Annotated in this window: 50 protein-coding genes, 1 tRNA gene and 1 pseudogene (1 of these 52 only partly in view); 7 read left to right on the top strand and 45 right to left on the bottom strand. The window is 36.7% G+C overall.

What is annotated here, in order from left to right:
• The 4 genes from HMPREF3103_RS02470 to glgB all read right to left on the bottom strand — a co-directional run.
• Nucleotides 1–1,710: the 5' portion of an exonuclease domain-containing protein gene (locus HMPREF3103_RS02470; protein WP_070437092.1), read on the bottom strand. Its footprint begins 918 nt before the window's first position; only the first 1,710 of its 2,628 coding nucleotides appear in the window; the start codon lies at nucleotides 1,708–1,710; its stop codon lies off the left edge, out of view.
• Between the two features lie 159 nt (nucleotides 1,711–1,869).
• A complete protein-coding gene (glgD, locus tag HMPREF3103_RS02465; RefSeq protein ID WP_070437091.1) occupies nucleotides 1,870–2,982 on the bottom strand; it encodes a glucose-1-phosphate adenylyltransferase subunit GlgD in 1,113 nt (370 codons plus the stop codon).
• A gap of 1 nt (nucleotide 2,983) precedes the next feature.
• Nucleotides 2,984–4,156 carry a glucose-1-phosphate adenylyltransferase gene (locus HMPREF3103_RS02460; RefSeq protein ID WP_070437090.1) on the bottom strand — a complete coding sequence of 391 codons (1,173 nt, stop codon included), beginning with the start codon at nucleotides 4,154–4,156 and terminating at the stop codon, nucleotides 2,984–2,986.
• Between the two features lie 15 nt (nucleotides 4,157–4,171).
• Nucleotides 4,172–6,016: a 1,4-alpha-glucan branching protein GlgB gene (glgB, locus tag HMPREF3103_RS02455; protein ID WP_070437097.1), complete on the bottom strand. Its 1,845-nt coding sequence runs from the start codon at nucleotides 6,014–6,016 to the stop codon at nucleotides 4,172–4,174.
• Between the two features lie 273 nt (nucleotides 6,017–6,289).
• On the opposite strand from glgB, the gene HMPREF3103_RS02450 reads away from it, so the two are divergent.
• Nucleotides 6,290–8,140: a glycoside hydrolase family 13 protein gene (locus HMPREF3103_RS02450; protein ID WP_070437089.1), complete on the top strand. Its 1,851-nt coding sequence runs from the start codon at nucleotides 6,290–6,292 to the stop codon at nucleotides 8,138–8,140.
• Between the two features lie 38 nt (nucleotides 8,141–8,178).
• Here the strand turns inward: HMPREF3103_RS02450 and HMPREF3103_RS02445 are convergent, their stop codons facing one another.
• The 13 genes from HMPREF3103_RS02445 to HMPREF3103_RS02385 all read right to left on the bottom strand — a co-directional run bounded on the left by HMPREF3103_RS02445 (nucleotide 8,179) and on the right by HMPREF3103_RS02385 (nucleotide 22,930).
• Nucleotides 8,179–10,575, bottom strand: coding sequence for a glycogen/starch/alpha-glucan phosphorylase (locus HMPREF3103_RS02445; protein ID WP_070437088.1), 2,397 nt, complete (start codon nucleotides 10,573–10,575; stop codon nucleotides 8,179–8,181).
• Nucleotides 10,576–10,592: 17 nt separating this feature from the next.
• Nucleotides 10,593–12,011 (bottom strand): glycogen synthase GlgA, encoded by a 1,419-nt coding sequence (glgA, locus tag HMPREF3103_RS02440; RefSeq protein WP_070437087.1) that lies wholly within the window; start codon nucleotides 12,009–12,011, stop codon nucleotides 10,593–10,595.
• 126 nt (nucleotides 12,012–12,137) lie between these two features.
• Nucleotides 12,138–12,611 (bottom strand): hypothetical protein, encoded by a 474-nt coding sequence (locus tag HMPREF3103_RS02435; protein ID WP_005605696.1) that lies wholly within the window; start codon nucleotides 12,609–12,611, stop codon nucleotides 12,138–12,140.
• Nucleotides 12,612–12,723: 112 nt separating this feature from the next.
• Nucleotides 12,724–13,953 carry a CCA tRNA nucleotidyltransferase gene (locus tag HMPREF3103_RS02430; protein WP_083278702.1) on the bottom strand — a complete coding sequence of 410 codons (1,230 nt, stop codon included), beginning with the start codon at nucleotides 13,951–13,953 and terminating at the stop codon, nucleotides 12,724–12,726.
• Complete coding sequence (locus HMPREF3103_RS02425) at nucleotides 13,946–14,476, bottom strand: YpiB family protein (RefSeq protein ID WP_070437086.1); 531 nt, start codon at nucleotides 14,474–14,476, stop codon at nucleotides 13,946–13,948. The genes HMPREF3103_RS02430 and HMPREF3103_RS02425 overlap by 8 nt, the downstream gene beginning before the upstream one ends.
• 10 nt (nucleotides 14,477–14,486) lie before the next feature.
• Nucleotides 14,487–15,758 carry a tetratricopeptide repeat protein gene (locus tag HMPREF3103_RS02420; protein WP_070437085.1) on the bottom strand — a complete coding sequence of 424 codons (1,272 nt, stop codon included), beginning with the start codon at nucleotides 15,756–15,758 and terminating at the stop codon, nucleotides 14,487–14,489.
• Nucleotides 15,759–15,882: 124 nt separating this feature from the next.
• Nucleotides 15,883–16,161, bottom strand: a complete 279-nt coding sequence (locus tag HMPREF3103_RS02415) for an HU family DNA-binding protein (RefSeq protein WP_005605703.1) — start codon at nucleotides 16,159–16,161, stop codon at nucleotides 15,883–15,885.
• Nucleotides 16,162–16,322: 161 nt separating this feature from the next.
• A complete protein-coding gene (gene der / locus HMPREF3103_RS02410; RefSeq protein ID WP_049554467.1) occupies nucleotides 16,323–17,636 on the bottom strand; it encodes a ribosome biogenesis GTPase Der in 1,314 nt (437 codons plus the stop codon).
• Between the two features lie 84 nt (nucleotides 17,637–17,720).
• A complete protein-coding gene (gene rpsA, locus HMPREF3103_RS02405; protein ID WP_049554466.1) occupies nucleotides 17,721–18,914 on the bottom strand; it encodes a 30S ribosomal protein S1 in 1,194 nt (397 codons plus the stop codon).
• 130 nt (nucleotides 18,915–19,044) lie between these two features.
• Complete coding sequence (gene cmk, locus HMPREF3103_RS02400) at nucleotides 19,045–19,710, bottom strand: (d)CMP kinase (protein ID WP_070437084.1); 666 nt, start codon at nucleotides 19,708–19,710, stop codon at nucleotides 19,045–19,047.
• 69 nt (nucleotides 19,711–19,779) lie between these two features.
• Complete coding sequence (locus HMPREF3103_RS02395) at nucleotides 19,780–20,352, bottom strand: LysM peptidoglycan-binding domain-containing protein (protein ID WP_070437083.1); 573 nt, start codon at nucleotides 20,350–20,352, stop codon at nucleotides 19,780–19,782.
• Nucleotides 20,353–20,487: 135 nt separating this feature from the next.
• Complete coding sequence (locus HMPREF3103_RS02390; RefSeq protein WP_070437082.1) at nucleotides 20,488–21,861, bottom strand: RecQ family ATP-dependent DNA helicase; 1,374 nt, start codon at nucleotides 21,859–21,861, stop codon at nucleotides 20,488–20,490.
• A 1-nt stretch (nucleotide 21,862) separates the two neighbouring features.
• Nucleotides 21,863–22,930, bottom strand: coding sequence for a helix-turn-helix domain-containing protein (locus HMPREF3103_RS02385; protein ID WP_070437081.1), 1,068 nt, complete (start codon nucleotides 22,928–22,930; stop codon nucleotides 21,863–21,865).
• On the opposite strand from HMPREF3103_RS02385, the gene HMPREF3103_RS02380 reads away from it, so the two are divergent.
• A complete protein-coding gene (locus HMPREF3103_RS02380; protein ID WP_070437080.1) occupies nucleotides 22,929–23,183 on the top strand; it encodes a ferredoxin in 255 nt (84 codons plus the stop codon). The two genes, HMPREF3103_RS02385 and HMPREF3103_RS02380, sit on opposite strands and share 2 nt — an antisense overlap.
• A gap of 64 nt (nucleotides 23,184–23,247) precedes the next feature.
• Here the strand turns inward: HMPREF3103_RS02380 and HMPREF3103_RS02375 are convergent, their stop codons facing one another.
• The 12 genes and pseudogenes from HMPREF3103_RS02375 to HMPREF3103_RS02320 form a co-directional block, all read right to left on the bottom strand.
• Complete coding sequence (locus HMPREF3103_RS02375; RefSeq protein WP_070437079.1) at nucleotides 23,248–23,973, bottom strand: pseudouridine synthase; 726 nt, start codon at nucleotides 23,971–23,973, stop codon at nucleotides 23,248–23,250.
• Between the two features lie 8 nt (nucleotides 23,974–23,981).
• The gene (gene scpB, locus HMPREF3103_RS02370) at nucleotides 23,982–24,602 is read right to left on the bottom strand and encodes an SMC-Scp complex subunit ScpB (RefSeq protein WP_048710093.1); all 621 of its coding nucleotides are present in this window, start codon (nucleotides 24,600–24,602) and stop codon (nucleotides 23,982–23,984) included.
• Nucleotides 24,595–25,356, bottom strand: a complete 762-nt coding sequence (locus HMPREF3103_RS02365) for a segregation and condensation protein A (RefSeq protein WP_049554459.1) — start codon at nucleotides 25,354–25,356, stop codon at nucleotides 24,595–24,597. Before HMPREF3103_RS02365 ends, scpB begins: the two co-directional genes overlap by 8 nt.
• On the bottom strand, nucleotides 25,344–25,721 hold the full coding sequence (locus HMPREF3103_RS02360; protein ID WP_049554458.1) for a GNAT family N-acetyltransferase: 378 nt from the start codon (nucleotides 25,719–25,721) through the stop codon (nucleotides 25,344–25,346). Before HMPREF3103_RS02360 ends, HMPREF3103_RS02365 begins: the two co-directional genes overlap by 13 nt.
• A gap of 26 nt (nucleotides 25,722–25,747) precedes the next feature.
• Entirely contained in the window at nucleotides 25,748–26,563 is an 816-nt protein-coding gene (locus tag HMPREF3103_RS02355; RefSeq protein WP_049554457.1) for a purine-nucleoside phosphorylase, read from the bottom strand.
• A 19-nt stretch (nucleotides 26,564–26,582) separates the two neighbouring features.
• Entirely contained in the window at nucleotides 26,583–27,752 is a 1,170-nt protein-coding gene (deoB, locus tag HMPREF3103_RS02350; RefSeq protein WP_148128790.1) for a phosphopentomutase, read from the bottom strand.
• A gap of 23 nt (nucleotides 27,753–27,775) precedes the next feature.
• Nucleotides 27,776–28,660 (bottom strand): site-specific tyrosine recombinase XerD, encoded by an 885-nt coding sequence (xerD, locus tag HMPREF3103_RS02345; protein WP_070437077.1) that lies wholly within the window; start codon nucleotides 28,658–28,660, stop codon nucleotides 27,776–27,778.
• 3 nt (nucleotides 28,661–28,663) lie between these two features.
• Nucleotides 28,664–29,113, bottom strand: a complete 450-nt coding sequence (locus HMPREF3103_RS02340; protein WP_070437076.1) for a Fur family transcriptional regulator — start codon at nucleotides 29,111–29,113, stop codon at nucleotides 28,664–28,666.
• Nucleotides 29,114–29,131: 18 nt separating this feature from the next.
• Nucleotides 29,132–29,995, bottom strand: coding sequence for a CvfB family protein (locus tag HMPREF3103_RS02335; RefSeq protein ID WP_070437075.1), 864 nt, complete (start codon nucleotides 29,993–29,995; stop codon nucleotides 29,132–29,134).
• 215 nt (nucleotides 29,996–30,210) lie between these two features.
• Nucleotides 30,211–31,617, bottom strand: a pseudogene (gene pyk / locus HMPREF3103_RS02330) (pyruvate kinase); the annotation flags it as partial.
• Between the two features lie 25 nt (nucleotides 31,618–31,642).
• Nucleotides 31,643–32,608 carry a 6-phosphofructokinase gene (pfkA, locus tag HMPREF3103_RS02325; protein WP_005605729.1) on the bottom strand — a complete coding sequence of 322 codons (966 nt, stop codon included), beginning with the start codon at nucleotides 32,606–32,608 and terminating at the stop codon, nucleotides 31,643–31,645.
• Between the two features lie 98 nt (nucleotides 32,609–32,706).
• The gene (locus HMPREF3103_RS02320; protein ID WP_070437073.1) at nucleotides 32,707–36,060 is read right to left on the bottom strand and encodes a DNA polymerase III subunit alpha; all 3,354 of its coding nucleotides are present in this window, start codon (nucleotides 36,058–36,060) and stop codon (nucleotides 32,707–32,709) included.
• 139 nt (nucleotides 36,061–36,199) lie between these two features.
• Between HMPREF3103_RS02320 and HMPREF3103_RS02315 the strand changes: the two genes are divergently transcribed.
• Entirely contained in the window at nucleotides 36,200–36,382 is a 183-nt protein-coding gene (locus HMPREF3103_RS02315; protein ID WP_049554449.1) for a YjzD family protein, read from the top strand.
• Nucleotides 36,383–36,685: 303 nt separating this feature from the next.
• On the opposite strand, the gene queA is transcribed toward HMPREF3103_RS02315, so the two are convergent.
• The 4 genes from queA to HMPREF3103_RS02295 all read right to left on the bottom strand — a co-directional run bounded on the left by queA (nucleotide 36,686) and on the right by HMPREF3103_RS02295 (nucleotide 40,028).
• The gene (gene queA, locus HMPREF3103_RS02310) at nucleotides 36,686–37,723 is read right to left on the bottom strand and encodes a tRNA preQ1(34) S-adenosylmethionine ribosyltransferase-isomerase QueA (protein ID WP_049554448.1); all 1,038 of its coding nucleotides are present in this window, start codon (nucleotides 37,721–37,723) and stop codon (nucleotides 36,686–36,688) included.
• 14 nt (nucleotides 37,724–37,737) lie between these two features.
• The gene (gene ruvB / locus HMPREF3103_RS02305; protein WP_049554447.1) at nucleotides 37,738–38,745 is read right to left on the bottom strand and encodes a Holliday junction branch migration DNA helicase RuvB; all 1,008 of its coding nucleotides are present in this window, start codon (nucleotides 38,743–38,745) and stop codon (nucleotides 37,738–37,740) included.
• Nucleotides 38,746–38,757: 12 nt separating this feature from the next.
• Nucleotides 38,758–39,345, bottom strand: coding sequence for a Holliday junction branch migration protein RuvA (gene ruvA, locus HMPREF3103_RS02300; protein WP_070437072.1), 588 nt, complete (start codon nucleotides 39,343–39,345; stop codon nucleotides 38,758–38,760).
• A gap of 143 nt (nucleotides 39,346–39,488) precedes the next feature.
• The gene (locus HMPREF3103_RS02295) at nucleotides 39,489–40,028 is read right to left on the bottom strand and encodes an NADPH-dependent FMN reductase (protein ID WP_049554445.1); all 540 of its coding nucleotides are present in this window, start codon (nucleotides 40,026–40,028) and stop codon (nucleotides 39,489–39,491) included.
• A gap of 422 nt (nucleotides 40,029–40,450) precedes the next feature.
• Here HMPREF3103_RS02295 and HMPREF3103_RS02290 point away from each other — a divergent pair, with 422 nt between their 5' ends.
• On the top strand, nucleotides 40,451–40,636 hold the full coding sequence (locus HMPREF3103_RS02290; protein WP_005605744.1) for a PspC domain-containing protein: 186 nt from the start codon (nucleotides 40,451–40,453) through the stop codon (nucleotides 40,634–40,636).
• Nucleotides 40,637–40,983: 347 nt separating this feature from the next.
• On the opposite strand, the gene pta is transcribed toward HMPREF3103_RS02290, so the two are convergent.
• Nucleotides 40,984–41,973 carry a phosphate acetyltransferase gene (pta, locus tag HMPREF3103_RS02285; RefSeq protein ID WP_049554444.1) on the bottom strand — a complete coding sequence of 330 codons (990 nt, stop codon included), beginning with the start codon at nucleotides 41,971–41,973 and terminating at the stop codon, nucleotides 40,984–40,986.
• Nucleotides 41,974–42,182: 209 nt separating this feature from the next.
• Between pta and HMPREF3103_RS02280 the strand changes: the two genes are divergently transcribed.
• From HMPREF3103_RS02280 to HMPREF3103_RS02270, 3 genes are all read left to right on the top strand, one after another.
• On the top strand, nucleotides 42,183–42,953 hold the full coding sequence (locus HMPREF3103_RS02280) for a threonine/serine exporter family protein (RefSeq protein ID WP_049554443.1): 771 nt from the start codon (nucleotides 42,183–42,185) through the stop codon (nucleotides 42,951–42,953).
• Nucleotides 42,950–43,393 (top strand): threonine/serine exporter family protein, encoded by a 444-nt coding sequence (locus HMPREF3103_RS02275; protein WP_005605748.1) that lies wholly within the window; start codon nucleotides 42,950–42,952, stop codon nucleotides 43,391–43,393. The genes HMPREF3103_RS02280 and HMPREF3103_RS02275 overlap by 4 nt, the downstream gene beginning before the upstream one ends.
• Nucleotides 43,394–43,827: 434 nt before the next feature.
• Nucleotides 43,828–43,901: transfer RNA gene (locus HMPREF3103_RS02270), tRNA-Arg, on the top strand.
• Nucleotides 43,902–43,944: 43 nt separating this feature from the next.
• On the opposite strand, the gene HMPREF3103_RS02265 is transcribed toward HMPREF3103_RS02270, so the two are convergent.
• The 11 genes from HMPREF3103_RS02265 to HMPREF3103_RS02215 all read right to left on the bottom strand — a co-directional run bounded on the left by HMPREF3103_RS02265 (nucleotide 43,945) and on the right by HMPREF3103_RS02215 (nucleotide 56,613).
• Nucleotides 43,945–44,652 (bottom strand): alpha/beta hydrolase, encoded by a 708-nt coding sequence (locus tag HMPREF3103_RS02265; RefSeq protein WP_049554442.1) that lies wholly within the window; start codon nucleotides 44,650–44,652, stop codon nucleotides 43,945–43,947.
• 118 nt (nucleotides 44,653–44,770) lie between these two features.
• Nucleotides 44,771–45,775, bottom strand: a complete 1,005-nt coding sequence (locus HMPREF3103_RS02260) for a sugar kinase (protein WP_070437071.1) — start codon at nucleotides 45,773–45,775, stop codon at nucleotides 44,771–44,773.
• Nucleotides 45,776–45,853: 78 nt separating this feature from the next.
• Complete coding sequence (locus HMPREF3103_RS02255; protein ID WP_070437070.1) at nucleotides 45,854–46,693, bottom strand: SDR family oxidoreductase; 840 nt, start codon at nucleotides 46,691–46,693, stop codon at nucleotides 45,854–45,856.
• A 10-nt stretch (nucleotides 46,694–46,703) separates the two neighbouring features.
• Nucleotides 46,704–47,756 carry a mannonate dehydratase gene (gene uxuA / locus HMPREF3103_RS02250; RefSeq protein WP_070437069.1) on the bottom strand — a complete coding sequence of 351 codons (1,053 nt, stop codon included), beginning with the start codon at nucleotides 47,754–47,756 and terminating at the stop codon, nucleotides 46,704–46,706.
• Nucleotides 47,757–47,770: 14 nt separating this feature from the next.
• Nucleotides 47,771–49,174: a glucuronate isomerase gene (gene uxaC, locus HMPREF3103_RS02245; protein WP_070437068.1), complete on the bottom strand. Its 1,404-nt coding sequence runs from the start codon at nucleotides 49,172–49,174 to the stop codon at nucleotides 47,771–47,773.
• A gap of 2 nt (nucleotides 49,175–49,176) precedes the next feature.
• On the bottom strand, nucleotides 49,177–49,806 hold the full coding sequence (locus HMPREF3103_RS02240) for a bifunctional 4-hydroxy-2-oxoglutarate aldolase/2-dehydro-3-deoxy-phosphogluconate aldolase (protein ID WP_070437067.1): 630 nt from the start codon (nucleotides 49,804–49,806) through the stop codon (nucleotides 49,177–49,179).
• Nucleotides 49,807–49,923: 117 nt separating this feature from the next.
• Nucleotides 49,924–50,604: a FadR/GntR family transcriptional regulator gene (locus HMPREF3103_RS02235; protein WP_070437066.1), complete on the bottom strand. Its 681-nt coding sequence runs from the start codon at nucleotides 50,602–50,604 to the stop codon at nucleotides 49,924–49,926.
• 91 nt (nucleotides 50,605–50,695) lie between these two features.
• Nucleotides 50,696–52,498 carry a beta-glucuronidase gene (gene uidA, locus HMPREF3103_RS02230; protein ID WP_070437065.1) on the bottom strand — a complete coding sequence of 601 codons (1,803 nt, stop codon included), beginning with the start codon at nucleotides 52,496–52,498 and terminating at the stop codon, nucleotides 50,696–50,698.
• A 15-nt stretch (nucleotides 52,499–52,513) separates the two neighbouring features.
• Complete coding sequence (locus HMPREF3103_RS02225) at nucleotides 52,514–54,238, bottom strand: glycoside hydrolase family 3 protein (RefSeq protein WP_070437064.1); 1,725 nt, start codon at nucleotides 54,236–54,238, stop codon at nucleotides 52,514–52,516.
• A gap of 58 nt (nucleotides 54,239–54,296) precedes the next feature.
• Nucleotides 54,297–55,766 carry an MFS transporter gene (locus tag HMPREF3103_RS02220; RefSeq protein ID WP_070437063.1) on the bottom strand — a complete coding sequence of 490 codons (1,470 nt, stop codon included), beginning with the start codon at nucleotides 55,764–55,766 and terminating at the stop codon, nucleotides 54,297–54,299.
• A gap of 19 nt (nucleotides 55,767–55,785) precedes the next feature.
• Nucleotides 55,786–56,613, bottom strand: a complete 828-nt coding sequence (locus HMPREF3103_RS02215) for an HAD family hydrolase (RefSeq protein ID WP_070437062.1) — start codon at nucleotides 56,611–56,613, stop codon at nucleotides 55,786–55,788.
• Nucleotides 56,614–57,671 lie beyond the last annotated feature (1,058 nt).

The following is a 57,671-nucleotide window of genomic DNA, read 5'->3' as shown; positions in this document are numbered from 1 at the left end:
GCTATTCTCAAATAAACTTGTCTTTCCTGAATTTTCTTGAAGATAATTCATTAACTGAATGATGGACTTTGTGAACGCTCGAATCATTTCATGATGAATCGTTTCAATCCATTCTTCATTTGTAAAAACTATAGATACCTTCAAATAATTTCCTCTATCCAATTCTTCAAACCAAGTTTCATATAAGTCACAAATTTCTAAAAGTTTGCGGTTTATTGTTCTGGACAAATGCTCCTCATCTTTTGAAAAATTTGTCATCGAATTTAGATAGTAATCACTCCATAATTGTTGTAATAAGAACAAGTTCGAGAATTTAATCGATACGGTTCCGTACTGTTCTAACGAATGTTCAAACTGTTGCACTTCATCTAATAGAACAATTGGTTTCACCTCTTTAGAAATTGTAGACGCATAATGAATTAAAAAGGCATGATTTGTTACTACGATACTGCTGTTTTGAACAGATTGAACAGCTTTCGTCCAATATAAACTTTCCATTTTAGAATTCTCTTTCACACAAATATCTTTCCAAAGAGATGATTGGTATAGGACTTGATTACATTCTGATAAATCTCCTGTTTTAGTTTCAGTAATCCAAACAACTAAGCCCATAACTGACAAACTGACCCTTGGACTCTTGTCATTTTTTAACTGACTAATTTTGTAAGAGAAAGCTTCTAAATCAATATAATTTCTTTGTCCCTTTATTGAAACAATAGGATTTTTTAACTTTAAGGCACTTACTATTGGAAGTACACTATCTTCATACAATTGTTGCTGGAGTAATAAATTTGACGTAACAATCCAAATAGGATTTTGATTTGTGCCCTTTTCAAGAGCTGCAAGAAGATAAGCATATGTTTTTCCAGAGCCTGGCGGTGCTTCTATAAAATGAATGGGTTCCTCTTCTTCTAATGCTTCAAGAATTTTTTTAATAATTTTTCTTTGAGCATCATTATCTTTTAAAAATTGATTTTCAACTAATTGACTATAGGCATTGATTGCAGAAACTTTAGTAGTTATTGGAAAGCTTTTTTCTTCGAAAACCTTTTTCGACACTACAAAACCATTTTCTATTAAATGATTATTACTATCCTTCCCTTTAGAAATACTGAGGGCATCCTTAAAAATATCCCCCGTATCCCCAATAAGTTCACTCGAAAATTCAACTAATTGTTCAAGCGTTACCTTAGAAAAACTACGAATTTTCTCTTGAAGTTTTAAAAATAATTGGGCAGTTGCCTTAGCGTCACTTCCAGCTGTATGAACTTGTGTATGAGGAATTTTTAACATACTTGTTAAGTCACTTAAACGATAACTGATAGCTGTCGGGTAACAAATTTGAGCCAATTGAACAGTATCTATAAAGGGAACTTCTAACTCAATCCCTAGAGCCTCTTTTAAAGCAGTAATGATAAAAGGTCCGTCAAATCCAACATTATGGGCTACAAGAGTTCGACCTTCTAACAGATTGAAAATATTCATTGCCACTTCATCAAAATAAGGTGCTTTTTCAACATCAGCATTTGTTACACCCGTTAATAACTGTATTTCAAAAGGAATACTTTGCTCGGGATTTATATTTAAAGTAATATGTTCAACGATTTTATGATCAGTAATCAAGGTACACCCAAATTGAAAAATACGGTCCCCTTGCTCGTATTTAGGACCCGTTGTTTCTAAATCAATGACGGCATATTTTCTCTGCATTTGCAATCCCCCTTTCTCAGTATTCTCATCTATATTAGTGTACTAACTTCTTTAAAGGGTTGCAACCAACAAAATACACATTCGCTGACTATAGTTTATTTTTTTTCAAAAAAAAGAAGCTAGAGAGCACCTCTAGCTTCTTTTTAAATGATTTATATTTTAAACTGTTTTACCTTTATCCACAACTACTTGTACTTCTTCAGTTCCTGTAAGAACAGTATGCTGTTTGACAACTACACCTTTATCTGCAATCACATAATCTAGGTGAGCACCTGTCTTAATAATTGCATCCGATAAAATAATACTATTTCGTACAACCGCTCCTTCTTCTACGACGACATCACGGAAGATTATACTATTTTCAACAGTTCCGTTAATTTTCGATCCATCACCAAGTATAGATTCTTTTACAGCAGCGTTTTTTCCATAAATAGTAGGTACCGTATCTTGTACACGAGTAATAATATCTGTACCTGAGAGGAATACATCTTTAAGATTATTAAAATCTAACATATCCATATTTAAATCATAATAATCTTTGATATTATTAACAACCTTCAAATAACCTTTAATTTGATAAGCAAACACTCGTAAAGTTTCTAAATTTTTGGCAATATAATCTCTAAGAATATCTTCCCATCCTAGAGTTAATCCCTTCTTAACAATGCCATTGAAAAGTTCCTTGGTCAAAATGTAAATTTTTACTTGAGTTGCACAAATATTTTCTGACCCATCAAAATGATAAAGAGATTCATATACTTTATGATTTTCATCAAAAATGATTTGTGATTCACCAACATTAGGCTTTCTGTAAGTATAAGCTACAGTAATATCCGAACCAGTATCTAAGTGGTATTGGAACATTTCTTTAAAATCAATATTTCCAATAATATTGGTATCCGCTAAAATAACAAATTCTTCATCTAAACTTTGTGTATAAACCATCGTGTTAGCTAAAGCCTCAATTTTATTCTGAGGAATTCGCGTCGATAAGTAATTAGACATAGGAGTAATAAATTTAAGCCCACGATTTTTTCGGTTCAAATCCCAATCCTTACCATGAGACATATGATCTAATAAAGATTTATAGTTATGGTTGGTAAGGACTGCAATATTATCAATGTTGGCATGCACAAGAGATGAAATCATAAAGTCAACCATACGATAGCGAGAGATTACTGGCAATGCAGCCGCTGTACGATTTCGAACTAATCCTTGTAAATCATCATTTCTATAATTATCTGCAAATAGTACACAAAACGCTTTAATCATATTAGTTACCTCCAACTTTTGTATCTTCTGTAACAATCTCATCTTTACCAATTACGGTAATCATATCTTGACCAAGTTCCACTTCAGAATGCCCTACTGTTACTCCAGATTTTACAACAGTTCCTTCGGCAATAATTGAATTGGTAACTGTTGCTCCTTCTTCTATTACAGCATTTTGCATAATAATACTTCCTTGAACCTTGGCATTCTTTCCAATGGATACTCCAGAAGAAACAATAGATTCATGAACGGTTCCTAACACAATCGTCCCATCTGAAATCATTGAATCTGTTACTTGAGCACTATCTCCAATAAATTGAGGTAGTTTTCCTTCATGTCGATAGTAAACTTTCCATGTTTTATCAGAGATATTAAATTCATCTCTACGTTTAATTAAGTCCATATTGGCTTCCCAAAGACTTTCAATCGTACCAACGTCCTTCCAATAACCAGCAAAAGGAAATGCAAAAATTCGACGATTTTCTTCTAAGAGCATTGGGATAATATTCTTCCCAAAATCTTTTTCACTCTCAGGATTTTCCTCATCTCGAATTAAATACTCTTTAAGAACTTTCCAGTTAAAAATATAAATTCCCATTGAGGCTTTAGTCGAAATTGGATTTTCTGGTTTTTCAAGAAACTCAATGATTTGTAAGTCATCATTCGTATTCAAAATCCCAAAACGGCTTGCTTCTTCTAATGGCACATTAATATGAGCTACCGTTAAGTCAGCTTCTTTTTCCTTATGGAAATCAAGCATCTTATTGTAATTCATTTTGTAAATATGATCCCCTGATAAAATTAAAACATACTCTGGATCATATTGTTCAATATATTTAATATTCTGATAAATGGCATTTGCTGTTCCTTTATACCATTCACCCGTTTTTCCAGCAGTATACGGAGGAAGAATCGTTAAACCTCCATCAACTCTGTCTAAATCCCATGGGTTACCATTCCCCATATAGGAATTAAGTTCTAGAGGCATAAACTGTGTAAGAACACCAACAGTGGAAATTCCTGAATTAGAACAGTTAGAAAGTGGAAAGTCAATAATTCGATATTTTCCACCAAATGGGACAGCTGGTTTGGCCATATCTTTTGTAAGAACTTGGAGACGTGTTCCTTGTCCACCAGCTAGTAGCATTGCAACAATTTCTTTTTTTCTTGCCATATGTTTATCCTCCGATTAATTATTATTAATAATATACAAAGTTGAAAACGGTGGTACATTTACCTCTAGAGTATAATCAAACTCTTTATGTGGTTGAGTTTTTGTGTGAAGAGCTCTATTAATAAGCCCACTTCCGTTATACTTTCTTGCATCAGAATTTAAAACTACCTTATAACTACCCCATTTAGAAACACCTAATTTATAATTTCTGATTAAGTTTCCTGAAAAATTAGAAATAACTAAAATTTCATCCCCAGATTCATTTATTCTAGAAAACGCGAAAACATTATTCCAAATATCTTGAACCTCGTGCCACCTGAATCCTGACCATCCACCATCTAACTGCCACAATTCTGAATGTTTTTTATAAAAAGCATTCAAATCTTTCACATAACGATGAGTAGCATCATGAATCGGATAATTTAGTAGAAACCAGTCTAATTCTCTTTCTTCATTCCATTCAATAATTTGCGGAATTTCATTTCCCATAAAGTTTAGTTTTTTCCCTGGATGTGCCATCATATATCCCATAAAAGCACGGTAATTTGCAAACTTATCTTCGTAAGAAACCGGCGCTTTATCTACTAGAGATTTCTTTCCATGAACGACTTCATCATGTGAAATAGGTAAAATATAATTCTCAGTGAATGCGTACATCATAGAAAAAGTAAATTGATGATGAATTCCCCCTCTAAATAAAGGATCTGTTTCTAAGTAATCAAGGGAATCATTCATCCATCCCATATTCCATTTAAAGTGGAATCCTAAGCCTCCTTCTTCGATTGGTTTTGTTACCCCTTCATAAGAAGTCGACTCCTCAGCTATCATCATCACCCCTGGATAATGATTTCTCACAAATTGATTCAGTTCTTTAATAAAATGAATAGCCTCAAGATTTTCAAAGCCACCGTATATATTCCTTGCCGACTCTTCCTCATTTCTACAGTAGTTATAAAATAACATCGAACTGACTGCATCGACTCTTAAGCCATCAATATGAAACTTTTCAATCCAAAAAACAGCACTAGAGAATAGAAAAGATTGTACTTCTGACCTTCCATAATCAAAAACCCTTGTCCCCCAGCCTTTATGTTCTTGTTTCCGGAGATCTCCATACTCGTAGCAAGGTGTTCCATCAAATTCATATAATCCGAAAGCGTCTTTCGTAAAATGACCAGGAACCCAATCTAAAATAACTCCTAGATTGGCTTTGTGGCATTCATCCACAAAATACATAAAATCTTCAGGAGTCCCAAATCTAGATGTTGCGGCAAAAAAACCTGTCACTTGATATCCCCATGATTTGTCATAAGGATATTCCGTAATTGGAAGCAATTCGATATGAGTATAGTTCATCTCTTTTACATAGGGGATCAATTCATCCACTAATTCCCGGTAAGAGTATGATTCTCCATTCTCTTTTCTCTTAAAAGATCCTAATTCTACCTCATATATATTTAAAGCATTTTGATAAGGAATATTTCTTTGTTCTATCCACTTTGAATCGGACCATGTGAATTCCGGAAATTCATATACTTTGGATGCCGTATTAGGTCTTGTTTCCGCATGTCTTGCATAAGGATCAGCTTTCCAAAGAAAATTTCCGTTATAAGGAATGATGACATATTTATAAGCATCAAATTGCTTAATTCCAGGAATTGTTATTTCATATATTCCGTTATCATTTATTCGTTTCATAGCAAATTTAGTAGGTTCCCAATTACAAAAATCACCAGTCACATAGACCTCTTTGGCATTAGGAGCCCATACTCGAAACGTACAACCTTCTTCAGTTAAAAAGTTACCCAAATAATCATAACTATGAAAGTTTCTACCTTCATGAAATAAATATTCTGCCATTTGTTGCACTTGACAATCACTCCTTTTCAAATCGCTTTACTATACAGATAAGCGTTTTCAAGTTCTGGACAAAAAATTAGAAAATGTTACTAGTTGAACAATTTCTCTTTTATAAATTATATCATATTTTTTTAATTTTCCTATACTATTGTGTGAATTTTCATGTTATTTATTGTTGTATCTATAATATTTTTCAATTCTTCGTTTTGTTATCACTTTTAAGAAGTTTGTATTACAATGAAACTAGATTTATAAATAAAAAGGAGGTTACTAATGATTCAATATCACTCACTTATGAATAAGTATCCTGCTGGTGCAGTGACCAATGAACAATCTGTCTTTATACAAGTAAAAGTGACTAAAGACACTCCTCTTTCATCGTTACAATTAATTCTAAAAGAAGATTTTACTCAAAAAATACATGTGTTACATCCAAGTCTATCTAAGATTGAAGCAGATGGGACATTATATACTTTTGAAATTTCTAAATTAGATACCGGTCTTTACTTCTACTACTTTGAAGTTCGATCAGAAATCGGGATGTATTTTTTAAGCAATAACAAATTTCAGGCGGTTCCTACACTCTACTTTAATGAAGTGAATTGCTGGCAATTGACTGTATATGATAAAGAATTCCACACTCCAGATTGGTTCAAAGGTGGAATTATGTATCAAATTTTCCCTGATCGTTTTAAAAAGAGTAACAATTATAAAGCCCAAATTGCGCGTAATGAAGAGGTCCGAATTAAACACTTTAATTGGAATGAAAACCCCGATTCAGGAATCACTCATGAAAATTATAAAGCTCAAGATTTCTTCTTAGGAAATCTAAAGGGAATTGAAGAGGAACTAGAACACTTTAAAAAACTAAATGTTAATTGTATTTATTTGAATCCAATTATGGAAAGTCCGGATAACCATCGGTATTCAACTGCTGACTATTTTAATGTCGATCCGTATTTAGGTACAAATGATGACTTTAAGGAGTTATGTGAGCTTTTCAAAAAGCATGGTATCCATATTATTCTAGATGGTGTATTCAGCCATACTGGTGATGATAGTATTTACTTTAATAAACAAGGTCACTATGAAAGTAATGGTGCCTTTAATTCAATCAATTCTCCATATTATTCATGGTTTAATTTCATGCACTACCCTGATACCTATCATTCATGGTGGGGATTTTCCAACCTTCCTACCGTTAATAAGTTAAACAAATCTTATATGGATTTTATAAACAATCCAAGCGATGGGGTTCTCCCATTTTGGCAACATTTAGGAATTTCTGGTTGGCGATTAGACGTGGCAGATGAATTTCCTGACGAGTTTTTAGATGAACTTCGGACAACAGTAAAGAAAACCGATTCTGAAGCACTTATTATTGGAGAAGTATGGGAAGATGCGACAACTAAAGTAGCTTATGATCGTCGTAGAAAGTATTTCCTTGGAGAACAATTGGATAGTGTAATGAATTATCCTTGGAAAAATGCAATTATAGAGTTTATTAAAACAAAAGATGCTTCAGCATTAAAATATGCTCTTGAAGAAATCATTGACCATTATCCAAAACCTGCTTTAGAAGTATTAATGAACTTATTAGATAGCCATGATACTGAACGCATCTTAACATCTCTTGGTTTTAATAATACTGAGGATGTCCCTCTCCACGAACGACCTACTTTAGAGTTATCTGGAGATATGCTAGAAGATGCTATTAGGAAACTAAAAGTGGCAAGTTTTATCCAATTCACGATTCCTGGTGTTCCATCTATTTATTATGGAGACGAGATTGGAATGCAAGGATTTAGAGACCCATACAATCGTAAAACTTTTGATAAAGCAAAAATGAATCAAGAGATTTTTGAACATTATTTGTCTCTAACAAAATTTAGAAATGATTATAAAGAAGAGTTCAAAGGAGATTTTAAAGTTATTTACTGTCAAGATGGTTGTTTAATTTATCAAAGAGAATCTCTTATTTGTGCCGTAAATATCAACAACCATTCTCACTTCGTAGAAGGATTGCATGGTAAACAATTATTTTCTAGCACTCCTACACGTAACCATCCTAAAGGATTAATCATTCCATCTGTTGGGTTTGCAGTTTATAAAATCAAAAAATAAAAAGAAGATTATCACGGTTGTGATAATCTTCTTTTTATTTAGCCTTCTACCTTTTTTATATGCCATATATCTTTCGCATACTCTTCCACAGAACAATCTGCTGAAAATATTCCAGCGTTTGCAATGTTTGCTAGACTCATCTTCATCCATTTATTGGAATCATTATAGGCTTTTTCAATACGTTCTTGTGCTTCAACATAGCTATCAAAATCTGCAAGACACATATAATGATCTTGAGTTAATAAATAATCCACGATGAAGTTGAAATTCATTCCACCAACCGTCATTGTACGGATGAAATCAAGAACTGTCTTAATCTTAGGTGAACGATTATAGTACTCCCATGGTTTATAACCTTGAGCATATAACGCTTCTACCTCTTCTGTTTCTAGCCCGAAAATCACGATATTGTCTTCTCCTACAGCTTCGTAGATTTCAACGTTCGCTCCGTCCATTGTACCAAGAGTCACTGCACCATTTAACATTAATTTCATATTACCTGTACCACTAGCTTCTTTACCTGCTTGAGAAATTTGTTCACTGACATCCGCAGCTGGCAAAATGATTTCTGCTAACGTTACTTTGTAGTCTGGAATAAATACTACCTTAATATACTCACGCACTAATTCATCACTTTCAACCATTTGAGAAATCGAGTGAATAAATTTAATAATGTTTTTCGCCATTTGATATCCTGAAGAAGCTTTCGCAGCAAAGATAAATGTGCGTGGTGTCGGACGTAATCCGCTGTATTTAATCTCATGGTAAAGATACACAATGTGCAAAGCATTTAATAATTGACGTTTGTATTCATGTAATCTCTTCACCTGTACGTCAAAGATTGAATGAGGATTTACTGAAATCGCAAGAGTTTCGCGAATATAGTCTGCTAACTGCTCTTTTTTCTTTAGTTTAATTTCTCTAAGTGCCTCTAAAACATTTTCGTCATCCTTATAGGCATTCAATTTAGAAATGCCAGAAAGATCTTTAATAAAATCATTTCCAATTAATTGTTCTAAATAAGAGGCTAGCTCCGGATTGGCTTGTCCTAACCAACGTCGATGAGCTATACCATTCGTCACATTTCCAAATTTCCCTGGATATAATTCGTTGAATGCTTTAAAAGTATCACGAACAAGAATATCACTATGCAGTTTTGATACCCCGTTTACATAATGACTACCCACAATTGAAAGATTTGCCATCTTAATCATATCGTCATAAATAATCGCTGTATCCCTTAAGGTATATTCTTTTCCTTGTTCTATTACCCATAAACAGAATCGTCTATTAATTTCTTCAATAATAGAATAAATACGAGGAAGAATTGGTTGGAATAATGAAACTGCCCATTTTTCCAAAGCTTCTGCCATAATCGTGTGGTTTGTATAAGCAAATGTTTTTGTCGTAATTTTCCATGCTTTGTCCCAATCATATCCATATTCATCCACTAATAAGCGCATTAATTCAGCAACACCCATAGCAGGATGGGTATCATTAATATGAAGCGCAACGTGTTCAGAAAAGTTTTCTAATGTACCAAATTCATGGTAATGGTTCTTCACTAATTGTTGTAATGAAGCACTAATAAAGAAGTATTGTTGTTTAATTCGTAACTCTTTACCCTCGTTAGTAACGTCGGCTGGATATAATAATTTAGAAATAGAAGACGCAATTGCTTCAGCCTCTGATGATTTAGTATATTCACCACGTTCAAACAGCTTCATATTGAAGCCAGTTTTGGCTTTTGCTTCCCATAGACGTAGTGTATTTACTGCAGAAGCGTCATATCCTGAAATCAATAAATCATAAGGTTCTGCTTGGATAGAGGTGTAATTTTTATGGATTACTTTTAAACCCGTATCTGTCATCACTTGTTCTAATTCCCCATAGAAACGGACCTCTACTTCTTCATCATGACGGTAAACTAGTCCATACTTTCCTAAATCTAACCATTGATCTGGAAACTCTTGTTGCCAACCATTAGTAATAACTTGTTTAAAAATTCCATATTCATAAAGAATAGAAAACCCTGTTACAGGATACTCATTACTTGTTAATGCATCTAAATAACAAGCAGCAAGTCTTCCAAGACCACCATTTCCAAGTCCTGGGTCTGGTTCCATATTGTAGATTTCATTTAAAGAAAAATTATTTTCTTTTAAGTAATTTTTTGCTTCCGATTCAAGTCCTAAATTAAATAAATTATTTCTTAAAGTACGACCCACTAAGAATTCCATAGACATATAGTAGGCACGTTTCTGACGAGTTTGTTTTAAAGTTTGTTCATAACTAAATTTCTTTTCCATTAAAATATCACGAACAGATCTCATTAATGCTTCATAGACTTGACGCTTGCTTGCGTTCGAAATAGTGACCCCAAATTGATTTTTCAACGAATTATCAACACGACTTACTAAGCTCTTATCAACCATTTATTTCCTCTTTCTTCTTACAGCACTTCATGATACAACGACAAATATTGTTTAGCAGATTTTTCCCAGCTAACATCTTTATTGAGATTATTTTGGATAATTTGATTCCATTCACCAGGTGATTGATAGAAACAAGTTACTGCACGATAAATTGCATCCATCATATCTCCCGATTGGAAACTTTCAAACGTGAATCCATTTCCTTCTACTCCAGTAAAAGGAATTACGGTGTCTCGCAATCCACCTACACGATGTACCACAGGGACTGTACCATATCTCATTGAGATTAATTGTGACAAACCACAAGGCTCGGTTTTAGAAGGCATTAGGAAAATATCACTGGAAGCATATATTTTTGCGGACATTTCATTGGAAAATAGAAGAATGCTGCGAACTCGATCATGGCGATAATTTTCGAGAGAACGTAAAGCACTCTCATAATGAGCGTCACCGGTTCCTAACACAACTAACTGTGCCCCTGTTCTTAAAATATCTTCGCTAGCCTGCAAGAGAAGGTCAATTCCTTTTTGATGAGTTAATCTTGTAACCATACCAATTAATGGAATATCCTCGCTTACTTCTAATCCTAACTCTTTCTGAAGTTCTAACTTATTCTTTACTTTATCTTCAAAAGTATGGATATCATAGTTAATAGGAATAATCGGATCTGTTTTAGGATTAAATTTTTCAATGTCAATTCCATTTAAAATCCCTTTTAATTTTCCTTGTTCAACAATTAAAATTTTATCTAATCCGTAAGAAAAATAAGGATCTAAAATCTCACGAGCGTAGGTTTCGCTAACAGTATTGATACGATCCGCAAGTTGAATAGCACCTTTTAATAAATTCAAATCACCATTATAAATTAACGCATCAAAATATTTATTATCTAGCCCAAATAGATTGCCCATTTCATACGGGTTAAATCGTCCTTGAAACTCAATATTATGAATCGAAAGAACGCTTTTCATATTTTTGTAGAAATCTGCTTCTCTACTCTTCAACACATCTAAATAAATGACAGAAAGAGCTGTATGCCAATCGTTTACGTTAACAATGTCTGGTTTAAAGTCAACACCAGGTAAAATCTCAAGAGCAGCTTTGGAAAAGAAAGCAAATCTCTCACCGTCATCGGCTTGTCCATAAATACTCTCTCTCTTAAAGTACTGTTCATTATCAATAAAATAAAACGGAACGCCGTCAACTACAGTTTCAAATATTCCACAATATAAGTGTCTCCAACCTAAATCAACAAACTGATATCCACTATATTTTAATCCAAATCGTTCACGATCAATGCTAGAATATAGGGGCAATACTACTCGAGCATCTATTCCCAGTTCACGAAGCGCCTTCGGTAGAGAGCCAATAACATCTCCTAAACCTCCAACTTTCACGAAAGGAGCTGCCTCAGCTGCAATAAAACATACTTTCATACTCTCTCTCCTTTAAATTATTCTGGCTTCATTATACCTTTAAAATCTGAAAAGAACTAGCCTCTTATATAAAAATTTTAATATAAAAAAGTCTAAGACAAAATAGTCTTAGACTTTCTAAATTCATTAAATTTCAGGATAGATATCTTCTACAGATTTTTCAGGATCAATTACAATAAATAAGTTTCCGTGAGATCCAATAGCTGAACTTTGGAATTTGTTGTCATTTCCATCTTCATCTACAGGGCTGTATGGGAAATAAACGCGGTCAGTTTCAACAACTACGTCTGATTTTGGATGATTTCCATCTAAATATAAAATATCCATTAATTCAATATCGCTATATTTTTTAACACGTTCGAACATACCTAATTCTAATCCACCTAAGTTAATGTCTTCAGACATTACGTGGTCAGCTTCTGGTAAGATTTCAATACGTAATGATTCACATGGGTGAATTTCTTGGAATTCTCCACCGTTAATACGTCCAAATGAAGTTGTAACTTTTTTAATCCATAAGTCACCAATCAAACGGCGATTAATCGTCCATGTTTCTCCATTTCTAAATACAAATCGTAAACCTGACATAACCTTTTTCATATAGGGTCACTCCTTAAAATATTATTGCTTACAAGATTAATTTTACCATTGAAACGCCTTTCATTCAAGACTTAATACTAATAAATGAAAAAATGAAATTGATTTCATAGCATTAATTTTCGAGAAAATGGTTCCTTATCCAATCAACAATTTCATGGTTTTCATTTTTTAATTCATCAGATAATATGGCCTTCTCAACTGCTTGAAGAACTTTCCCTATCTTTGGCCCCATTTTTTCAAGCTTTAATGCTTCTTTTACACCAAATCCATCTATCTGAATATCTTGCATAGAATGAATAGGTAAAGTTATATACACTTGAGTTAAGATATTATGATTTTCAGTTCTACCAAGTCCAGGGAGTAATCCTTCAATTTCAATAGCAATCCTTTCTGAACATTCGTATGCCATGAATGAATCCCACTCTTTATCTAAACGCTTAAGAAACGTTTGATATCCTATCAACGTCTCAGAAATTTGCTCATTTGAAGATTTCCAATTTTTTAATACTTTTTTTAGCTCGGAAGCACTTAATTGATTATAATACGCAAATAAAACCCACGCTTGAAGAATCGACATAGAATTCACTGGAAACTCTCCAATTTTTTTCAATGTTTCTCTAGAATTTGCAAAATCCGGACATGATTGATACAAATCTGATTCGATAAATGCAAGAAACGCATTGTTACGATGCAAACTAACAATCATTTTCTCAAATTCTACCTTCATTCGCTCCACCGCAACACGTTCTAAATTACTTTTCAGAACACGAATGGCATTAAACGTCTTCGATTCTATTGTAAAACCTAATTGACCTGCAAATCGTATAGCTCTCATCATTCGAAGCGCATCCTCATTAAAACGCTCCATAGGATTTCCAACACATCGAATGATAGAGTTTTCCAAGTCTTTAAGCCCATCAAAGTAATCGACAATTTCTTCTTGATCATTAATAGCTAATGCATTAATGGTAAAGTCCCGTCTCATTAAATCTTCTTCAAGACTTCTAACAAAGGTAACAGAATCCGGATGTCTAAAATCTTGATAAGTCCCTTCCGTTCTAAAGGTGGTAACCTCATAACTATCTTGATGATAAATGACTAGTACTGTACCATGTTCAATACCTACATCTACCGTATGGGAAAATAAAGATTTCACTTCTTCAGGGGTGGCACTTGTTGCTATATCTACATCAGAAATCTCTTTACCCAATACTAAATCTCGAACGGACCCTCCAACAAATACTGCTTCATGTCCAGCCTTCTTTAAGGTTTGTAAAACAGGTAAAGCTGCAACAAAAAGTGGAACCGATAGAATGTCAATTTTTCGATTAAATTTATTCATTTTCTAACTCCTTTAATCGATTTGTTAATTGCATAAAGAGTTCTGAGTCCATTTTTTCAAGTGCTTCATTGATTTCTAGTTTTAACTGCGAGATTTGAACTTCCTTTTGAATGGTTTGTAGTTCTTCTGTTACAGAATCTATTTCATCAAGTTCTGAAATGAAATACGGATTCTTTTCTAACACACCAAAACTTACCATACTTTTGTATGCATTTGGAAAATCAAGTTCAACGAAACAATCTTCTTTCCAATGAAGACGCATATCATGAAAAGCAACTTCTGGATTATCAAAAGAGGTCCCTTCTTTAAAAAATAAGAAGGATTCTTGAGCAGGTTTAATCGTTGAAAACAACATTCCTTTTGGAGTTGATTCTACATGTTCAACAAAATGAATTTGTTTCAATAATAATTCATGGTTTAAAAGATAATTCAAAATCCAAAGGGATTCTCTTCTTTTTAAAGAATGGTTCGAAATAAACCACGAAATAAACTTTTTCTTGGTTTCTAAACTTGGGTTAAACATTATACCACTCCTATTCTTCAAAAATAAATGAATAACGAATAAACTCTGGATTAAACGGATCTAATTTCAAAGCTTCTTGTAAAGCTACTTTTGCTTGTTCCTTTCTTCCTTCTTCAATCATAAATCGAATGTAATCTTCATAGAATTCTAAGGAACTTTCACCTGCTTCATAAGCTTTTTGATAGTTCGTAAATGCTTCACTGTACTCTTCCATTGCTTCATAAGTTTTCGCAAACAAGTAAAGAATAACAGCATCTTCTTTTGTTTCTAGGCTCTCTAGAAATGCAATACTTTCCTCATATTCTTCTTCCTCATTCAAAGCTTCAACATAGCTTGTCACATTGAGAATTGAATCATTATTTAAGTTTACGGCTTCTTTTAATTCAAGTAATCCTTCCTGTTGATTTCCTGTTGCAATTTCAATTTGTCCAAGAATACGATGTGCTTCATCGTTCAATTCATCAAAAGCAATCCATTTCTTAGCATAGGATTTTGCTTCCTCATCACGTTTTAAGATTAAGAGACATTGAATTACGTTTAGTGTCACTTCACTATTTTCAGGTTCACGTTCTAGAAGTTCCATATAGTACTCGAGAGATTTTTCGTAGTTGCCCTCAATAGACTCATACGAAGCCATTTGAGTGAGTAAATCACTTGATAGCCCGTCAATACTCTCTTCCCCAATAAATTGCTCTAAGGGCTCTTTATTTCCCATTCTCAAAGTTGCTTCAACGTACAATTCTTGTGCACGTTCTTCTTCCCCTGTTTCCTCAGTATTTTGTTTTAAGAAACGCTCTAAGAAAAAGGCACTACGTTCGAAACTACCCGCTTCAAATAATAATGTTCCTAAGTAGAAATCAATGATAGCTTCATCCGGTTCCAAATCTTTTGCTTTTAAGAGTTTTTTCTCTGCTAAATCAAAGTCCCCTTCTTCACGATATGCTTCTGATTGTACCACCAATACACTTGGATAGTCTGGATCTGTTTCTGGAATATCATACAGAATCGATAACGCTTGGTCTGTTTCACCTTCAGCAACTAAAATTTCAGCTAGTAAAATCGTCCAAATCGCTTCATCCGGTTCAACTTCTGTAAGTCGTAACAGAGCTCGTTTTGCTTCTTCATAGAACCCAATTGATACTGAATACGTCGCCAAATCTGCCATCTCCTGAAGATCTTTTTCTGGGTCAAAATGATCAAAAAATCGATGATAAGATTCATATACTTTTTCAATATCTTGTTCTTCTAAAGCTTGTTGTATGTCTTTAATTACTGTAGTCATAAATTCTCCTTGATATAATAAAAGCTATTAATAAATATGTATATAATAAAAAATGGCATTATATAGAGATATCTCTAATATAACACCATTTAAAACTTCTTGCTAAGAAAATAGTTCAATTGAATTATTTTTTAACTGCATCTTTAAGAGCTTTACCAGCTTTGAATGCTGGAACTTTAGAAGCTTTGATTTTAATTTCTTTACCTGTTTGAGGGTTACGTCCTTTACGAGCAGCGCGTTCGCGAACTTCAAAGTTACCAAATCCGATAACTTGAACTTTTTCACCTGCTTTTAAAGCCTCTTGAATTGTTTCGAATAAAGCTTCAACTGTTGCTGAAACATCTTTCTTTGTTAATTGCGTTTTTTTAGCAACGCGATCTACTAATTCTGCTTTGTTAGCCATTTTAGTTTCACCTCCATCAAATAAGAATTTCTATCAGATTTTGTTGAGTGGTCCAACTAATCTGGAAATCTAAATAGTTTTGATTTCTTCTAAAGTATAACATTCTAAGAGAATAGTTTCAATGGTTTATATCGTCTTTTATAAGATAGATATGATTTTTTTTACTTTCTTTGACGGGTAATCATATGGATTGGAGTCCCTTCAAAACCGAAAGCAGAACGAATTCTATTTTCTAAGAACCGCTCGTATGAAAAATGCATCAATTCTACATCGTTAACAAAAGTAACAAACGTAGGTGGTTGAATCGCTACTTGTGTCATATAGTAAATTTTCAATCTATTTCCTTTATCCGTTGGAGTTGGGTTCATGGCAATAGCATCCATCAATACATCGTTCAGAACTGAAGATGAAATTCGACGTGAACGAACTTCATGAATCTCTTTTAGGATTGGTGGGATTTTTGAGAGACGTTGTTTCGTTTTTGCAGATACAAAGATAATTGGAGCGTATGATAAATATAGGAATTCTTGACGAATCTTGTCCTCAAACTCTTTATACGTTGAATTATCTTTTTCAAGAGTATCCCATTTATTCACTAAAATAACGACACCTTTACCGGCTTCATGAGCGTATCCAGCAATCTTCTTATCTTGTTCTTGAATTCCTTCTTCGGCATTCAAGACCACACAAACAATATCGCTTCGTTCAATCGCTCTTAAGGCACGAAGAACACTATATTTTTCAGTGGATTCAAAGACACGACCTTTCTTACGAATACCGGCAGTATCAATCATTTTGAAGACAGTACCTTCTTCGTCTTCGAAAGTTGTATCGATGGCATCACGTGTCGTTCCTGCAACATTCGATACAATTACACGTTCTTCACCAAGCATCGCATTCACTAAACTCGATTTCCCTACGTTTGGACGTCCGATGAAACTAAACTTGATTACATCTTTATCCTCTTCGTCTCCTTTATCTTCAGGGAAAGCTTTAACAGCTGCATCTAATAAATCACCAAGACCTAAACCATGACTTCCTGAGATTGGAAATGGTTCGCCGAATCCTAACGCATAGAAATCAAAAATTTCTGAGCGTAATTCTGGGTTATCCACTTTGTTAACAGCAAGTAAAACTGGTTTATTTGTACGATAGAGTAATTTTGCAATGTGTTCGTCAGTCGTTGTCACGCCCTCTTTTACACTTGTAAGGAAGATAATCACATCTGCTTCTTCCATCGCAATCTCTGCTTGCATACGGATATTTGACATAAACGGTTCATCCGTAATATCAATTCCACCTGTATCAATAATATTAAATGAGTGACCTAACCACTCACCTTCAGAATAGATACGGTCACGAGTGACACCGGCAATATCTTCTACGATAGAGATACGTTCACCGACAATACGGTTAAAAATTGTAGACTTCCCAACATTTGGTCTTCCTACAACGGCAATAACTGGTGTTGACATACTATTCCTCCTTTTTCTCTAATTCTATCATAAAAATAGTCTGGAACCAGTCCAGACTATTTCCACTTAACTTTTATATGAATGTTATTCTTCAACTTTAAGTTCAGAAAGTTGATCACCTAAACGATCTGCTAAAGAGAATGAAACATCTTCTTCAGGTAATTCGTAGGTTTCTTCAACCACTTCTTCAACTTCTTCTTTTTCAGGTTTTGGAGCTTCTTGTAAAGCTTTAATACTTAAAGAAATACGTTGTTGTTCTGGATGAACTTCAAGAACTTTCACTTGAACCTCTTGACCTTCTTTAAGAACTTCGTGTGGTGTTGCAATATGTTGGTGAGCGATTTGAGAGATGTGAACTAACCCTTCTACTCCAGGGAATAATTCAACGAATGCTCCGAAAGTAGTTAGACGTTTTACTAAACCATCTAATACTGAACCAACTGCAGCACGTTCTTCAATGTTATCCCATGGTCCTGCTAATGTATCTTTGATTGATAATGATACACGTCCGCTTTCAGGATCTACAGAAATAACTTTTGCTTGAACTTCTTGGCCAACTTCTAATTTGTCGCTTGCTTTTGCAACATGTTCGTGAGAGATTTGTGAAATATGAACTAATCCGTCCACTCCACCTAAGTCGATAAACGCACCGAAGTTTGTTAATCGAGCAACTTTACCAGTCACTACAGAACCTTCTTGAATTGATTCAAATACAGCTGCACGCTTAGCTGCTTTTTCAGCTGCAACTAAGTTTTTACGTGATAAGATTAAACGATTTTCGCTTGGTTCGATTTCAACAATTTCAAAAGCTAATGTTTGGCCTTTGAATTGAGCTAAGTTATCAACATAGTGGTCTGATACCATAGAAGCTGGTACAAAAGCACGAACTCCTGCATCTACTACTAAACCACCTTTAACAGCATCCACAACTGGAGCTTCGATAATTTCTTTATTATCGAATTTAGCTTGAATTTCTTCCCAAACTTTACGTGCATCTACACGTTTTTTAGAAAGTAAGAAACTTCCATTTTCTTTATCTTTGATTTGTTTGATGACTACTAAATCAACGACATCTCCTACTGATAAAACGTCTTCTACACGTTCCACTGGTGATGTTGATAATTCATTGAAAGGAATAACCCCTTCCACGCCTCCACCGATAATTCCGACGATGGCTTGTTTATCTTGTAGAGTTAATACTTCACCTTGTACTAAATCTCCGATTTGAATATCTTTAACGATATCTAGCGCATCTTGCATTGTTTGTAATTCTGACATGTGACTTCCTCCTAGCGCGACAATTCATACGAACGCAAAGTTTACTTTTTGTGTAAAATCAAACTTTTTATCCATTTACAATCATACCACTAAATGAAAACGAATTCTAGTGTTTTTGTGTAAAATCTGGTTAATTCGTTAACTTTTCTTGGATAAGATTCGTGATTTTAGAAACAACTTCTTGAATTGATAGGCTTGTTGTATCGATTTCAATTGCATCATCCGCTTTTTTCAAAGGAGACTCTTTACGAGTGCTGTCTAAATAGTCACGGTGAGCAATTTCTTCTTCTAGTTTTTCAAGAGATAATTCGATACCCTTCTCTTGGTTTTCTTTGAATCGGCGCAATGCACGTTCTTTAACTGAAGCTACTAAGAAAATTTTCAATTCAGCATTTGGAAGTACTACAGTTCCAATATCCCGCCCATCCATAATAATGGAGTGATTTTCGGCAATTTCCCTTTGCATTTGAACAAGTTTTACTCTTACTGATTTAATCGCTGAAACTTCAGAGACATTTCTTGTGACTTCAAGATCACGAATTTCATGTGTAACATCTTCCCCATTTAAGAAAACGAGTTGACCTTCATCCGTATTTCTAAAACTAATCACTAAATTCTCTAATAAATCTTTGATTGCTTCAGCATCGTCTACTGCAATATTATTTCTTAGAAAAGCCAATGTTGTTGCACGATACATCGCACCCGTATCTAAATATAAAAAATTCGTTTCTTTAGCAATCATTTTTGAAATCGTACTTTTTCCAGATGAAGCTGGTCCATCAATTGCAACTTGCATTCTATTCTTCCTTTCAAAAAGAAAGTCTGAAACGTCTTGCGTCTCAGACTTCTAAAAATTAACTAATCATTATTGTTTAACTTTTAAAGTTGTTCCAGGAGCTATATTATCCCCTGATAAACCATTTATTTGTTTTAATGTGGCAACATCCATTCCGTGATTTACAGCAATACGGTATAAAGTATCTCCTTGTTTAACTACATATGTTCCGTAATTTCCATTTTGTTGCGCTGCTGTTGTAGGTGTTTGTTGTGTTGTTTCAGCCTGTCTAGGAGCAGTCGTAGTTGCTTCAGGAGCTGTTGTTGTTGCTTCTTGTTTTGTAGTTGGTGCAACTGTTGTTTCTGGTGCTACTGTCGTTGTTTCAACCGTTTTAGTAAGCATTACATCATCAGCAGTTCTAGGTTTCACTTGATTACTGCTATTAACAATCGAGAACCACCACATAAATAATACTGGTGCAACAATTACAATAAGGAACACAAATAATAACACATTTGATAATGGTGCTACTGCTTTCCCTCCAGAATTTCTTGCACTACGAGAAAATTGACGGTTTTTTAAGTTTTCATCTTCACCAAATTTTCTTTCCCATGGTTGTTCTTCATTTTTATTTAAGTCATCATTATTAAAGTTATCACTCATCAAAAATCCTCCTAATTTGACCCAATACAATCCTCAGTCAATTCACTAAACAATATAGCATATTTATGTGCTTAGGTGCAAACTTTTACTTTAGCTCTATTGTAGCATAAAATAATTAAAAATCACTCTATTTAATCAGAGATTAAATAATTTTTTAAAGCTCTCTTCAAAGGAATTTTTTGAATTTTCCACTTCATTCCACTTAGAAGTAATCTCCATTAAAAACAAATCAAGATGCCTACAACTACTACACTTCCCACACGAAACTTTCCTTTTTCCTCCGAAAAACTGAGCTAGATATTGTTCTTTGCACAAGGTTGTTGTTGCAAATTCTTCAATTCGCTCTACTTGCTTTAATTTACGCTCTCGTTGTTTTTTTATGAATAAACTCGTTTGATCATTATTCCAACGAAACGCATTCACTATCTCTTTGATATTTTGATGAAGTTCTGTCTCTTCCTCGGCACCTACTTCATAGGAGCGTTCAATCTTACGTCTCATTTGGGGAAAATCGTCTGAATGAACCAAGGCGATACAACGACTAAATTGTAAGTCTCTACCCGCACGACCAATCTGTTGCACATAATCTTCAAGTGTCTGTGGAAGTTGATAATGGATAATCGTACGAATATTCGACTGATTAATCCCCATTCCAAAAGCACTTGTCGCTAATAAAATATTGAGTTCGCCTCTAAGGAATTTTTGCTGAATCGTTTGACGGTCGCTACTTTGTCTCTTGGAGTGGAAAGTATCGATTTTTGTGAACCCTTCCTCCAAGAGTGATTCTTTTAATCCTTCAATCTCTTTGATTGTTGGTGCATACACGATACAAGGATATTCCACACGCTTCAACAATTCAGAAAGCATCTTACTACGAAGACCTTCAACCGAAATAACATCAATTTCACGATTCTTCAAGAAGGCATGTCCTTGGAAATAAGTCGTCTCCTTTTTATTTAATCCTAAAAATGTATAAATATCATGAATGACTTGAGTCGTCGCTGTCGCAGTTAGCGCTAACGTTCGAGGACTTCCTAAACTTTTTCTCATCTTACCAATAAATAGGTAATCGCTTCTAAAGTCATACCCCCACTGCGATATACAATGCGCCTCATCGACAACGAGTAATCCAATTTCAAGTCTTGATAATTGCTTAAAGAATCTGGGCGCTTGTAACATCTCTGGAGAAACAAAAATAAATTGATACTCCTTTAACGTACTTAAAATATAATTTTTCTCTGCTTCAGTCATAAGAGAAGTAATGGCCACTGCTTTATGAATCCCCATCTGTTTTAAACTAGAAACTTGATCAACCATTAAGGCAATCAGTGGCGAAACGATGACTACTCTGCATTTATCCTTTATTCCAATATATTGATAGATAAATGATTTTCCATTTCCTGTTGGTAAAATCGCAATCGCATCATGCCCTTCCTCAAGAGCGCTGATGACTTCCTGTTGTCCTTCTCTAAACGCATCATATCCGAATCGATTCAATATTGGATCCATGTCATTCACGCTCCTTTAAGGCTTTAATTTGATAGTATCTGAATAAGAAGAAATCCATTTTCTTCCCTTCTGCTTCAAATTGGTCTTTAGCTTCTTTATACCTAGGATATTGTCCATTTTCAAAGAGGGATTTATATGCCACGGAAGCTTTCGTTTCTTCAACACGTTCATATAATGCCTCTTTTTTAAGTAACACATACTTTAAGAGATGGTCGTTAATCGTGCTCTCTTTGAGTTTACGAAGACGCGCAATCTCCGTTCGTTTTAATCCTTTTTCAAATAGACGAACTGTTTCTTGAACGGAACTCGTTTCATGAGAAATCCATTCAACCATTTTAGAAAACCATCCATAAGCAATTGGAAAATTTTCAGGTTCCTCAAAGACATCGCTCACCCATTTCATTAAGACTAATCTTGAAAGTGGCTCACAATCTTCCACTCTTGTAAACTCCCATAATGAGATGAGATTTTCTTCAAGCACTGCTGTTGATTTAGCGCCAGTAAAGAGTCCGACCCAATGCCTTTTCACAGATTCATCTTGTTTATTGGCCCAAGCCTGGAATTCATCCACAACACAACTAAACCAAACTGGTGTAATGTTCTCTTTTTTTTCTTTATACCACCTCTTAAATAATTGCTGTAACCATACATTTTGAATTAAAGGACGATAGCTTGTTTCTTCGTAACGGTGATAACTAATCCATTCGACCCAAAGTCTTGTCACATCTCTTAATTGTGCAAACGAATATGGATGCATCAAATAATTGACAGCATGTCTTCCATTTGTCACAAGCGAAAATTCTGGAATCTCTTTCAGTAGCACTATGCCTGATTCATTTTCGCTAACTATTCCTTCACGGAAAAATCCATCTACTAATTGATGAAAGTACTCTTCTTTTAAATGAGGCAAGCTAGCAAAGAAGACTTCAGTTTTATCTTCTGTCACGCCAATTAAAGTCGACATGGTACGATTTCCCGTTAAAATACGATATAATCGATTTACAGGAACTACACCATACGACTTGATTGCATGTAATATCCAAATTTGATAAAAGGAGTACTGACTCATGGATAAAAAATCCTCTCTTTCAAAAATTTATACAAAAGTTGATTGCGACTCATGTATCGCCTGTGGAATCTGTCAACTACGTGCTCCTGAAATCTTCGAGTACGATGCGGAAGGGATTGCCTTTGTAATACAAGACAACAATACCGGAACAGTTCCACTACCAGAAGATACGCTGGAAAAGTTCAAAGATGCTTATACAGCCTGTCCAACTGGTGCCATTAAACGAAAAAACAGACCCTTTACAGAAGAATAAATAAACAAAACGGACTCACAACAGTATGAGTCCGTTTTTCTTTGTATGACTCCCTAATAGAAATCTATTTTTCGTCTAAAACGAGCTTTCTTAGTTTCTGTACTTCAAATGAGCGTAATTCACGATAGTCTCCAGGGCGTAAGTTTTCTAACGTTAAAAATCCAAACTCTTCACGTTTTAATTTCATAACAGGTAATTCCACTGCTTCAAACATACGCTTCACTTGATGATTCCATCCTTCGTGAATCGTTAAAGCGACAATCCCTGTTCCTTTATCTGTATCAACTGATAAAATTTGAGCTATTGCGTTTGACGTTTTCTTCCCATCTAAGACGATTCCACGTTCCAATTGACGCATTTGTCTTGGCGTTGGAACACCTTTAACCTTGGCGATATATTTTTTCTCCACGTGATGCTTTGGATGCGTCATTAAGTTCGAAAACTCTCCGTCATTTGTTAATAAAAGAAGCCCTGTTGTATCATAGTCTAAACGGCCTACCGGATACACGCGTTGCTCTACATCTTTAAAATAATCCGTCACAACGGTTCTTCCTTTATCATCACTCGCACTTGAAAGCACACCTTTTGGTTTATAAAACATAAAGTACACAGGTTCTTCTTTATAAATTGGAATCCCGTCTACTTCAATTTTATCATTGGCACCTACTTTAAATCCAAGTTCTCTGACGATTTCACCGTTGACCTTCACACGGCCTTCTTGAATAAATGCCTCACATTTTCTGCGGGATGCCACACCAGCGTGTGCCATTACTTTTTGTAATCTTTCCACAAAAAAACCTACTCTTTCTCTTCTTCTACTTCATGATGTTCTTTAGAGCGCATTTCCAGCTCTTCAAATAAATCATGATTATCTCTAAATAATTGGTTCGCTTCTTCAGAGTCTAAATCGAATAAATCAGATGCATCTGGCAGTGCATCGAGCGATTCTAATCCAAAGTAATCCATGAAATAAGCTGTTGTCTTATACAATTTTGGACGACCAGGCGTCTCTAATCTTCCAGCCTCTTCGATTAAATCTCTTAGTAATAGTTTTTGAATCGAACCACTGCTTTGAACGCCACGAATCGATTCAATATCCACACGTGTGACAGGCTGCTTATACGCGATAATCGCTAACGTTTCTAAAGAGGCTTGAGACAATTGAGAAGAATATGGAGAAACCGCATATTTTTCGATATAGGATTTTAAACTAGCCTTTGTCACAAGTTTATAATGAGAAGCTGTGAGAAGAAGTTCTAGGCCACTATTTTCGTCCTCTAAGCGTTTCTTTAATTCATCTAGCAACTGACGAACCGCACTTCTTTCGAGTTCTAAAATATAGCTTGCTTCTTCTAATGTAATCCCATCATCTCCAGCAACAAATAGTAAGCCTTCTAATACTGAAATGTAATTAGTCACTCTCTTTCTCCTTTTCTTGTCTTTTCTCAATCAAAATATCCTCGTATGGAGAACTTTGAATAAAACGTACACGATGTTCACGAACGAGCTGTAACATCGCTAAAAATGTTGTTGTGATCGCATGTCTGTTGAACGCTGGGAAACATTCCTCGAATGGAACTTGTTTCTTATCTGTATGCTCGATTTTTGAAATAATCGAATCCATCAATTCCTCAACTGTATGCGTTTCATGTTGAATATTGGCCTTTAGCGGCATCTTAGCAATATTCTTACGCGCTAATTTCTTTAACGCATTCCATAAATCTTGAGTCGTCACTTCTCCTTCTTTTAAAGGAATAATTTCTTGCATAGAAGACAAGTCACTTGCTTCTTTCCCGAAGTGTAACCCCCTTAGGAAAGAAAGCTCCTCTAGCTTTTTGGCATTTTCTTTAATTTGTTGATATTCCAATAGTTGTTGGACTAGCTGATTACGAGGATCTTCTACGATTAGCTCCCCGTCTTCATCCAACTCTTCTAATTTTGGTTTTGGAAGAAGCATTCTTGCTTTGATTTCTAATAAGGTTGATGCCATTACTAAATATTCAGCTGCCACTTCCAACTCCAAAGTTTTCATAGAATGAATGAAGTTCAAATATTGCTTCGTTAATTCATTCATCGGAATATCGTAAATATCGATTTTCATCTCACGAATCAGATGCAAGAGGACATCCATCGGTCCTTCGTATTCAGCTACTTTAATTGTTAAATCTTCCATGGTTCCTCACTTACACGATGTTTATTCCATTTTGCGAGAATCACACTCGTCTCAATTGTTCCACTCAATACTTTATCTTCCATCTTTGCTAAATCTTCTAACATTTGGAATGTAATATTTTCCCCACGAAACGAAGGTGACACCGATAAGTATTTAATGATAACCGTGTCTGTTGTGCTTTCTCCTCCAATCAATCCAATAAAATTCTCACTGTCACTTTCTTTAAAAAGCCAGCATTTAATCGATGGATTCGTCGCGATTTCTTCAATTTCCTCTTGCAATCGTTTAAAGTCCTTGAATTCTGGGATATAGGATAATAATCCCATCACAATTTTTTTATTCGTTGCTGAATAAGGTACTAACAAATTCATTCCTCCTCGAGGTTCGTCTCTTAATATAAAACTAACACTTTACGAACCAATGATTTGAACACTTCTTTAACGCGTTGTGTTGTTTTTACCACTTCTTCGTGGTTTAAGTTTGCTTGCATTCCTGCAGCTAAATTTGTGATACATGAAATCCCAATCACCTTGATACCAGCATGGTTAGCTACGATAACTTCAGGAACTGTTGACATTCCTACCGCGTCCCCACCTACTGCTTGAGTGAAGCGGATTTCTGCTGGTGTTTCGTATGTTGGTCCAGAGTATCCCATGTATACTCCTTCTTTGATATTGATGTTTAATTCTTTAGCCGCTTTACGAACCACTTCTTGTCCGTATTCGTGGTAAGCATGGCTCATATCAGGGAAACGAGGTCCAAAGCGGTCATCGTTTGGTCCGATTAATGGGTTTGTACCAGTGTAGTTAATTTGATCTGTAATAATCATTAAGTCCCCTGGTTCAAATGTTGGGTTTGCACCACCAGCTGAGTTTGTAACGATAATTGTTGCAACATCTAATAATTTCATTAAACGAATTGGGAACGTTACTGTTTCCATATCGTAACCTTCATAGTAGTGGAAACGTCCATCCATGATAAGAACTTGTTTGCCTTCTAATTCACCGTATACAAGACGGCCAGCATGACCGACTACAGTTGATACTGGGAAGTTTGGAATATCTTTATAGTCAAAGATTAATGGGTTCTTCACTTCTCCAGCAAGTTCACCAAGCCCGGATCCTAAAATCATTCCGAAATCAATGTGACCAATGCCTTTTTCTTGTAAAAACGTTTTTGTTTCGACTAATTGTTCGTATTTGCTCATGTTGTTCCCTCTTTCTCTATTAGTTTAATTCTTTTAAGAAGCTTGTTCCGTTACCAGTTGATGCTACCCCAAAGTTTTCGCTGATTGTTTCTGCGATATCGCTGAAGTGCCCTTCTGGTAAGTGTGTTGGGTGTTTCAATGATTTGCTGATGGCTAACACAGGAATGTACTCACGAGTGTGGTCAGTTCCTTTGAATGTTGGATCGTTTCCGTGGTCAGCAGTGATAATGAGTAAATCATCTTCTTTCATGTTTTCTACGATTTCTGGAATACGAGCATCAAATGCTTCAAGCGCTTCACCGTATCCTTTTGTATTACGACGGTGTCCATAAACCGCGTCAAAGTCCACTAAGTTTAAGAAACTCATACCAGTGAAGTCTTTCTTCAATACTTCAACAAGTTTATCTACGCCATCCATGTTGTCTTTTGTACGAACGAATTCAGTGATTCCTTGTCCGTTAAAGATATCGTTAATTTTACCAATTGCAATGACATCAAAGCCATCTTTCTTCAAGAAGTCTAATGTTGTTTCGCCAAATGGGCTTAACGCATAGTCATGTCGGTTTGAAGTTCTTTGGAAGTTTCCAGGTTCACCTACATATGGACGTGCAATAATACGACCAATCATGTATGGATCGTCTTTTGTAATTTCACGTGCATATTCGCAAATACGATATAACTCTTCTAGCGGAATAATGTCTTCATGAGCAGCAATTTGCATTACTGGGTCAGCAGAAGTATAAACGATTAAATCGCCTGTTTCCATTTGGTGTTTACCGTAGTCATCAATAACCGCTGTTCCACTGTATGGTAAGTTACATACGATTCCTCTTCCTGAGAACTCAGAAATACGGTCTAATAATTCTTGTGGGAAACCATTAGGGAAAACACGGAAAGGAGTTTTAATATTTAAGCCCATTAATTCCCAGTGACCTGTCATTGTATCTTTACCAACAGAAACTTCTTCAAGTTTCGTATAGCTTCCTTCTGGATGTTCTACTGGTGGAACTGTTTTTAAAGGAGCGATATTCCCTAAACCATAACGTTGCATATTTGGCACATTTAGGCCTACAGTTTCTGAAATATGGCCTAAAGTATGTGAACCTGCATCATCAAATTTTGCAGCATCGGGTGCTTCTCCAATACCTACAGAGTCCATTACAATGACATGTATTCTTTTAAATTTCATAGATTCCATCTCCATTTTCTTTATTACGAACGAGGATGTGCTTGTTTGTAAATTTCCTTCATTCGTTCGTTTGTAATATGTGTATAAATTTGTGTCGTACTAATATCCGAGTGTCCGAGTAATTCTTGCACGATTCGAAGGTCGGCACCCGCTTCTAAAATATGTGTTGCAAAGGAATGGCGCAATGTATGCGGGCTCACTTCCTTTGTAATCATGGCTGTCTGGACAATCTTCTTTAAATTCTTCCAGAAACCTTGACGTGTAAACGGTCCACCTCTGTGATTCAAGAACAAGACATTCGATAACTTCTTCTCGTCTTCTAAAGCAGGCCGTGCATACTCTAAATAGTTTTGAATCCAGTTGGTTGCTTCTTGTCCAATCGGGATAATGCGTTGTTTATTCCCTTTCCCAATCGTTTGTAGGAATCCAAGCTCTAAATGTAAATCACTCAGTTCAATACTGATCAGTTCGCTTACACGCATCCCTGTTGCATATAAGAGTTCGAGCATCGCCTTATCTCTTAAGCCTAGAACCGTTGAGGTATCTGGTACCTCAAGCAACCGGTTCACTTCATCGATACTCAGCGCTTTTGGCAACTGCTTCTTCGGTTTTGGCGGATGAATTTGCTGTGTTGGGTCTCGCTCTACCATTCGCTCTTGCACGAGAAACTGGAAGAACTTCTTCAAGCAACTAATCATGCGACTTGTTGAACTAACAGCATATTCGTCTTTTTTTAATTTCTGTAGAAATAGTACCATTGTCGTATGGTCCACATCTTGAAGACGTGTCACCTTCTGTTCTTCTAAAAACTGAGAAAACTTCTCTAAGTCTCGTTTATAGCTGGAAACCGTATTATCGGATAAGCCTTGAACAGCAATACTATCCAGAAAGTAGTGTAATTCTTTCATCTTCTACCCTTCCTTTTGCTGGCAATTTTTGCAAATTCCATGGAAAGTCAGCCGATGATCCAACACCTGAAAATGAAACTGCTCTAACACTTTCTGTTCCACATCAATGAGAAGGTCCTCTTCCACCTCTTGAATTTGACCACATTTAACACATAATAAATGATGGGCAAAATGTCTGCTAACAGACTGCTTCAAGTGATAGCGACCAATACCATCATCAAATATATTTCTGGTAACTACCTCTAAATCCGTTAAAATTTCTAATGTTCGATAAACTGTTGCTAATCCAATATCTGGATATTTTTCTTTTACAAACATATAAATTTCTTCAGCTGTCAATAGTTCATTTAAATGTTCCAGAAGAATCTCAACTGTTGCCTGTCTTTGCAGGGTTAGTTTGAATCCTTCTTCTTGTAACTTCTTTTGAATCCCTTCAATAGAAATAGATGACAAGCGACTCGCCTCCACTCATTATTCTTCAATCAGATGAATAAATCCTTCTTCTTGTGTAATTCGTTTTGCTTTTAACAAGTTTCCAATGGCACGTTTAAATTGTCCTTTACTAATTCCAAAAATCTCTTTTATGACTTTAGGATCACTTTTATCCCAATATGGAAGTGTATGCGTTGGTCGATTCTTCAGCATCGCAATAATCATTTCCGCATCATCTCCAATAGCTTCATGTGCTCTAGGTCTCATTGATACATTAAGGACTCCATCAGGTCGTAAGCCAATCACACGAACAGAAATTTCTTCACCAAGTGTTGGTTCATACAATCGTTCTGAAGGATGCAAGAACAATTTATATCCTTCTGGCGTCATAATGGTAGTCCCAACCAGGCGCACTTGTGTCACAATTCCAGTTAAATCTTTATTCAACAGCCCTTTGTGACCACGAATCACTTTATCATTAAGTGCGTTTCCATCCCCCATCGTTGCCCATGTACGATCTTTTTTATCTTTTATCAATGTTACATATAAACGATTATTTTTCTTTGGCCATAACTCTTTCATACTTGGAAGTTCATCCAATGAAACTACCATATCTTTATCTTCTAAACCAATATCTACAAATACGCCTAAGTCTTTTCTGACTTGTGTCACACTTGCCCATCCATAACTTTCATTTGTTACTTCAGGAATATTCAGAGTAAAGACTTTTTTACGAGAAGAATTCTCATATAAGAATCCCGTTACAACATCACCAATTTTGAGTGATTCTGTAGCTTCGTTCTTTTTTAGACGAAATGTTTCTCCACTCTTTTGCACAAAAAAGTACTTTTCGTTTTCATCCGTGATAATGGCTTGAACAACAGTCGATAATTCACTTGTCATAACAAACCTCCTTCTTTTTACATTTGTCCTTTTATTTTACCACAAAATAGGGCTTACAGTCATTTTTATCCTGTAAATTGGGCCTTTTTCTTAAAGGATACGCATGAATCTTTGAAGCACTTACACTTACGCTCTCGATTTTATAAAAAAAAGGCTTGAACAAACCTTTTAGATTCGTTCAAACCTTTTGATTATTGAATGAATTATAAGCGAGCTACTTTCATCATGTTTGTTGTACCTTTAATTCCTAAAGGAACACCAGCAGTGATGATTACTAAGTCGTTTTCTTTAGCAGTGTGGTGGTCACGTACTGCTTGAAGACATAATTCAAACATTTCGTCAGTTGATTTAGCGCGATCAACGATTACTGGTTTAACACCCCAGATTAATGCTAAGGCACGTTGTTGACGTTCTGTTGAAGTGACACCTAAGATTGTTGCGTCAGGACGGAATTTAGAAATCATTTTCGCAGTATGTCCTGATTCTGTTGCAGCAACAATTGTTTTAACTTTTAAGTTTTTAGCTGTATGTGCTACTGAACGACCAATCGCTTCAGCTACATCGTTTTCGTTGAATGCTTTTAATTTGAATTTGTCACGTACACGGATTTCTTGTTCTGTACGAACACAGATATTTGCCATTGTACGAACTGCTTCTACTGGGTAATCCCCTGCTGCAGATTCACCAGATAACATAACTGCATCTGTTCCGTCGAAGATAGCATTCGCTACGTCACCAACTTCCGCACGTGTTGGACGTGGGTTACGTTGCATTGAATCTAACATTTGAGTAGCAGTAATAACTGGTTTACCTAATGTGTTACATTTCTTGATTAACATTTTTTGAACGATCGGAACTTCTTCCGCAGCGATTTCAACACCCATGTCTCCACGAGCAACCATTAAACCGTCAGATAAAGCTAAGATTTCGTCAATATTGTCGATACCTTCTTGGTTTTCGATTTTTGGAATAATTTGAATGTGTGTTGCATTATGTTCTTTTAATAAATCGCGAATTTCTTGAACGTCTGAAGCACGACGAACGAAACTTGCTGCGATGAAGTCAATATCATTTTCAATACCGAAAATAATATCTGCACGGTCTTTTTCAGTGATACCAGGTAATTTTGTTTTAACACCAGGAACGTTAATACCTTTTTTGTTTTTAACAACACCGCTGTTGTTTACGACGCAGACAATTTCTCCATTTGCGTGGTCTACTTCAGTAACAGCTAAACCTACTAAACCGTCATCTACTAAGATAATTGATCCAGGTTTAACATCGTTGATTAATTCTGGATAAGTAATAGAGAATTTTTCTTTTGTTCCTAGCACTTCAGTCATTGAAATACGAACCACATCACCAGTGTGGAATTCAATCGCACCATTTTCCATATCATGTGTACGGATTTCAGGTCCTTTAGTATCTAAAAGAATCGCGATTACTCGTCCAGTTTCTTTACGAATTTTTTTGATTGTATTGATACGTGCTAAATGCTCTTCATGGTCACCATGTGAGAAGTTTAGTCGCGCAACGTTCATTCCTGCTTCTGATAAAGCAGCTAATTTTTCTGGAGCTTCACTAGCTGGCCCAATTGTACATACGATTTTAGTTCTTTTCATTTTGTCCTTGACTCCTTTAATTTTTTTAGAAAGAAATTTCTTTATTTAATTGATACAACTCTAAGTTAGGTAAATGTTTGCCGTTTGCTAATGTTTCAACGATATCACTGTAGATAATTTCTTCAGCTTTAACGCCAACACAAACGCCACCGATATCTTCTTTTAACAAATCGATTGCTTTGGCACCCATTCGGCTTGCAAGAACGCGGTCACGAGCACTAGGAGCTCCCCCACGTTGAACGTGTCCGAGAACCGTAACACGAGTGTGGAAATCACTATCGTATTCACGTAATTTTTTGGCCAGTTCGTCCCCTGACATTACGCCTTCCGCTAGAAGAATTAACGTATGTTTCTTCCCATTTAAACGTCCTTGTTTGATTTCTTTTGCAACAGCTTCTAAATCAAAATCTTGTTCAGGAATTAAAATTTGTTCTGCACCACTAGCAACCCCTGTCCAAAGTGCAATATCTCCAGCACGGCGACCCATAACCTCAACGATAAACGTACGAACGTGTGATGTCGCAGTATCGCGAAGACGGTCTAGCGCTTCTAATACAGTATTGATTGCAGTATCGAAACCAATTGTATATTCCGTACCAGGAATATCATTGTCAATCGTTCCTGGAACCCCAACTGTTGGGAAACCAAGCTTCGTTAAAGCAACGGCACCTTGATAGCTTCCGTCACCACCGATAACAACAAGACCTTCAATACCGAATTTCTTTAATTGTTCAATCCCTTTTTCTTGTCCTTCGCGATTTGCGAATTCAGGATAACGCGCAGAATACAAGAATGTACCCCCACGACCAATCATGTCGCTCACGTCAGACGGATTTAATTTACGAATATCACCAGCCACTAAACCGGCAAAACCGTAGTTAATTCCATAGACTTCAAAGCCTTCATAAATACCCTTACGTACAATGGCACGTACAGCGGCATTCATCCCTGGAGCGTCTCCTCCACTTGTTAAAACAGCAATGCGTTTCACAAAGATTCACCTCTTAGATTTATTTTTACTGGAACAAGCCCATTTGTTCTCATTTTATCACTTTTTAGAACAAATGTCTTTCATTTTCATAAACTTTTTCATTTTACAATTTTTATACATTCTTTATCTAAAAAGTCGATAAGACTAGGTATTAGCTTTGACTCAAGATTTACACCGTTTGCAAAAGAATTCTTTACGAGAGTCTTACTATTCACAAGGAATAATTCAACAGGTGTCACTCCTTTATATTTGGTCACGAGTTGTTTGATTTCCGCATATACTTCTGAAGTATGTTTTTCTGGACGAATCGCAATTTGCAACTTTTTAGATGAATCAGTTAGCAACTTATCAGCAAAACTCATAGGATACATACGATTTAACTGCAATTGCCATTGTCCTTTTTGTCCTCTCTTCACACGACCTTCCATAAGGACCATCGTATTTTGTTGAAGATGCTGATAGATTTCAGCAAGTGTTGATGGAAAGACAACTACATCGATCATCCCAGACGCATCTTGAAGTGTGACATACGCCATTTGCTCTCCTTTACGAGTGGAGATTTTACGAATGGCCACAATCAATCCTACAAAACGCATATATCCTTCTTCAAAAACAGTTTGAATGGCTTGAATCCATCCACTCTTCAAAAGAGGATCGTATTTCGAGGAAGGATGTGGCGAAACTGAAAATCCTAGCACTTCGATTTCTTCTCCAATGCGTTGGAGGAGCGGCTCTTCTTCTACATGAGTGAAGGCTACTTCTAAGTCATCCTCAAGTGATAAATTCAATCCATGGAATTTCACACTTTTAGCAACAGCATCCACATTCGCCTTCAGCGTCGCCCGTGTTTCACCAAACTCATCAAAGGCTCCCGCATTAATTAACGCTATTAAAAGTGGTTCTTTTGTATATTGAGCACCCATTCGATATGCAAAGTCTTGGAACCCTTTGAACGGTCCATACTCATAACGGTTCTTCACGATACTTTCAACAAAGTCTCGTCTAATTCCTTTAATACTGTTGAGACCGACAATAACACCACTATCGTTCGCTACGAAATCAGCAAAACTATTATTGATACTTGGTGGCAATATTTTAATCCCTAATTGACGCGCTTCTACAAGATAGTCTTGTAACTTCGATGATTTCGCACTCGCGTTTTGGAACAAGGCTGTAAAGAACGCTGTAGGATAGTTTGCCTTTAAGTACGCCAATTGATAAGACAGCATCGCATAAGCTACTGCGTGTGATTTATTAAATCCATAGTTGGCAAACTTTTCAATGTAGTCGTAGACCGTCTCGGCATCTTCTTGTTTGTATCCTTTTGAAACGGCGCCTTGCACAAATTTTTCTTTTTGTGCAGCGATAGTTTCACTATTCTTCTTACCAATCGCACGACGTAAAATATCCGCTTCTCCTAAAGAAAAACCAGCCATTTCACTTGCAGCTTGCATAACTTGTTCTTGGTAGACCAAAATACCATAGGTTGGTTCAAGAATCCTTTGAAGAGATGCATGCGGATACTGAACGATTTCTGTTCCTTTTTTACGATTAATAAAATGAGAAATTTGCTCCATTGGTCCTGGACGGTACAACGAGAGTACTGCCACTAAATCTTCGAATTCAGTTGGTTTCATTTCCTTCAAAACACGGCGAATACCGTCTGACTCGAATTGAAAAATCCCGTTCGTCTGTGCTTTTTGGAAGAGTTCAAACGTACGAGGGTCGTCTAGAGGAATCTTCGTAATATCCAATTCTTTTTTCGTAATCTTTTGAGTTTGTTGGATTGCCTTATGCAGCAATGTCAGGTTACTTAACCCAAGTAAGTCCATCTTGAGAAGACCCACTTTTTCAACAGCCTGCATCGCATACTGCGTTAGCATCCAATCTGCTTCCTGAAATGACGCCAAATACCCTTTGTCTCGTTTCATTAAAGGAACTGTCTTTGTCAAATCTTCTTGCGATAATACAACACCTGCAGCATGGACTGATGAATGACGAGGAAGACCTTCCAGAGCTCTGGCCACTTGGTATAGTTTGCGATTGCGCTCGCTACTTTCCACATGTTCTCGAAATGCTTTATTTTCTTTATAGGTCTGCTCTAATGTTACTTTCCCTTGAGCGATATTATTTGAAAACTTCTGAACTGTAATGATGTTTTCGCCAAAGACTTTACATACATCACGTATCACTTGTTTCGCTCCAAGCGTACCAAATGTCACGATTTGTGCTACATTTTGATTTCCATATTTTGAAACGATATATGCTAAAATATCTTCACGCTTATCATCAGGAAAATCCAAGTCGATATCAGGCATTGTATAACGTTCACGGTTTAAGAAACGTTCAAATAGCAAGTGATAACGAATCGGATCAACACCTGTAATATGTAAGAGATACGCTACAAGTGAACCTGCCGCAGATCCACGACCAGCTCCGGTTTGAATGCCTTTCTCGCGCGCTTGACGCATAATATCCCAAACGATTAGGAAGTAATCATCAAATCCCATTTCATGAATAACAGCCAACTCTTCTTTAAGACGGTTCACATAAACAGGTGTCGTTACCCCCATCTCCAGCATAGCAGCCTCACATAATTCATAAAGGAACTCTGCACTCGTCTTCCCACCTGGAACTGGGAATTTAGGGAGCATGGTGTCTCTTAGAGGAATCTCTACCACTAAATCTTTTGTAAACTTTTCTAAGTTAGAAAGAAGCACTCCACCTTCTACCACTTGGAACACCTTCGCCATCGAAGTCGCTTCTGGTAAAGATTCACTCCCTGATGCATCTTCTTGAGTAAACGAGAGAGTTTCCCCTAGTCGAATCGCTTGTAAAACCTTCCAAGGGAAATAATCAGTTGTATTTAAATAACGAGAGACGCTAAAGGCAACTGGAATCACACCAGCAGCTTCAATCCCTTCACGCATTGTGTCGAACTCACCGCGTTCAACCATTTCACGAGTAATCCCTACAGCAATCTCAACGCCAGCATACTCTTCCTTCACAGCTCCTAGAACTGCTTCAAGTCTGCCCTTAGAATGCGCCGCAACCCACTCACTATCCATTGGAGGAAGAACGATTTTCACATCCTCGCTATGAGTGGCAATCCACTCCGTCATCTCCTTTGTCCAAGTAAGCCCTTGTTGATAAAGGGTTGAAAGTTTCAGGAGGGATTCGTACCCCTTAGCGCCTTTTGCATAGACGATGAGCATTTCTTTTCTAGAAGCATCACTCTTCCAGGCAACCTCGAATGTACATCCTAGAATCGGTTGAATTCCATTTTGAATACAGCGCTCATAAAACTCCACTGCGCCGTGCAATACACCATCATCTGTTAGGGCCAATTGTTTATAACCTAATAATTTTCCAGTCGCAACATATTCATTTAAACGAATCGTGCTCTTGAGTAATGAATAGCTACTGAATACTTGTAAAGTTGTAAACGGCATAAGGTTCCTCCTCTCATATTTGTCGTCTTATTATAGCATATCTTCCCCATTCGCGCTCCCTTTTGGAAAGTTTTTCAACCCATCTATTGTCAAAAGAATCTCCCTTGTACTATAATGAGAAGTGAAAGAAGGGTTGTCCGTGAAATATATTGTTACCATCGTATGGGGATTGATACTTAGCCAAGTTACTTACTATTTAGGAAGTGCACTCTCTCAAACACCTTACAACGTACAAAGTGCCGTAACCGTAGGAGTACTCGTAACCACAGCTATCTTTATCATCCAACACGTATTTATGAAATCAAAAGAAAACAGAAGTTAAGAGTTGAACCTTAACTTCTGTTTTTTTATTTTATAAGCACACACTAAGAATGTCTCTCTCCTTTTAGCAATGTTCTGTATAAATCGCACAAAAGGACCGTGGGCAAATGAAGAAGCATAGGGATTCTATGGTAGAAGTAATAGCGATTAGTAATCGATGTGAATTACTGACTCTGGAAATTCATTTCCTAGAGTCAGTTTGAAGCTCGGTAGGATTGAGACAAAAGGCTCAATCCGATACAGCTATTATCTCTACCATGAAGAGTTCCCTATGGTTCGTAGTTAGACCGAAGGTCTTTTTCCTTTATTTATGCACAAACATTGCATCGCCAAAACTAAAGAAGCGGTAACGTTCTTCGATGGCGTGCTGATAGGCTTCTAGTGTGAATTCACGACCAAGATAAGCACTGACAAGCATCACAAGCGTTGATTTTGGTAAGTGGAAATTCGTCACAAATGCATCCACCACACGGAACTCATACCCAGGAGAGATGAAAATATCCGTCCATCCACTCGCAGGCACCACATGCCCATCGTTGTCTCTAGCAACCGTTTCTAACGTACGAATCGAAGTCGTCCCAACAGCAATCACTCGTTTACCAGCTTTTTTAGTCGCTTCAATCATATCCGCAGTTTCTTTTGACACATTATAATACTCTGAATGCATCTTGTGGTCTTCAAGAGAATCCACAGAAACAGGTCTAAACGTTCCTAGACCAACATGCAGCGTTACTGGAACAATATTCACGCCCTTCTCACGGATTTTTTGCATTAATTCTTCCGTAAAGTGCAAGCCAGCTGTAGGTGCTGCTGCAGATCCATTTTCTTTAGCATAAACGGTTTGATAACGTTCTTTATCTTCTAAACGCTCTTTAATATAAGGTGGTAAAGGCATTTCCCCAAGAGATTCCAACACTTCTAGGAATACTCCTTCGTATGAAAACTCGATGATACGTCCACCTTGTTCTAATTCTTCGACAACCGTTGCTTTAAGTCGGCCATCTCCAAAAGAAACAACACTACCCACTTTCATACGTTTGGCAGGTTTTACAAGTGTTTCCCACTTGTCACCTTCCGTATTCGTTAATAGTAAGGCCTCAATATGAGCTCCTGTTTCTTCTTTTGTTCCATAAAGACGAGCTGGAAGTACACGTGTGTTATTCACAACAAGTGTATCTCCTTCTTCTAATTCATCTAGTAAATCAGAAAAATGTTTATCTTCAATGCTATGTGTTGTTTTATCCACCACTAATAAACGTGAAGACGTACGGTCTTTCAATGGAGTTTGAGCGATTAATTCTTCGGGTAAATCGAAGTCGAAATCTTTCGTTGTATAGTTCATTTCTATTTCCTTCCTTACGCTAAAGGATATAAGCGCCCTAAGTGAGCATATCCTTCCGGCGTCACCACACGACCGCGTGATGTCCGTTTTAAAAATCCAATTTGTAATAAATAAGGTTCATACATATCTTCAATGGTTTCCGCATCTTCTGAAATATTCGCCGCAATGGCACCAAGCCCAACAGGACCACCATCGTATAAATCGATCATCGCCGTTAATAATTTACGGTCAATATGATCTAACCCTTTAGCATCTACTCGCAAGACTTTTAGGGCTTGTTGCGTAATTTCTTTTGAAATCATCCCTTCTTCGTATACTTGAGAAAAGTCACGTACACGCTTTAAGAGACGATTGGCAATACGCGGTGTCCCGCGAGAACGAAGCGCAATCTCAAGAGCGGCTTCATCCTTAATTTCACTATCAAAGACATTTGCACTGCGTTTAACAATCTCAGACAGAGAAGCCTCATCGTAGTATTCCATATGTTCTACGATCCCGAAACGGTCACGAAGCGGTGCAGAAAGTGCCCCTGCACGAGTTGTTGCTCCAATCAACGTAAACGGCGGCAATGGAAAATGCACCGGATGTGCAGTTGGCCCTTGTCCGACTACGATATCCACAAAGAAATCTTCCATCGCTGAATACAGCATCTCTTCCACTACACGTGGCAATCGGTGAATCTCGTCGATAAATAAAACATCTCCTGCTTCTAAGTCGTTTAAAAGAGCGACTAAGTCTCCTGGGCGTTCAATCGCTGGCCCACTGGTTGTCTTAATACCAACTTCTAATTCATTAGCAATGACCATCGCAAGTGTCGTCTTCCCAAGCCCCGGAGGTCCGTATAGTAACACGTGGTCCAAGGCTTCAGAACGACTACGCGCCGCTTGAATATAAATGGCAAGTTCTTCTTTTACTTTTTGTTGCCCGATATATTGTTGTAACGTCTGTGGTCTTAGTGATAACTCGTCTTGTACTTCCACTTCGTCAGGCGGGTTTTGGTCAATAAAACGTTCTTCTTCCACGATAATCCTCCATTATTTCATCAATAGTTTAAAGGCCACTTTTAATGCCTCTTGCGTCGTACTTGGAGCAGTAGCTTCCAGTGACTTCCAAATCTTTGTAATTTCTTTTGCAGAATACCCAAGGCCCAGTAATGCTTCTTTCGCTTCTTCAAGAGTGGCTTGGTTCGTTGAAACGACTGCTTTCGTTGTTTCCTCTGGTAGTGCTTCAAACTTCCCTTTCAAGTCCAAAATAATTTGTTGCGCTGTTTTCTTACCAACTCCTGGGAATTTTGTTAAATAAGTGACATTCCCACTTTCTACAGCGTTCACGAATCCTTCTGTATCGTCATTTGCTAAAATACTCATCGCACTCTTTGGACCAATACCAGAAACACTAATTAATCGTTGGAATAATTCGCGTTCTTCGCTTGAGATAAATCCGTATAATGTAATCGAATCCTCACGAACAACTTGTTGTACTAAAACTTTAATTTGTTTTTTTAGAGAATCTTGCAAGCGGTATGGGTTTGCAAATACCACTTGATAGCCTACGCCATGCACATCAATAACAATAGCTGTTGGTAAGATATGCGCTAACTCTCCATTAAAATATTCATACATGAATAATGCTCCTTTTTATGTCTATATCAGTACAATTCTAGCATAACAGGAAGGTCTAGGGCAAATGTCTGTTCGTATACTGTTCAAAAAAAGCAGCCTCCTTCAAAGAGAGACTGCTTCCTTAAGTTAAGTTTGAAATTTAATTATGCATTTAATAATGCTTCAGCTTGTTTTTCAAGTCCTGCTACTACTTCATCGCTTAATGTAACAACACCAGTTCCCCAGGCTTCTGGGTTAATTGTTGCAGCTGTGAAATCACCTACTACTTGCATGCGTACAAATGGTAATAATGATTGATATGAAGCGAATAATTGATCATGCCCAGCTGCTGCTAATGCAGATACTGTTACTACTTTATCTTGTAAAATAGAAGGTCCACTTGGGTTTGATAAATCTAGAGCACGACTCATCCAGTCAATTAAGTTTTTCACTGTTCCTGGAATAGCAAAGTTATACACTGGTGAGAAAATCCAAATAGCATCTGCTTTACCGATAGCATCGCGTGCTGCTTGTACTTCAGGTAATACTGGAGTTTCTAAATCTTGGTTCATTAATGGAAGGTTTGAGTAGTCTAAGTATGATACTGTTGCTTTTCCTTCTAAAAGTTGTTCTGCTTTTTTAGCCATTTGGTGGTTAAAACTTCCTTTACGTAAGCTTCCTACTACAAATAAAATGTTTTTCATATTAAATTCCTCATTTCTTTTTCGTTGTTTTTCCAAGAAAGCGACGTCTTCTCTCTTGGCTTAATTAAAGATTATCATCACTTAAATATTAAAGCAATTTATTTGCTCATAAAAAATTATTATAAATTTAGAACCTCTAACAATGAACCAGAACCCTTGCTATCAAGAGATTTCTCAAATAGAAATCTAATAAATAATCTTTCGGATGAGATATATTATTTAATAATAAAGTATATAAATTTACTCCATTCTCATAATAAGAACATCAGCCGGAATATGAATATTTTGTGAAATTCACCGAAAATTCATATCTGTTTTTGAAAGAATCTAGTTCTTTCCGTGAAATGTAGTAAAACTAATTGTCTTCCATAAATAGCCTATGATACATTTAATATAATCTTAACAATTAGGAGTGATTTCATTTGGAAAAACGTTTAACACGTAATGTAAAAGAAAAGAAAATTATGGGAGTTTGTGCTGGTGTAGCTGATTACTATGGTATCGATGTTTCATTAGTTCGTATCGGCTGGGCAATATCTGTCTTAGCTGCAGGAACTGGAGCTTTAGCATACGCAGTTTTATCATTTGTACTTCCTGAAGGTGAATAATCGTTTTAAGTAAAAAAGCAGGTTTTAAACCTGCTTTTTTTGTGCTTTAGAAATATTCTATCTTCTTTTATGTAGTTGAGTTCGCCATCGCAGAAATCGCGAAGTCTCGCACCGCTCAGTAGCTTATTGATGTTCTCTTCATCACCTGTGATTCGGGAATATCTAATAAGCCTATATAAATAGAAAAACGACTCGCGATGCGAGTCGTTTTTGTCTTCTGTCTTTCTCTTGAAATCGGGCTCCAAAGTGCAAAAGCTCAAGCCTTTCTCACTTTGTCCGCACGACTATACTAGTCGCTTACGGCAAAGTTCGAACCGTCATCGCTTTTGAGCGCGCTTTGTCGCACCTTAGTTTTCCATCAACGCTTGGTTAGCTGTGATAATAGCTAGTTTGTAGACGTCTTCTTCGTTACATCCACGTGATAAGTCAGAGATTGGTTTGTTTAATCCTTGTAAGATTGGTCCGATTGCTTCGAAGTTACCGAAACGTTGTGCAATTTTGTATCCGATGTTACCTGATTGGATTTCTGGGAATACGAATACAGTTGCTTGTCCAGCTACTGGTGAGTCTGGAGCTTTTTGTTTACCAACGCTTGGTACGAATGCAGCATCGAATTGTAATTCTCCGTCGATGTTGTAGTTTGGAGCTAATTCTTGAGCGATTTTAGTTGCTTCAGCTACTTTTAATGCTTCTTCAGATTTAGCAGAACCTTTAGTTGAGAAACTTAACATTGCAACGTTTGGTTCAATACCGAATAATTCAGCTGTTTTAGCAGATTCTACTGCGATTTCAGCTAATTCTTGTGCGTTAGGGTTAATGTTGATTGCGCAGTCTGAGAATAAGTATTTCTTAGATTTGTCGCTGTTGATCATAATGAACGCACCACTTGTACGAGATACTCCTGGTTTTGTTTTGATGATTTGTAATGCTGGACGTACAGTGTCCCCTGTTGAGTGAACCGCACCAGATACTAATCCGTCTGCTAAGCCCATGTATACCATCATTGTTCCGAAGTAAGTTACGTCACGTAATAATTTTTGCGCATCTTCTTCAGATACTTTACCGTTACGACGTGCTACAAAGCTTGCTACCATTTCAGCATATTTATCGTCCGCATAAGTTTCAGGATCGATAATTTCTAAATGAGAAATGTTAAATCCACGAGCTTCTGCTACTTCATTAATAGCATCTACATTTCCAAGTAAGATTGGTTGGCAAAGTCCATCAGCTAATAAACGAACTGCTGCACCGATAATTCTTGGTTCATCTCCTTCTGGAAATACGATTTTAACGTCTTTCCCTTTCAATTTAAGTGATAATTCTTCAAATAATTCCACGGATATCCCTCCAAAAATTTGCTATCTTAATAATACACTAAATACTTTTAAAAAAACAGTACAATGTTAAAACAATCATCAAAAAAACAGCTGTACTAATTTGTAAGCAATATGAAAATAGTACAGTTTCATTTCATAAAAATTTCTACTTAGCAAAACACCGCTAGTATGCTATACTTAGAGAGTGTTTTAGTAAGGAGGAAGGCTTTGTGCGATCATATGCAAAAAAATTAATGGATACCGCTATTCTGGCTGGTCAAATCATGCTTGAATGCAATGCGGAATCGTATCGCGTGGAAGAAACAATGAACTATATTCTCTCCACTTCAAACTTTGAAACTTGCGAAGCCTTCGCAATGGCGACTGGAATCTTTGCAACGCTCGATGATGACTGCATCGATTCTATTACAGAAATCCGCCGTGTTCCAAATCGTGACACAAATTTAAATCGTATCTATAAAGTTAACGCCATTTCTCGTCAATTAGTGACAAAAGAAATCGACCTTGATACGGCTTATCAACGATTACAAGATTTAAAAGAATCCGAATATCCACAGTGGTTAAAAGACTTAGGCCTTATTCTGATGTGTGGGTTCTACGCTGCTCTATTTGGAGCAACGCCAATTGAACTCGTCATTGCATCCGTAGCAGCGATTATCATGCCATTTGTTTATAAGTTAGATCCGAAATTAAAATTAGGAACATTCGTGTTGAACCTCATCTCGATTATTCCTGCGATTGTCATTATCATTTTGATTCAGAAACATTTCGTTCCGGACGCTCGAATCGGCATCTCCATTGTAGGATTAATCATGCCGGCGGTTCCTGGAACCGCCATTACAAATGCCATTCGCGATACATTACGCGGAGACTACAACTCAGGAGCAGCCCGGGCAATTGAAGCGTTTGTGACGGCTCTTTCCGTCGCTATTGCTGTTGCTTTGGGACTCGTCTTAGCAGGAGGTGCAAATCCCTTATGATTTATCAAGTGATTAGTGCTCTCATCGCTGTCTACTTCAGTTGTATTGTCTTTGAAGCACCAAAACGACTCCTCATTCATATTTCGATTATTGGAGGCATTGGTTGGTTTGTATATCTCTTCTTCTTGGATAGTTCTGGATTACAACTAGCTACTTACTATAGCGGCCTTACAATTGCGTTTTTATCGCACTTAGCAGCACGCTATTTTAAAGCTCCCGTAACGGTATTCTTTATCCCTGGATTTTTCCCACTCGTTCCTGGTGCAGGCATGTATCGTACCGTATACGCCTTCTTTGTAGGAGATGTTGAAAAAGGAAAATTCTTCTTCGGTCAAACAATGATTACTGCCGGGATGATTGCACTTGCTATCTTTACGGTCGATTCGATTTTCCGTCTGTATTCGCATTGGCAATCTTCACGCCGTCAATCAGCAAACTAAATAAACCTTAAAAACTGCCAAAATTTTTTGGCGGTTTTTTTATACATAAACCGAAGATTTAGAGATTAAATTCATTGCTATTAAAAACTTTAGATTCCGTCCCTTTGGGATATCTTCATGGTAGGGATAAGAGCTTTACCGGTTCGAGCCGATGTCTCTCACCTACTGAGCCTCAATGAGTCTCTACGGAATAAATTCCTAGAGTCTCATATTCGCATCAGTTACGAAACGCTCTTACTCCCACCATAGAATCCCAAGGGACTCCATCTTTTTTCATAAAATCTGTGGTCTCTAAACCTTCTTGTTTAAAGACATAATTGAGTTTTATTATTTAAATCTGCTTTGCGGATGAAGATTGTCATTCCTCATTTTGTTAAGAAAAAGTGACTGTGTATGGACAGATTGCAGGTTCTGTGGTTCAATAAATGTATCAGGGTGTCATAGCTCAGTTGGATAGAGCAAGCGTTTCCTAAACGCTAGGTCGGGGGTTCGAGACCCTTTGACACCGCTAGAAAAAAATCCACTGGTTAAACCAGTGGATTTTTTGTTCATTATCTACAATTCTCTTCTACCCATTCAATAGCACGCCAGGCACGTCCTGGAATATCATTTCCATGATTTCCCACTTCCAACGTAAACTGGAAATCACCTGCTTGAAATTTCGGCTCATAAAAATCTTTTAATGCTATCGTATTTAGAGTTTGGTCTGCTGTTAAATTCGTCGCAGTCGTTCCTTCTTGGTCTCCCACACTCATGTATAATTTTGGATGAGCGGCTTTAAAAGGATGTTCTTTTAAATAGTCCAGAAAATCAGGAAACCACAGCGATGAAGAACAGCTGAGGGCGGTCCCAAATAAATTAGTGTTCACCGCTGCGTACAGGCTGAATAATCCACCTAGCGAATAACCACCGATAACTCTCTTTTCTTCGCTTGAGGCAAAAGCATATTTACTCTCACAAAATGGAATAACATGTGTTGCGAAAAACGAAAGATGTTCTGCAGCTTTCCCACCGAAATCCATCGGCATGCTTTCTGACGCCTGGAGAGGCCACGGTGTATAATCATCTGTTCGATTATTTGCATTTATGAGTACAAAATTGAGTGCAGGTTGATGTTTGCGAATCCAATGATTAAAAGGTTCTTCGAATTGATCTCCATCTAAAAAATAAATGGTCGTAGCATCTTTGACATTGGAACGATAAACATATAGCTTCACTCCCTCAATTTCTTGTTGGATCCATACAGAATTTTTAACCATGGCGATTCCCTTTCTACTGCTTATTCTCCACTATTTTAACAGTTTTCCTCGCGCTTGATAAGCCCAAATGAAAAGACGTCAGAGATAAACACTGACGTCTAATTGTTGTTATATCAATTTAACGGACAATTTGTCCCGATTTTTGGTTCATAAATTCAAAGACTTCATCTTCATTGAATGGATTCCAGTCTCCAAAAACAGTATGTTTTAAGACTGAACTTGCAGTTCCAAAGTCAACAATTTGTTGGCTATCCCACCCTTTTAGAACGCCGTTTAGAATTCCTGCAGCAAAGGCATCTCCTCCACCTACTCGGTCGATGATTGGATTAATGTCATATAGTTTAGACTCTACGAATGCTCCATCTTCACCTACGAAAAATCCTTGTAATTCGTTATGATTTGTTGAAATGACATTTCGTTTTGTTGAATACAACACTTTAATATTTGGATATTTTGCTTGAATTCGTTTGTAAATTTCTTCTAGGGAAACATTTTCGTCTTCTGATGCAACTTTCAAGAAATGAATCGCATCTAATCTACCTGCAGAAAGAATATCTACATACGGTAAAATTTGTTGGAAACAAGGATAGGCTTCCTCATAACTCCAAAGCTTACTACGGTAGTTCATATCAAAACTTAAACGACATCCATATTCTTTTGCCTTACAAACGACTTCAACGGTCCATGATTGCCATTTCTTCGAAAGTGCTGGCAAAATTCCAGAAATATGCAACAAATCCACACCTTTGAAAATTTTATCTAGATTCCAGCAGAGTTCGTTCACAACAGAGATACTAGAGTATAAACGATCATATGTAACGCGAGAAGCACGTCCTGCATTCCCCTGCTCTAAAAAGTATGTTCCTAATCTTCCATATTCTGTCGCAACCAAATCTGTATTGATTCCATTCATTCGTAATCTGGAACTGACAGCGTCGTTTAAAGGGTTATCTTGAGGTAGAACTGTTGCTACCGAGACATTATGACCAAAGTGAGCTAACGAAATTCCAACATTTGCTTCAGCTCCACCATAGCACACCCTAAACTCTTTTGTACTCTTTAACCGTACATCTGCTGCGGTCGATAATCTTAATAAAATTTCACCTAGAGTTATTACTTTCATCTCTATATCTCTTCTCCAATTTTCAATTGATAGATAAAGAATCGAAGCTCTCACTTCGATTCCTTTTATGTTCTTTAATTATACTCCAGAATAAGCTGCGAAACCACCATCAATTGGTAAAACTACGCCATTAACAAAGCTTGAAAGAGTTGAATCTGCAAGGAAGAATACTCCCCCTACTAATTCATTTGATTCACCAAAGCGTCCCATTGGTGTATTGCGTAAAATTTTATCCGCACGTGGAGTTGGATTTCCATTTTCATCAAATAGTAGTCTTTCATTTTGAGCAGTAACTAAGAATCCTGGGGCAATCGCGTTGCAACGGATTCCTACTTTAGAGAAGTGAACCGCTAACCATTGAGTGAAGTTACTGATCGCTGCTTTTGCTCCTGAATACGCTGGAATTTTTGTTAAAGGAGTGAATGCATTCATACTTGAAATATTGATGATGTTTGCTCCTTCTTTTCCAACCATATCTTGTGCAAAAACTTGTGTTGGTAATAATGTACCTAAATAGTTTAAGTTGAATACAAATTCAATTCCTGCTTTATCTAAGTCAAAGAATGTTTTTGTTTCGGCACTTAATCCAACTTCATGGAACTCATTATCTGTTGTTGCACGTGGGTTATTTCCTCCAGCACCGTTTACTAAAACATCTACGGTACCAAGATCCTTATTCACCGCTTCGCGAACAGCTTCTAATGATTCTTTTTCAAGTACGTTCGTTTTATATGCTTTTGCGATACCGCCTTCAGCAATAATTTCATCTGCAAATTTTTGTGCAGCTTCTTCGTTTAAGTCTAGTAAAGCTACCTTTGCGCCTTGTTTTCCAAAGCTTTTTGCGAGTTCTCCGCAAATCACTCCACCGGCACCGGTAATGACTACGACTTTATTTGTAAAATCAAAAAATTGTGTCATGGTTATTCTCCTATTGTTTTGCGTTTTTAGCAACTGCTTCAGCTAATCCGTGAAGATAAGTAGCACCTAGAGCTCGGTCAAATAATCCATATCCTGGACGACCTGTTTCTCCCCAAATCATACGACCATGGTCCGGACGGATTGGTCCTTCCCAGTTTGCGTCATGAAGAGCTTTCACCACTTCATACATATCAATTGAACCGTACTCTGTTGGGTGTGCTGATTCTTCGAATGATTTGCCTTTTCCTGTTAAACGAATATTACGAGCATGCATAAAGTTTACACGGTTGCGTTTCAACATTTCTTTTAACATCTCAACAGCATCGTTGTTTGGATCAGAAGCATATGAACCTACACAAACAGTTACCCCATTATTTGGGCTATCGTATAATTCTACAAATCTTACAAGATTTTCTTTGCAAGTAATGATACGAGGTAATCCAAAGATGCTATAAGGTGGATCATCAGGGTGGATTGCCATTTTCACACCAGCTTCTTCTGCTGCTGGAATGACACGTTTAATGAAATATTCTAAATGTTCCCAAAGTTTTTCTTCGTCTACTTTGGAATACTCATCCATGATAGCTTTCATTTCATCTTTTGTATAACTTGAATCCCAACCTGGCAGAGATAACTCCCCTTTAACAGGATCCATTTTCTTAGCTACTTCTTCATCGAAGATTAATGCATTAGAACCATCTGGAAGATCATACGCTAAGTCCGTTCGTGTCCAGTCGAATACTGGCATGAAGTTATAACATACAATATTTACTCCTTCAGCTCCTAAGTTTTTAATAGTCTGAATATAGTTATCAATCAATTGATCTCTTGTAGGTTTTCCAAGTTTAATATCTTCATGAACTGGAACACTTTCAATAACAGAAAGTTTTAAGCCTGAAGCTTCAACGTCTTGTTTTAATTGACGAATACGTTCACGGCTCCATACTTCTCCAACTGGGACATCATAAATCGCAGTTACAATCCCTTTCATACCAGGAATTTGTCTAATATTCTCTAAAGTTACTTGATCATCATGCCCATACCAACGGAATGTCATTTCCATATTTTCTTCCTCCTTTAGTTCAATTCAAAAAATTCTTTAGCATTTTTATAGCAAATGGCTTCTAAGAACTCTGTAATTAATTTTTCGTCATAAGGGATTCGACCACTTTCAATCCATTCTGTTACTAGCGAAACGAGAATACGACGGAAGTAATCGTGTCTTTGATATGATAGGAAGCTTCTTGAGTCTGTAAGCATTCCTACAAAGTTCCATAACAAGCTTTGGTTTGCTAAGACTAGCATTTGTTCTCTCATTCCTTTTTCAGTATCAGAGAACCACCAAGCTGCACCAAATTGTAAACGACCTTTAATCCCTTCTTCATTAGCTTGGAAGTTAGCTAGCGTATTGGCCAAAATATCGTTATACGATGGATTTAAGTTATAGAAAATACATTTTGGAAGACGATTCGATTCCTCTAATGCATTTAAAAGTTGATTTAAAGCAAGAGCTAAATGCGTTTGGTCTCCTGTTGAGTCGAAACCTGCATCTACTCCAATTTTCTCAAAGTACTTACGGTTCGTATCACGAACAGCCCCAAAGTGAACTTGTGTCACTAAATGGTGTTTCTTATATAAACCACACAAAGCACTGAACACTTCAGTTTGCCATTGTTGAATGTCTTCAAGAGTAGGTACTTCTCCACGAATTACCTTTGCAAAAATTGCATCTAGTTCTTCTTTTGAAGCTCTCTTATACAAGATTTCCCCAAAACTAATATCACTTGCTTTACACCCATTTGCTACAAAGAATTCGATACGTTGTTCTAAAGCTTTAACAAAACTATCGAACGAACGAACTTCTACACCTGTCACTTCTTGTAGTCTAGTCACAAAGTTAGCAAAATTTGGATGTGATACAAAAGCTTCATCAGGACGGAATGTTGGTGCAACAACTGTATCGAAAGCCGTATCTTCTGCAATCTTTTGATGCCATTCGAGCGAATCAAGTGGATTGTCAGTTGTTCCAATGAATTCCACGTTTGCACGTTTAATCAATTTTCTTGGACTCAGTTGTTCCTCTGCAATGGTTTGATTCATACGGTCATAAATCTCTTTCCAATTATCAGGCGTCACATAGTCATCAATACCAAAAACTTGTTTCAATTCTAAATGACTCCAGTGATATAAAGGATTTCCAAATGCCTTAGCCAACGTTTTAGCCCATGCTTCGAATTTTTCTTCAGGAGTTGCGTCCCCTGTAATCAAACGTTCACTCACACCATTTGCACGCATTAGGCGCCATTTATAGTGATCTCCGCCAAGCCATACTTGTACGGCATTCTCAAATGGTTTATCCTCAAAAATTTCTTGAGGAGATAAGTGACAGTGGAAATCTTCAATTGGAAGATGTTCCACTACTCTATATAAGTCTTCCGCAACCTTACTTTGTAGTAAAAAATTTTTACGATTAAAAGTCATAATTAGTCCTCCAACGCACTGACGAATTCTTTAGCAATGCGTGTTACACTTTCATATCCTTCTGTTGCCACTTTTGCACCAAGAGCGCTTCCGACACCGACTGCAACAGCACCTTTTTCTTTCCACTCTTTAATGTTTGCAAGAGATACGCCACCTGAAGGCATTAAGTTAACATTTGGGATTGGGCCATGAATATCTTTAATAAATGAAGGTCCTAAAACTCCACCAGGGAATAGTTTGATGATTTTTGCTCCACCATTCATCGCTTGCACGATTTCTGTCGTAGTTGCACAACCTGGGAAGTAATCGATATGCGCTTCATGCGCTACTTTTTGGATATGCGCATCATAATGAGGGCTCACTAAAAACTCAGCCCCAGCAGCAATCGCTTCTTTAGCTAATTCAACAGACATAATCGTACCAGCACCAATCACTACTTCAGTTTCATTCGCATAAAATGCTTTTAATTCTGAAATAGCTTTTGAAGCATCTGGTGTCGTATAAGTTACTTCGATATTTTTAATGCCACCCAATACTGAGTGCTTTGAAATTTCAATTGCGTCATCTGATGATTTCCCGCGGATTACTGCGAAAATATAATTTCGTTTTAATTGTTCTAATACACTTGTCATAAGCTTTTTCTCCTTTTCGCAAAAAAATAAAAGTCATCTGTTATCTCTATGATACATCAGACGACTTTTAGTGTCAATGACAATATTCGGTTGATATCGTCTATTTCATCAGACGATTTAATTATACGATAATGTGCGTCTATTATCTGCTAAATGCAGTAACATCGCGTCTCTGGCAGCGACAGCATCTCGATTTTTAATCGCTCTTACAATTTCTCTATGAGCACGAATCGTATTTGCTTTGCTTTGCTCACTTGTAAAGAAATCATTATACAACTTAATCGATTGAATAATAATTGGAATCAGTTGCTGCATAGCTACATTACGACTAGCCTCAGCAATCGCACTATGAAATTGAATATCCAGTTCAAAGTGAATATCTCCATCCGAATGGATTTCTTTTTCCAAGGCCTTTTCAAGCCTTTCTAGAACAGCCACTTCTTTATCCGTAATATGCTGCGCGGCAAGACTCGCCATCTGAGGCTCAATCAAGAAGCGCACTTCAAATAAGTCTTGTGTCAACTTCATATGATTATCGATTTCACCAAAACCTAATGGATCTATTACAGTCTCCGTTAAACTCGTAATATAAGTTCCAGAGCCTTGACGTACTTCCAAGATATTCTTTGAAACTAACATTTTCACCGCTTCACGCAACGTACTACGACCCACTTCTAAATCTTGTGCCAATGTATATTCATTCGGCAACTTGTCTCCGACTTTTAAATCATTTTTTTCAAAATATTCGACAATTCTATTTGCGGTTTGTTCCACTAAAGAAACAGTTTTCTCTTTCATATCTATTCCCCATTCGTCACTTTTTCGAACCTATTCTAACAGTTCTCACTCTATAGCTCAAACCATTAGAATAGCATACGAAAAGTACTCACTATTTTTTGTAGTTATAGTCTGGAATAGCATTCCAACGGTTTCTAAATAATTTAACAATTGATTTTGGATTTCTATCCCTTGTGAATAAACCTTTGTGGTTTCCTTGGATACGAATTAACGCGTAACTGTTTGTTTCAAAGTCCGCAAAGTTCCAAACATGTTCACCCACAAAGTTTTCGAGCTCATCAAATACTTCATGACTCATTTGATGGAATCGTTCTTGATACTCTTCTGTATACGGAACATCCCAATTTGAATGATAGCCAGGTAAAGTATCTGCACCGTATTCTGTCATAATGATTGGTTTATCTGGATATTTTTCTTGCCATTCCTTCAACTCTTTACGAAGCCCTACGCGTGCACCTTCAATATCCCCATGGTTAAGATACCAACCGTAATAACGATTCAAGCAAAGCACATCAATCAATGGAGAAATTAAATCCTGTTCTGGTGTTGCCATCATAATATTCACAACAGTTGTTGGACGTTTTTGCGGATCTAACTCTTTCACATATTTGACTAAAGGCTCGAAGTATTTATCCGCACCTTCACCAGCACCATCTGGTTCGTTCGCGACACTCCATAACACAACACATGCATGGTTCTTATCACGAGCCACTAATTCTTTAAGTGCAAGTTTGTGATTTTCCATTGTTTGATAGAATTCCCATGTCTTAATCGGTTTAGTTCCTCCTCTATTCATACTTAGAGCAGCAGTAAAGTTTGCAAACAAACCGACTGCTGGAACTTCATCAATCACTAGGAATCCCATACGATCTGATAAACGCATCATCTCTTCAGAATATGGATAGTGAGCCGTTCTATATGAGTTAGCCCCCATATTCTTCATTAAATTCAAATCCATTAAGTTTACTGCTTCGTTAAAACCACGACCGTTCACGTAACTATCTTCGTGTTTCCCGAATCCTTTGAAGTATATCGGTTTGTCGTTTACTAAGAACTGACCATTTTCAACACGAACCGTACGAACTCCAAATAGTTCTTCATATTCATCAACTAACTCTTCTCCAGCAAATAACTCAACTTTTGCTGTATAAAGGTAAGCATCTAATACTTCCCAACGACGAACATTGACTATCTCAAGTTCAGCCCTCGCCTCACCCTTAGCTACCACTTCGCCATTTTCGTCTAAAAGTGTTACTTTCGAAGTTCCACCATTAGCAGTATGTTCTACCGTTACTCTTACAGTCGCATCATTTTCATGAACATCGTAAGTAACTACAATATCTTCAATACGCGCTTTAGGAAGAACTAATAATTGAACAGGACGTTGAATCCCAGCATAGTTAAAGAAGTCGAAATTCTCTGAAACTTTCTTCTTCACAGTGCCGTCCGGTAATACTTCTTCAGAATAGTTGCCGACTGGTAAAGTAGTATGATCTAAAATATTGTTGGCACAAACACTAATTAATAATTCTTTTTTTCTTGTCAATTCTTCAGGAATACGAACTTCAAATGGTGTAAACCCACCGATATGTTCTCCTAATAATTGACCATTCACATATACTTTCGCTTGATGGGTTACAGAACCAAAACGAAGCACTAATTCTTCATCTGATTCGAAAGAAGGGACCGCAAAAGTACGCTCATACCAGTTATCTCCAATAAAATATCTTTTTTCAGATTCCACTGCTACATCATTAAATGAACTTGGTACGACCATTAAGTCATCAGCAGAAAGTCGTGGATCCACTCCTGGGACGTATTCACCTTGCTTAAAATTCCAAATCCCATCTAACGAATAACGTTTTCTCTTTGCATTTAAAACTGGATATAACATCGACCATCCCTCTTTCTATAATTTAGCTTGCCATTTTTCTGTCCACACTAACTCATTTGGAGTTCCCTTGAATTCAGACTTCCCTTCAAGTTTATCGATTACAGCTTTGACTGTATTCTCATTCCCATGGTAAGCATTCACAAATGTTTTAACCATTGTTGCATCATGTAAATGAGTTGTAAAGTTTGTAGACACAAATACAGTTGGCGCTTCATGTACATACCAAGGTACTTCATTCGACATAGCTGTCTTCCATTGAATACGGTAGTTATTTTGTGCACCATAACCAATTACGTTTGCAACCACTAGCGCTAAATCAACTGTATCTCTATACTCTAGTGTACGCCCTTTGATACGACTATTTCCATCATTAACCGTTACTTCATATCCACGACTAGTTAATTCATCTACGAAGCGGTTTAAAACTGAATCATCATTAGCCATGATTCCACCTTTTTCACCCTCTAAGTAATACAAGCGTACGCGTTTATGATCCACTGGATTAATCGGTAAGTTTTGTTGCGTATCTTTAACAAGAGTGATTCCGCGGTCAGCCGCTTCTTTTTGCCATTCTAAGTGTTCAGCACAACCAATAACTTCTAACTCTTTCTTAGCTTTTAACAATGTTCCGTTTGCTTGTTTTTCAGGAAGATTTAATTTTGCTTTCAATCCTAAAATACGACGAAGAGCATCTGTCATACGTTCTTCAGTAATGACTCCATTGTGATATCCTTTTAACATGAAGTTAAAGTCTTCTTCCATATTGTTGAAGAATAAGAACATGTCACATCCTGCAGCAATTGCTCCTGGAACATAATCCTCACGACGCATAGCACTTGTCATTCCTAACATGTGGCTGGCATCTGTAATCACCATTCCGTTGAAATCTAGTTTTTCTTTTAGTAAATCTTGAATTAATTCTTCAGCAAGTGTTGCTGGCATAACATCTTTATCTTCAAGACCTGGACGAAGTGCTTTTTGATATTCAGGCAATGCGATATGTCCTGCCATAATCATTTCAACACCATTTTCAATATGGTTGCGATACACTTTACCAAATGAATTATCCCACTCTTCTACTGATAATTCATTCACACCTAAAATTAAGTGTTGGTCACGTTCTTCAGTTCCATCTCCAGGGAAGTGTTTCACACAGCAAACTACTTCACGTTCGGATTTTAGACCTTCTACATACGCGTTTGTATATTTAATAACATCTTCTGCAGTAGTTCCGTACGCACGTGTATTAACGATTGTATTTCTCCAGTTTTGTAAAATGTCCACGCATGGGTCAAAGTTTACGTTTACCCCAAGAGCAGTCTCTTCACGAGCAGATACTAGTCCTGCATGATAAGGAACCCAAGGATCACGACTTGCTTCAGATTGAGCACCTGAAGAAATATAAGTACCACCTTTAACGGCACCGTCACCACCAGAATCGCAGTTAGCTGCCACTAATAATGGGATTTTTGTTTGAGATTGAAGATCATTAATCAACCCTTGAACATCTTCAGGGCTACCGTTCATATAACGAACACCGCCGATATGATATTTTTCTAGAATCTCTTTATTGCTTAAATTGTTTCCGCTAAAAGCATCCCCTCCGAAAAAGAACAAGTTTGTAAATAATTGTCCTACTTTCTCTTCGTCTGTCATGCCTTTAATTGTTGACTCCACCCATTCAATTTGACTTGGATTCAAGTTATAAGGTTTTTTTGATAAATCTACTACTCTTGCCATTTTACTTCCTCCTATAATGACGCTCCGTAAACTGTCTAGCTTACGGAGCGTTGATTAATTATGCATTTTGTTTTGCTAATGTCTCAGCTTTAATACGAGCGATTTCACTTTGAATTTCTTCCATTTTCTCTTTGTTTAATGGGTAGAATTTCATTGCGATAATGTTACAGATGTATCCAAATATAACGAATCCACAGAACATCACTAAACCGATAAATTTCAATTCTGGTGTTAATGGTGTATCGACTTGAGGTAATTGTTCAGTAAAACCGATAGACGCACATAGGATACCTACAAATGCAGAACCGAATGAAGAAACAATTTTATCAACTGCACTGAATAAAGTTCCCATCAAACCAGGAACGTAACGCCCTGAACGATATACTTCGTAATCCGCACAGTCAGCTGTCATAGGAATTACCATTGTCCCTGCTAAACCATTCGCACCTTGAGCTAAGATAAATAATGTTAAGAACGCAATTGTGAAGAATGATAATCCTGTGAACCCTTCAGCTCCAGGTAGTGAGAACGTTGAAGGATCTGCTACGTAGAATAACCCAAATAGTAATCCATAAAGAATAATACCAGCCCATGAACCTAATAATAATGCTTTTCTTTGTCCAAGTTTTTGTGCAATAAATTTAACTCCAAGAATCATAATTAAAATCTTAGGAATTAATGTATATTGGTTAAATGTATTAAGTAATTTATAGTTTCCACAAATAATACCAAAGATAATAACCGATACTGTAGCATTAGTAGTAACCAAAGCTGCTAATTTATCTGTTGATGCAGATACTACTAGCATTTGGATAGCTCGGTTATTTTTTAATACATCCCAGTAGTCTCTGAAAGTAACTTTAACAGGTTCACCAGTACCGAAGAACTCTGTACGGTCTTTATCTTTAAGCGCGAAGATTGCTAACCAAGTGAAGATAAATGTTACAGGAGCGATATACAACCATAACTCTTGGAATAATTCAGCAGTAAAGCCACCATATTTTGGCACTAAGTGTTGAGCAACAAACCCTGGTACTAATGCGAATAATGTAGCGTTATAGATACCATCGTAGATACCAAATGTTGGACGTTGTTTAGGATCGTTTGTTAAACAGCTTTGAGCTGATTTTGTTACTACTGTTTGTAAGGTATAACCGATAATGTAAATTAAATAAATCACTAAGAAATAAATGAATCTATATTGTTCTGGTAAATGGTGAGTTGTAAAGAACATTAAGAAAGTAGTAATTAGTAACACGATATTACCAGCTGCCATAAACGGACGGTTTTTACCAAATTTTCCATCAGTTTTATCTACAATATAACCAACGATTGGGTCAGTAATTGCATCCCAAATACGCATAAATGTCATTACAGAAGTAGCCATTACTACCGTTACCCCAACGTAACCTGTTAAATAGTAGGCAACGAAGTTCAAAAGAACTAGCCATAAGTTTGTTGATGTATTATTCAAAGCAAACAACGCCATTTGCCACGTTTTCGCTCTATGAATCCCTGTATTTTCCATGATATTAACTCCTTATTTTTTAATTTTTAAATTGTGATAAATGTTTATGATAAATTGCTTGATACTCTTTATCGTCGTAATGTCCGTCAATAAATTCTGGAAGAATTTTTGTGACTAACGTTTCCCACGACTCTTTTTCTTTTCCAAATAAAATTGGATAGAAATGTACTTCATTAACTTTTGCAGCGTCTAGATCACCAGGAGCATCTCCGACCATTAAAATTTTTTCTTTTTCAAATCCAAGAGACTTGATTTCTTTAATCGCTGCTGCTTTACTTCCTCGTTCCTGTCCGAAGAATTCTGAAACAAATGGCATTAACCCATGACGTTTCCATTCACTATTAACTGCTTCGCTGTTTGCTGAAGAAACAATCGCAATCTGAGCTACTTTACTAATTTCTTCTAAAGCTCTTTTTACGCCTTCAAAAGGTTTGTCTTCGCCAACAAGTTCGGTTTCAATGCCGTGATTTACAGCCTTGCTCCACTCGAGCGCTTTTATTAGTACGGCATCATTATGCTTAGCAATCTCCTCTTCCAATGATTGATTCGAAAGAGATGTCGTATGATTACACCAGTTAGCAAACACTGTAAAGTCTTCAATTGCTTCACCATGTTCTTGAGCAAACTCGAGACTAAGTAGTAACCCTTTAAAGCGATTAATCCCTCTCGTCTCAGAGAATAAGTTGACACGATTCCATTCTTCTATATAGACTTCTTGATTTTGAATCTCGAAATACTTCGTTGCTAGCGGGCCGAAGAATCGAATGTGTTTAATATCCATTGTGTCCATCACACAGCCATCTGAATCGATACATACTACGAATGGACTTTCATTTGTTAAAGCCATATGCTCTCCTTTCATAAAATAAATCAGTTCTAAAGTCTGCAGATGATTTTTGTTAGATGACTCTTATGCACTCGCTTACATTAGTGCGTAAATATAAAATCATCTCTAATTTTAGAAATGATGTGACGTTTTGCAGTTAATTCATCTGATGTATTCATTGTATCAGATGTGAATCAAAAAATAAATACCTAAATTAAAAAAATTTCAAACTTTTTTAAAGTTGCTATTTTCCCATTTAAATAAAGGTTTCATCTATTATAATAGGCAACAAAAAAATCAACAGACGACTTTTAAAAGTCATCTGTTGAATGATGAATATATATTGTTAAGATAAAAAACAATCTTGTTTTTCTGATTCCCACAAATGTTGACTGTAAGAAGAACTATCTATTTTCGAGTAGATAACTTTCAAGACATACTTGTTAATTTCTAACTCTATTTCCGAAATGGCGATAAGCACTACGACTTTAAAGATATTCTGACCTAATAAATAGGTTTGTTGAATGTCCTCATGACGAGTTTGGATGTGGACGCGTCTTTTAAGATTCGTGTTAGGCAAGGCAATGAATGCATACGTACTTTATCTCCTGCTATTGTCTTAAATTGATTAAAAATTCCAATCATTCTCGTGATAAGTTTTTTGTCATCTCCTCGTCGTCTTTTAATTAGTTAATCGACTACGATTACCAATGCGATTCGTGAGGTCTTACATGGTGACTACAACATTGGTACAGTTCGTACCGTTTCAGCTGTATTATTTTCGAGGCTCTAAAGCGTCTAATTAAATTAACAGCAGTGATTAATGAAGTAGGATGGTTCGAATACCTTTTGGCATCATACAAACAAACGCCAATGCAATTGCATTAGCGTTTTTACCTTTTGTTAAATTAACGAACAATCTGTCCTGATTTTTGGTTCATAAATTCAAAGACTTCATTTTCGTCAAACGGATTCCAGTCGCCAAAAACCGTATGTTTTAATACCGAACTTGCTGTCCCAAAATCGACAATTTGTTGGCTATTCCATCCTTTTAGAACGCCGTTTAGAATTCCTGCAGC

It is taken from the genome of Granulicatella sp. HMSC30F09 (assembly GCF_001806915.1).
GTDB classification, from domain to species: domain Bacteria; phylum Bacillota; class Bacilli; order Lactobacillales; family Aerococcaceae; genus Granulicatella; species Granulicatella adiacens.
This window is presented reverse-complemented; position numbering and strand designations above follow the sequence as displayed.

Excerpts from the sequence above, each read along its gene's own strand:
- glgD (WP_070437091.1), bottom strand. The coding sequence starts at position 2,982 with ATGATTAAAGCGTTTTGTGTACTATTTGCAGATAATTATAGAAATGAT.
- HMPREF3103_RS02460 (WP_070437090.1), bottom strand. The coding sequence starts at position 4,156 with ATGGCAAGAAAAAAAGAAATTGTTGCAATGCTACTAGCTGGTGGACAA.
- glgB (WP_070437097.1), bottom strand. The coding sequence starts at position 6,016 with ATGGCAGAATATTTATTTCATGAAGGTAGAAACTTTCATAGTTATGAT.
- HMPREF3103_RS02450 (WP_070437089.1), top strand. The coding sequence starts at position 6,290 with ATGATTCAATATCACTCACTTATGAATAAGTATCCTGCTGGTGCAGTG.
- HMPREF3103_RS02445 (WP_070437088.1), bottom strand. The coding sequence starts at position 10,575 with ATGGTTGATAAGAGCTTAGTAAGTCGTGTTGATAATTCGTTGAAAAAT.
- glgA (WP_070437087.1), bottom strand. The coding sequence starts at position 12,011 with ATGAAAGTATGTTTTATTGCAGCTGAGGCAGCTCCTTTCGTGAAAGTT.
- HMPREF3103_RS02435 (WP_005605696.1), bottom strand. The coding sequence starts at position 12,611 with ATGAAAAAGGTTATGTCAGGTTTACGATTTGTATTTAGAAATGGAGAA.
- HMPREF3103_RS02430 (WP_083278702.1), bottom strand. The coding sequence starts at position 13,953 with ATGAATAAATTTAATCGAAAAATTGACATTCTATCGGTTCCACTTTTT.
- HMPREF3103_RS02425 (WP_070437086.1), bottom strand. The coding sequence starts at position 14,476 with ATGTTTAACCCAAGTTTAGAAACCAAGAAAAAGTTTATTTCGTGGTTT.
- HMPREF3103_RS02420 (WP_070437085.1), bottom strand. The coding sequence starts at position 15,758 with ATGACTACAGTAATTAAAGACATACAACAAGCTTTAGAAGAACAAGAT.
- HMPREF3103_RS02415 (WP_005605703.1), bottom strand. The coding sequence starts at position 16,161 with ATGGCTAACAAAGCAGAATTAGTAGATCGCGTTGCTAAAAAAACGCAA.
- der (WP_049554467.1), bottom strand. The coding sequence starts at position 17,636 with ATGTCAACACCAGTTATTGCCGTTGTAGGAAGACCAAATGTTGGGAAG.
- rpsA (WP_049554466.1), bottom strand. The coding sequence starts at position 18,914 with ATGTCAGAATTACAAACAATGCAAGATGCGCTAGATATCGTTAAAGAT.
- cmk (WP_070437084.1), bottom strand. The coding sequence starts at position 19,710 with ATGCAAGTTGCAATTGATGGACCAGCTTCATCTGGAAAAAGTACGATT.
- HMPREF3103_RS02395 (WP_070437083.1), bottom strand. The coding sequence starts at position 20,352 with ATGAGTGATAACTTTAATAATGATGACTTAAATAAAAATGAAGAACAA.
- HMPREF3103_RS02390 (WP_070437082.1), bottom strand. The coding sequence starts at position 21,861 with ATGGATCCAATATTGAATCGATTCGGATATGATGCGTTTAGAGAAGGA.
- HMPREF3103_RS02380 (WP_070437080.1), top strand. The coding sequence starts at position 22,929 with ATGGATAAAAAATCCTCTCTTTCAAAAATTTATACAAAAGTTGATTGC.
- HMPREF3103_RS02385 (WP_070437081.1), bottom strand. The coding sequence starts at position 22,930 with ATGAGTCAGTACTCCTTTTATCAAATTTGGATATTACATGCAATCAAG.
- HMPREF3103_RS02365 (WP_049554459.1), bottom strand. The coding sequence starts at position 25,356 with ATGGAAGATTTAACAATTAAAGTAGCTGAATACGAAGGACCGATGGAT.
- HMPREF3103_RS02355 (WP_049554457.1), bottom strand. The coding sequence starts at position 26,563 with ATGAGCAAATACGAACAATTAGTCGAAACAAAAACGTTTTTACAAGAA.
- deoB (WP_148128790.1), bottom strand. The coding sequence starts at position 27,752 with ATGAAATTTAAAAGAATACATGTCATTGTAATGGACTCTGTAGGTATT.
- xerD (WP_070437077.1), bottom strand. The coding sequence starts at position 28,660 with ATGAAAGAATTACACTACTTTCTGGATAGTATTGCTGTTCAAGGCTTA.
- HMPREF3103_RS02335 (WP_070437075.1), bottom strand. The coding sequence starts at position 29,995 with ATGACAAGTGAATTATCGACTGTTGTTCAAGCCATTATCACGGATGAA.
- HMPREF3103_RS02320 (WP_070437073.1), bottom strand. The coding sequence starts at position 36,060 with ATGCCGTTTACAACTTTACAAGTATTCAGTAGCTATTCATTACTCAAG.
- queA (WP_049554448.1), bottom strand. The coding sequence starts at position 37,723 with ATGAACTATACAACGAAAGATTTCGACTTCGATTTACCCGAAGAATTA.
- ruvA (WP_070437072.1), bottom strand. The coding sequence starts at position 39,345 with ATGTATGAATATTTTAATGGAGAGTTAGCGCATATCTTACCAACAGCT.
- HMPREF3103_RS02295 (WP_049554445.1), bottom strand. The coding sequence starts at position 40,028 with ATGAAAAACATTTTATTTGTAGTAGGAAGCTTACGTAAAGGAAGTTTT.
- HMPREF3103_RS02275 (WP_005605748.1), top strand. The coding sequence starts at position 42,950 with ATGATTTATCAAGTGATTAGTGCTCTCATCGCTGTCTACTTCAGTTGT.
- HMPREF3103_RS02265 (WP_049554442.1), bottom strand. The coding sequence starts at position 44,652 with ATGGTTAAAAATTCTGTATGGATCCAACAAGAAATTGAGGGAGTGAAG.
- HMPREF3103_RS02260 (WP_070437071.1), bottom strand. The coding sequence starts at position 45,775 with ATGAAAGTAATAACTCTAGGTGAAATTTTATTAAGATTATCGACCGCA.
- HMPREF3103_RS02255 (WP_070437070.1), bottom strand. The coding sequence starts at position 46,693 with ATGACACAATTTTTTGATTTTACAAATAAAGTCGTAGTCATTACCGGT.
- uxuA (WP_070437069.1), bottom strand. The coding sequence starts at position 47,756 with ATGGAAATGACATTCCGTTGGTATGGGCATGATGATCAAGTAACTTTA.
- uxaC (WP_070437068.1), bottom strand. The coding sequence starts at position 49,174 with ATGACTTTTAATCGTAAAAATTTTTTACTACAAAGTAAGGTTGCGGAA.
- HMPREF3103_RS02240 (WP_070437067.1), bottom strand. The coding sequence starts at position 49,806 with ATGACAAGTGTATTAGAACAATTAAAACGAAATTATATTTTCGCAGTA.
- HMPREF3103_RS02235 (WP_070437066.1), bottom strand. The coding sequence starts at position 50,604 with ATGAAAGAGAAAACTGTTTCTTTAGTGGAACAAACCGCAAATAGAATT.
- uidA (WP_070437065.1), bottom strand. The coding sequence starts at position 52,498 with ATGTTATATCCAGTTTTAAATGCAAAGAGAAAACGTTATTCGTTAGAT.
- HMPREF3103_RS02225 (WP_070437064.1), bottom strand. The coding sequence starts at position 54,238 with ATGGCAAGAGTAGTAGATTTATCAAAAAAACCTTATAACTTGAATCCA.
- HMPREF3103_RS02220 (WP_070437063.1), bottom strand. The coding sequence starts at position 55,766 with ATGGAAAATACAGGGATTCATAGAGCGAAAACGTGGCAAATGGCGTTG.
- HMPREF3103_RS02215 (WP_070437062.1), bottom strand. The coding sequence starts at position 56,613 with ATGGCTTTAACAAATGAAAGTCCATTCGTAGTATGTATCGATTCAGAT.